Raw genomic sequence first — 57,671 nt, forward strand, 5'->3', positions numbered from 1 at the left:
ACCGCCCTGCGGACGGGACCTGAACGATGGCAGCAACGGAGCGGCCAGTTCCCACAACCCGTCAGGAACCAGCCGCCGCGAAAGATCAACACTCACAAGCGACCATGATGCCGCACGTCACCACAGCGCCACGTGAGACATCCTCTTAGGTGTAGAGGTGCGCTAGATCGGGTGACTGGACTGGCCGACCTTGACGCCGAGGATGAAGGCTTTCAGCTTGGCGCCTGTCGTCTCCATGATCACTTCCGGGGTGTCGCTCTCGCGGATCATGATCGCGCCGGATATCTCCCCCAGCTCCACGCATTCATCTCTGTCCCCGGAGAAAGAGGACTTCTGCCACTTAATTTCCGACATCTCCATGCCTGGCCTTCATAGTTGTTTCGCGACGCTGCGGATAAAATCCCTCGACTCTTTCTGAGGCAGGGATGTTTTCTTGGCGTGCCGCAAAATGCTGCGGTAATTTTCGAGGTGGGTCTCGGTGTCAAGGAAGAGAGAGCCGTGGGCCGTATCGATCTGCACAGTGTCCAGCTGCGGCACCGAACCCGTCGCATATGTGCAGGAGCTATTGGCGCCGGGGAATGACCCGTGCGAGAAGGGGATCACGCGAAGAGCGACCCCTTCGTGAGTGCTGACTTCAACCAGCCTGTCAAGCTGTCGACGCTGCCCCTCTGTGCCCGGATGGATCATCCGCAACGCCGCTTCATGGATCACGAATGTGCAGGGCGTTGCCGGGGTGCGCTGCATGACGCACTTCCGGTTCATGCGGTGCGATACGCGCCGCTCCACCTCCACCAGATCAAGCGGTGGCACTGTGTTGCGAAAGAGGCTCAATGCGTACTCCTCGGTCTGGAGAAGCCCCGGGATGTACACGAACTGCATGACCGTCAAACTCGTGGCACGGTATTCCAGTTCCACGAGGTCGAGCATGGTGGTAGTGAGCGTTCCCCTGGATTGCTCCCACCAACCCTTGTGCCGTTCTTCCGCCATGCCTACCAGGGCGTCAATGTACTCGCCATCCGGGCACTGATAAATGCTGGCGAAAGTCCGGATACGGTCAGAACTCACGCCAAGCCGGCCGGCCTCGATGTTGCTGATGCGGGTGCGATCTGCGCCGAGCAGGCGCCCCGCATCGCCAGCGCTCAAGCCTGCCTGTTCGCGCATCTTGCGCAGCTCGGCACCCAGCCTCTGCTGCCGCACGGTGGGCGCTGCTCTCGGTGGCATGCTGCTCCCTCCCTGATATGTGGGCACAGTCTCGCGTGTGATCGTCCGACGGTCCAGGCGGTGCACTCTTTTCCCGTATAGGTTGCAACCGTTCACCGCATCGCTCTATCGTCCTTCCAGTGCCGCACAGCACGCCGGGAAGACCCGAAGTGCAGCCACTCGCACGCCTGTTGAGGGCGCCCCGAGGAGTGGCCGAGCCACGGACGGCGCGTACGCGGGACCAGAGACCGCGAGGAGGCGACCCATGAGTACAACCTTGCTCAGTCCCCGCACCACGAGGCGTGACTTCACGTCGGCCTCGACCTACCTCATGACGGCGCCCGCCAATGGCGCAGCGCCGTGTGTGGCCCGGGACTTCGCCCGGGCGATACTGATCCGCGACCTCCCCATCCTGGTGGACGATGCCCGGGTCTGCACCTCGGACGCCGTGACCACCGTCCTCCATCACGCCAGCGGGACGTATCTGCACGTCGAAATCTCCGTGCTACCACGCCGTGTTGTCGTCTCCGTCCGTGACGACGGCCGTTCGCGAACCCTCGGCCGCCACGATCTGCGGGCGGAGGCCGGCGGCCTGACGCTCGTACGCCACCTGTCGACCACCTGCGGCGTGTCCTGGGCTTGGGATGCGCGCCACCGAGCCGTTGCTACGCGGGTGTGGTTCACGCTCGACGCTAGCCGGTGACCGTGTGATCAAACTGACAACGTTACACGTCAGTTCCTCAGAACGTCCTGTCCGCCTGACTGATGGCGGAGGGCGGGGAGTGTCCGTACAGCGGTCCCTTCCTCGTGTGGGGCACCTGCGTCGGGGGATAGTGTCTGCGCTCGTGCGTAAACACCCCATATCCCGAACCCTTGTGACCGCCGCGCTTCTCACCGGCGTGGTGATGCTGCCCGTGGGTACGGCCGCTGCGGCCGTACCCACTGCTGCTTCCGTGAGCCAGGCCGCCCCGGTGAGGATCACCGAAGGGCAGGTGAAGGAGGCGGCCCCTGGCGGCGGGGGCATTCTCTATCCCTCCGTCACGAGTTGTCTGACGGTGACCGTGCGGCTGGCGGGCGGCGGCCTGGTGGGGGCCCATGCCAGTCTGTTCCAAGTGCCGGGGGAGTACCGGTCGGACGAGATCCTGCCCGTCCTGCGCCGGATGGCCGGTGAGCGGCGTGTGCGGGCGGTCGAGGTCAAGGGCGCGGTCGGTGCCTGGTATCCCGGCTATCTCACCAAGGCGATCGAGGCCTACGGGCCCGACGAGCAGGTGCCGTACCCCGCGAAGCCCGACCCGGAGGGGATCGCCGGTGCCGTGGCGCGCGGGCTCGGTCTGTCGCGTACGAGCGTCACCGTCGAGGACGTCCCGGACGGGGATCTGACGGTTCGCTGATTCCCGCTGAATCCAGAGATCCACATTCGCCGGATCGGCTGTTAAGGTAAGGCTTACCTTTTCGAAGTTGTCGACTTCCGGTGGGGGTCTCCGTGACGGTTGCTGTTGCTCCTTGCCAGACGGCCGGGGTGGCCGGGACGGTCGGTGCGCGTGAACTTCCCACCCGCACCGACGTCCTGGAGGAGACCTACGCGCGGCTGAGCGACGCCCTGAGCCCCCTCGTCCGGCTCGGAGTCGGCCCCTGCAACGGCGCCGAGCAGATCACCGCGGAGCGGCTCGTCCGTGACGAGGCGCTCCGCGAATGGCTCGTCGACCTGGCCGGCCGGCGGATGAAGGAAGCCCACGGCGTGACGCCGCGGCGCGATGTGGCGGCTCTGGAGATGCTGCACCAGTACGCCTTCCTCGCCACGGTCACCATGAGCGGTCCGTGGTTCCTGGAACGGCGCGTGCCCTGGATCGGCCCCGACGGCATCGGCTACGACGAGACGTCGGGCTCGCTGAACGTGTCCCCGTCCTACGTCAACTGCCTTCCGGACGACCCCGCCGCCGCCCTCCCCGGTGTGCGGGTCGTGGCGGACGAGGAGCGCCTGGGCCTGGAGCTGAGGAACGCGGTGGCCCATCATCTCGGGCCCGTGCTCGAGGCGTTCCGTCCGCTGCTGCGCCGGGGCCCCCGGGCCGTATGGGGCCTTGCCACCGACGAACTCACCGAGGGCATCTGGTACGTGGGCCGGGTCACCGGCCAGGAGCGCCAGGCGGTACGGGCGGCCGGCGCCCTGCTGCCGGGTGGCACCGCGCCCTACGTGGGCGCGGCGGGCTTCCGGGACTGCGAGGACGAACCCACCCGCACCCGGGTCAACTGCTGCCTCTGGTACACCGTCACCCCCGAGAAGCTGTGCGGGACTTGCCCGCGCCAGACCTGCGGCTGAAACGTCGCCGGCGGGGGCGTTCCAGCCGCAGGGTGAACACCGATCCGCCGCCCTGCCCGGGCCGTACCACGATGCTCCCGCCGTGCGTGTCGGCTATCCACTGCACCAGGGACAGGCCGATGCCGGTGCTTCCGCGCAGTGAGTGGAAACGCGCGAACACGGCGGGCACTTCGGTGTAGGCGATGCCCGGGCCGCGGTCGGCCACCGACACCTCGGCACCCCGCACCGTGACGGTGATGTCGGCGTCGTCCTGCCCCGGTGTCGTCGCGCCGTGGCGGACGGCGTTGTCCAGCAGGTTGCGTACGGCGATGCGGACCAGCCCGGCATCGGCCGTGACGACGGACTCCTCCAGGTCCTGGCGCACCCGGTGGCCGCCGGCCGGAAGCTCCGCGCAGACGGTCTCGACCAGTTGGTCCAGCCGCAGCGGGCCGAGTTGAGGCGTGTGGGCTCCGGCCTGGAGGCGGCCCCGGGTCAGCAGGTTGTCGATGACGTCGGACAGGCGGCCCGAAGCTGTTCTGACGCGCGGCAGGTGCTCCGGCAGCGTGTCGGGGGAGTGGTCCAGCAGGTCCACGGTCCCGCGGATGACCGCGACGGGCGTACGCAGTTCGTGCGCGGCGTCGGCCAGCAGGCGCTCGTGCTGCTCGTGGGCCTCCAAGGCCGCGCGCATGCTCCGGCGGGACAGCATATGGCCGGTGACCGCACCCGCCACGGTGAGCGCGGTGCAGCCGATCAGCAGGGCGGCGACGAGGCGTTCGTGCTCCGCCGTCCCCTTGAGGCCGTCGCCCGCCACGGCGACCACACCGGCCTGCCTCGTGGTGCCGTCCTCGTAGAACGGCGCCGCCAGGTAGCGGGTGGGGTGCCCGGTATCGTCCTCGCCCTCCGCCGTGGCGGTGTCGTCGGTGCGGAGGGCGGAGCGGGCCACGGGCAGCAGGCGCCGCGTGGAGATGTGGAGTCGGGAGTGGCCCCCGGTGAAGCCCTCGCGCAGGGTGCCGTCGGGCTGCTTCTCCAGGACGAACACCGCGGTGCCGGCGTCCGTCACGTCGTCGTCGGCCAGCCCGTCGAACTGGATGCGGCCGCCCTCGTCGTAGTAGGTCAGGGAGCGGGCTACGGTCGCGCGGCGCCGTAGTTCGTCGAACTCCGCGGCTTTCCGGGACCGGGCGTCGGTCTGGATGGCCACGGCGGACAGCGCCCCCAGGCCGATGACGGTGAGCACCGTGTAGGCGAGGGTGAGGCGTATGCGCAGGCGGGTGAGCGCCTTTCGGGCCGGGGAAGTGGTCACTGGCTTATCCGGAATCCCTGCCCCCGGACGGTGTGGACCAGCGGCGGCGTCCCGAGCTTGCGGCGCAGCCCGGCCACCACCGCGTCCACGACGTTGGACACGGGGTCGGCGAGGTCGTCCCAGCACTGTTTGAACAGCTCGCCCTTGCTCACCACTTGGTCCTGGCGGACCAACAGGACGTGCAGTACGGCGAATTCCTTCGGCGACAGGGAGAGCAGCACCCCGCCCCGGCGGACCTCCCGCCGCGGCAGGTCGAGTTCGAGGTCGGCGCACCGCAGGAGCGCCGGAAGCCGCTCCCTGGCGCGCCGGGCGAGGCTGCGGACGCGCATGACGAGTTCCGGCATGGCGAACGGCTTCGCGAGGTAGTCGTCCGCGCCGTGCTCGAAACCCGCGATGCGTTCGGGAAGCGTGTGCAGTGCGGTGAGGAACAGTACGGGCGTCGACCACCCCTGGCGGCGCTTCTTGCCCAGCGCGTGCAGGGCGTCCCCGTCCGGGAGCATGCGGTCGAGGACCACGCAGTCGTATTCGGTGAGGGCGATCAATTCGCCTGCCCGGAGCCAGTCGTCGGCGTAGTCGACGAAGCAGCCGCTGTTGCCGAGGCCCGATCCGATGACTGCTTGCAGATCCGGTTCGTCCTCCACCACCAGCACTCGCACAGGAGTCATCATACCGATCACGCTCACGGTTTCCTCATGGTCCGCCGAGCAGTATGTGATCACCTCACACGCGAACTGTTCGCATGTCCACAGGAGTTCTCATGTCTCGCATATCCACTGTTGCCGGACTGGCCATGGCCCTCGTCGCGGGGTGCGCACCCTATGCCGCTGCCCACGGATCCGCCCCCGCGAAGGTCGTACTGCCGGATGTGCACGCACGCTTCGACTACCAGCTCGGCGGCGCCTATGCGCCGCCGGCCAAAGTGCGCGTAGTCTCCCGTGACCGCGAGGACAAGCCCGCGCCCGGCCTCTACAACATCTGTTACGTCAACGGGTTCCAGGCGCAGCCCGGTCGCGCCAGCCTCGGCTGGTGGAAGAAGAACCACCCCAACCTCTTGCTGCGCGACGGCGGCAAGATTGTGATGGACCCGGATTGGAACGAGGCCCTGCTGGACATCTCCACCGATGCCAAGCGCAAGGAGCTGGCCTCGGTCGTGGGCGGCTGGATCGACGGCTGTGCGAAGTCGGGCTTCCAGGCCGTGGAGCCGGACAACTTCGAGTCGTACAGCCGCTCCCACGGCAAGCTGACGATGGCCGACGACGTCGCCTTCGCCCGCCTGCTTGCGCGGCGTGCCCATGCCGCGGGCCTGGCGATCGCGCAGAAGAACGGGGCCGAGATGCTCGGCCAGAAGCGGAGCATCGGCTTCGACTTCGCGGTGTCGGAGCAGTGCGGCGAGAACAAGGAGTGCGGTGACTTCGCCTCCGCCTACGGAAACCGCGTCTTCGTCATCGAGTACGAGAAGGCCAAGTTCACCAAGACCTGCAAGGCGTGGGGCGGCAAGGTCTCCGTGGTCCTGCGTGACCATGACGTCACTCCGGCAGGCGACCCGAAGCACGTCTACAGCGCCTGCTGAGCCATGGGGCTCCCGAGAACGGGAGCCCCATGACCGTCCGTCAGGCGCGGGCGGCGTCGACGCCGTACGTCTTGGCGACGTCGTCGAGGACGGAGTCGGCACCGTAGAGGCCGACGGCCAGCATCCAGGTGATGTCGCTCACCTCATGGGTCTTGCCCTTGAGCTGCTTCCAGAGCGGGTTGGCCTCGAACTTCTCCTGGCTCTTCTTCGAGGAGCCCTTCGGGTCGGGGAAGGCGGTGAGGAAGATGTCGTCCGCGTCGACCTTCTTGATCTGCTCCTCGGAGATGTCGGCGTTGAAGCCGGTGCCCCGGGCGTCCTTGGGCTTGTCGAAGCCGAGGTCCTTCATGATGACGCCGATGTAGGTGTCCTCCTTGTACAGGCGCGTCGGCCCGTCCACGAAGCGGACGACGGAGACGGAGGGGTTGGAGCCCCTCTTCTTGCGGACGTTGTCGCCCACGGCCTTGGCGCGCTTGTCGAAGGCGGCGATCTTCTCGTCGGCGAGCTTCTCCTTGCCGAGCGCCTTGCCGACCAGCTTGAGGTTGTCCTTCCACGTCGCGCCGGTGTCCTCGGTGAAGACGGTGGGCGCGATGCCGGAGAGCTGCTTGTACAGCTTCTCGTGGCGGACCTTGGCGGAGAGGATCAGATCCGGCTTCAGCGCCATGATCTTCTCCAGGCTGGGCTCGTCGAGCATGCCGACCGGCTTGGCGTCGCCCGCGTACTTCGCCGCGTCCGCGCCGAAGTACGCGGGCAGCTTCTCGTCGGGGGAGGCGAACGTCGTGTAGCCCACGACGTTCGACTGCAGGGCCAGTGTGGCGTCGACGAAGGTCATGTCCAGCGCAACCACGCGCTTGGGAGCCTTCTTTATCTCCGTCTTGCCCATGGCGTGCTCGACGGTGCGGGGGAAGGCGCTGCCGACGGCGGCCGATGACGTGTCGCCCTTGTCGTCCGTATTCTTGTCCGAGCTGCCGCCGCAAGCGGCGGTGGCGAGCAGGCCCGCTGTCACGGCGACGGCTCCGACGGTGCGGCTGAAACGGCTGAGCCAACGGGCTCTCATCGGCGGGGTCCCTTCTGTTCACGGTGTGCGCCACAAGGATAGGCTTACCTAAGTGGCTGATTTGCACCGGGAGGGGATCGTGACCGAAGCGCTACCTGCGCCGTCCACGGGACGGAGGATCCGGCAGGTTGCGTCGGAGAAGGCAAGAAGGCGGTTCCTGTGGACAGTTGCCCTGGCGGGCATGCTGGCCCTCGCCGTGCTGCTCAGCATCGCGCTGGGCGCCGAACCGCTGGACCCCGGGCAGATATGGCACGGCCTGTGGAGCCCGTCCGGCAGGGAAGGGGACGTCATCGTCCGCTCGTTGCGCGTGCCGCGCACCGTCACCGCCCTGGTGGCCGGTCTGGCGCTGGGCGCCGCGGGGGCCCTGATGCAGGGGCACACCCGTAACCCCATCGCCGACCCGGTGGTGCTCGGCATCAGCGCGGGCGCGGGCATGGGCGTCGTGGCCTCCCTGTTCCTCCTCGGCGTCAGCAGCCTTTACGGGTACGTGTGGTTCGGCATCCTCGGCGCCGCCGTCGCGGGCGCCGCGGTGTACGGGGTGGGCACGCTCACGCGGGGCGGCGCCACGCCCGTGACGCTCGCCCTGGCCGGTGCGGCGGCCCACGCGCTGTTCACCGCGCTCACGGCCGGCATGGTGCTCTTCGACCGGCAGGCCCTGGAGACCTACCGCTTCTGGACGGTGGGCTCGGTCAGTGGCCAGCCCCTCCATCTCACGCTCCAGGCGCTCCCGTTCGTCGTGGCCGGGCTCGTGCTCGCCGCCGTGAACACACCGGGGCTGAACGCCCTGTCCCTGGGCGAGGACGTGGCCCGGATGCTGGGCGTACGGATCGGGGCGACCCGCGCCCTCGGCATGGCCGCCATCACCCTGCTGACCGGGGTGGCGGTCTCCCTGTGCGGGCCCATCGGGTTCGTCGGCCTGGTGGGCACGCACATCGCCCGCCACCTCTCCGGACCTGACTACCGCTGGATCGTCGCGCAGGCGGCGCTCGTCGGCGGAGTGCTCATGCTCGTCGCGGACACCCTGGGGCGGCTGGTGGCGCGTCCGGGGGAGCTCGAAGTGGGCATCATGCTGGCGCTCATCGGGGCGCCGGTCTTCATCCAGCTCGTACGCCGCCGCAAGGCGGTGAGGATATGAACAGGGTGAAGGCTCTCGTTCCCGGGCGTACCCCCCTGCGGGCCGGTCCGGTCTCGGCGGTGTGGCGCCCTCGCACGGTGCTGGTACCCCTGCTGACGTTCGCCGTCCTCTTCCTCGCGGTCCTCGTCAACTGCGGCCGCGGCGACATCGACATCCCGGTGGCGGACGTGGCCCGCGCCCTGTTCGGCGGGGGAGACGAGGCCAGCCGGATGGTGGTGACGGAACTGCGCCTGCCCCGGTCGGTGACCGGCGCCCTCGTCGGCGCCTCCCTCGCGCTGGCCGGTGCCATCTTCCAGGGCCTGGCCCGCAACCCCCTCGCCAGCCCCGACATCCTCGGCATCACGGCCGGTTCGAGCGCGGGCGCGGTGAGCGTCATCGTCATCGGCGGGGCGAACGGAGGCGTCGGCGGCGCGCTGGCGAGCTTCGGCGTTCCCGCCGCCGCGATGGCCGGCGGCCTCCTGGCAGCCGTGGTGATCCAGCTGCTCGCCGTACGGCACGGGTTGTCGGGCTACCGGGTGCTGCTCGTCGGCGTCGGCGTCAACGCCGTGCTCACCAGCGTGCTGTCGTGGCTGCTGCTCAAGGCGGACATCGTCGACGCCGGGCGCGCCCTGCTGTGGCTCAACGGGAGCCTGAACGGCGCCTCGTGGGACACCATGCGGCCGGTGATGTGGACGCTGCTGGTGCTCATGCCGGTGGCCCTGCTGCTCTCCTTCCCCTTCGGGGCGCTGGTCTTCGACGAGGACACCGCGCGCGGCCTCGGGGTCCGGATGACCGGGACCCGGGTGGCGCTGCTGTTCACCGCCGTGCTGCTGACCGCCGCCGCGACCGCGGCCTCGGGTCCGGTCGCCTTCGTGGCGCTCGCCTGCCCGCAGCTGGCCGTACGGCTGATGCGGACGGGCACGCCCCCGCTGCTCGCCTCCGCGCTGCTCGGCGCGGCGGTGACGGTATGGGCCGATGTGCTCGGGCGCACGGCCTTCGGGGACGTGGAACTGCCCGTCGGCATCCTCACCGCCGCACTGGGCGCCCCGTATCTGCTGTACCTGCTGATCCGTAGCGGAAGGGCCCGCACGTCATGACCGAGACCATCGACACCCCCTCCCTGCGCGCCGCGGAGCGAAAGGCCGTACGGCTGCGCGCGGAGCAGCTGACGCTCGCCTACGGGGACCGTACGGTCGTGCACGAGCTCGACCTCGACATCCCCGACGGCACGGTCACGGCGATCATCGGGCCGAACGGCTGCGGAAAGTCCACGCTGCTGCGGTCGTTCGGGCGGCTGATGAAGCCCGCGAGCGGGAGCGTCCTGCTCGACGGCAGGCCGGTCCACCGCATCCCGACCCGGGAAGTGGCCGAACTGGTCGGCCTGCTGCCGCAGTCGCCCGCGGCCCCGGAGGGGCTGAGCGTCGCCGACCTGGTGGCGCGCGGGCGGCACCCGCACCAGAGCTGGTACCGGCGGTGGTCCTCGGACGACGAGGCGGCCGTCGAGCGGGCCCTGCGGGCGACAGGCATGTACGAGCTGGCCGACCGGACGCTGGACGAACTCTCCGGCGGCCAGCGGCAGCGCGCGTGGATCGCGATGACGCTCGCCCAGCAGACCGAGATCCTGCTGCTCGACGAGCCGACCAACCACCTCGACCTGGCGCACCAGGTCGAGGTGCTGGACCTCGTACGGGAGTTGCACGGCTCCACGGGGTGCACCGTCGTCGTGGTCCTGCACGACCTGTCGCTCGCCGCGCGGTACGCGGACCGGCTGGTGGCCATGGCGCAGGGGCGGGTGGTCGCCCAGGGCGCGCCGTCCGAGGTGCTCACGGAGGAGCTGGTGCGGGAGGTCTTCGGCCTGCGCGCCCGGATCCGCCACGACGAGGAGACGGGCTCCCCGCTGGTGATCCCGCTGAGCCGGCACATGGCGAAGGCGACTGACGGGGTGTGAGATGCGCCGCGGGGGGTGATGCAGGGCATTTGCTAGGTTAGCCTTACCTAAGTGCCTGTTGGGTGGTTCTCCTGCCCATGGGTCCTGCCTGCCCACCCCCCGTTCGTGACCGAAGGATCCCGCCATGCTGCGTGCTCGTCTCCTCGACCGACAGGCGCAACGTGAGTCCGCTGCCCGTACCTACGCCCGGTCCATCCCGGTGGCGCCCGTCGCCGCGGCCGGTGCGCAGGTGACCGGAGCCGACGGCCGTACGTACCTCGACTGCCTCTCCGGCGCGGGCACCCTCGCCCTCGGCCACAACCACCCCGATGTGACGGCCGCGTTGCAGGAGGTGATCGGTTCGGGCGCCCCGCTGCACGCCCTCGACATGATCACCCCGCAGAAGGACGCCTTCAGCGAGGAGCTGCTCAAGCGACTGCCGGGCACCCTCAACAACGCGGCCAAGCTGCACTTCTGCAGCCCCGCCGGCACCGACGCCGTCGAGGCCGCGCTCAAGCTGGCCCGCAACGCCACCGGCCGCCAGGGCGTCTTCGCCTTCACCGGCGCCTACCACGGCATGACGCTCGGCGCCTCCTCCGTCTCCGGCCCCGGCCGGATGCGCCGCGGCGCGGCCGAGTTCGGCCCGGCCGAGGCCCAGCCCGTGACCCGGCTGCCCTACCCGTACGGCTACCGCTGCCCGTTCGGCGTCGGCGCGGAGCAGGCGGGCGTGCTCTCCGCCCGGCTGATGGAGAGCTACATCACCGACCCCAGCAGCGGCGTCGGCAAGCCCGCCGCCGTCATCCTCGAGGTCGTCCAGGGCGAGGGCGGCGTCGTCCCCGGCCCCGACGCCTGGCTGCGCGAGGTGCGCCGCATCACCGAGGAGCACGGGGTGCTGCTCATCATCGACGAGGTGCAGACCGGCATCGGGCGCACCGGCGACTTCTGGGCCTGCGAACGCGCGGGCGTCACCCCCGACATCCTCGTCACCTCCAAGGCCGTCGGCGGCGGTCTCCCGCTCGCCCTCATCGCCTACCGCCCCGACCTCGACACCTGGCAGCCGGGCGACCACACCGGCACGTTCCGCGGCAACACGCTGGCCATGGTCGCCGGCGAGATCACGCTGCGGACCATCGCCGAGCAGCAACTGGCCGAGCACGCCGCCAAGCTGGGCGGGCGCATCCGCGCGGGCCTGCGCGAACTGGCCGTCGAACACCCGCAGATCGCCGAGGTGCGCGGCCGGGGCCTGATGATCGGTGCCGAACTGGTCGACTCCGCCGCCGAACCCGACGCCCTCGGCTCCCGCCCCGGCGACCCGGTGTTCGCCCGGGCCCTGCAGGTCGCCTGCCTCGAGCGCGGCCTCATCCTCGAACTCGGCGGCCGCGGCGACACGGTGCTGCGCCTGCTGCCCCCGCTGGTCCTCACCGACGAGCAGGCCGACTCCGTCCTCGGCCGTATCGCCGACGCGCTGTCCGCCGTCGCCGTGGAGCGTGCCGCATGAGTGACGGCATACGTCCCGACGCCGTCGCGGACCCCGCGGCCCCGCACGCGCTGCGGGAGTTGACGTCCGTCGCGCTCGACGGGCTGGCCGACGGCGCCGCCGCCCGCGGCGGCCCGCTGCCCTCCGGCGGGCCGGAGCGGGTCGCGGCCCGCACCCGGGAGCTCGTCACCCCGGTCCTGCCCGACGAGGGCATCGGCGCCGAGGCCGCCCTGTACGGGGTGGCGCGCGCCGCCGCCGAGGGCGCCGCCGACCCGTCCGACCCGCACTGCGTCGCGCACCTGCACTGCCCGCCGCTGGCCGTCGCCGCGGCGGCCGACCTGGTCGCCTCCGCGCTCAACCCCTCGATGGACTCGTGGGACCAGGCGCCCGCCGCCGCCGTCATCGAGGAGGAGGTCACCGCCGCCCTGGCCCGCCTGGTGTACGCGGGCCGCACGGAACCCGACGCGGTCATCACCAGCGGCGGCACCGAGTCCAACCTCGTGGCGCTGCTGCTGGCCCGCGAACGCGCCCGTGCCACCGGCGCGCGCGGGGTGCAGGTGTTCGTCGGCGCCAACGCGCACCACAGCGTGCGAAGGGCCGCCTGGATGCTGGGACTTCCCACGCCCGTCGTCATCGACTGCCCCGGCGGCCGGATGAGCCCGGCCGCACTCGACCGCGCGCTGGTCGAGTGCGGCGGGACCCCCGCACTGGTGGTGGCCACCGCCGGCACGACCGACGAGGGACTGATCGACCCGCTGCCCGAACTCGCCGACGTGGCCCGCACACACGGCGCCGAGCTGCACGTCGACGCCGCCTACGGCGGCCCGCTGCTCTTCAGCGAGCGGCTCGCGCCGCGCCTTGCGGGCATCGAGCACGCGGTGTCGGTGACGTACGACCTGCACAAGCTGGGCTGGCAGCCGGTCGCCGCCGGTGTGCTCGCGGTCGCCGACGCCTCCCTGCTGGGGCCGCTCGCGCTCACCGCGGACTACCTCAACGCCGACGACGACACCGAGGCCGGCCTGCCCGACCTGCTCGGCCGCTCCATCCGCACCTCCCGCCGCCCCGACGTCCTGAAGATCGCCGCCACCCTGCGGGCCCTGGGCCGCAAGGGACTTGCCCGCACGGTCGAGCACTGCGTCGACACCGCCGGGGAGTTCGCGCGTGCCGTCGACGCACACCCCGCGCTGCGCCGCCGCCCCGGGGACACCGGCATCAGCACCGTGCTGTTCCGGCCGGCGGCCGCCGACGGGCTGCCCGGCGAGGCGGGCGACGAACTCGTCGCCGCCGTACGGCGGGAGCTGCTCGCCGAGGGCCGCGCGGTCCTGGGCCGGGCCACGGTCGCGGACGGCGACGGTCGGCAGCGCCTGTGGCTGAAGGTGACGCTGCTGCACCCGCGGACCACTGCCGCCGACCTCGACGGTCTGCTCGAGCTCGTCGCCGAACGGGCGGGGGCGCTGGCCCCGGCCGTCGTCAACGCGTAGGCCGTGCCCGGCGGATGGCGACCCATCCGCTTGCGGTGACCGCGTATTCCGCCGGACCCTCGCCGTCATGGCACCACGCCGTTGCGGCGGGCTCCTTCCCGGGGCTCCGTCCCGGGGGCCCTGCCTCGACGGTCCCGGGGTGCGGGGCGGAGCCCCGAGTCGCCTCCGCCGCAGCGGTGATCGGCTACGACGGCGGAGTCCGGCGGTGCCGAACGGGCCGCGCCCATGAGCGAAAACCGCGCAAGCGGCTTGGCATGCCGCCCGGAATGATTTAGCTTAGCCTTGCCTAATTTGCCCAGGGGAAACCATGACCAGCCCAACCACCGTCCCGACATTGCGCCTCGAGCACTTCGACGGCCCCGCCGCCAAGGACCGCCTCGCGCTGTGGGCCTCCGCCTACGAGGACGTCTACGCCCACGCGCTGGACCTCAGCGACCACAACGACCCGCCGATCGCCGACCGCCTCGCCCGCCACTGCGACCGCCCCGGCTTCTCCCTCGTCGCGGCCTTCGACGGCGAGCGCGTCGCCGGGCTGGTCTACGGCTACGGGCTGCCCGAGGACACCCTGTGGTGGGACGGCCTCACCCCCGCGCCCGCACCGGAGTTCACCCGCGAGTACCCGGGGCGCACCGTCGGCGTCTGCGAACTCCTCGTCGGCGTGCCCTGGCAGCGCGACGGCCTGGGCAGCAGGCTGGTCGAGGACTTCCTCGCCCGGCGCCCGGAGGAACGGGCCGCCGCCCTGGTCGCCGACGGCAACGACGTCGTCCTGGACCGTTACGCCGCCTACGGGTACGCCCCGGTCGGCACCCTGGAGCCCTACCCCGGCTGGCGCCCGCACACCATGATCGTGCGCACCCTGCGCCAGGCGTGAACCACTGTCCGTCCCCAGCAGCAAGGCAGCCGTGTCCATAGAACTCCCGCCGTCCGCAGCACCCCGCTCCGCCTACCCGCAGGACGCCCTCCCCGCCCACGTGCAGGACCGCCTCCGTCAACTCGCCGGATCGGGCGCCCCGGTGGCGGCCTACCTCTACGACGGCGACATCGCCGCCGCCCGCGCCCGCGAGCTGCGCGCGGCGTTGCCCGCGTGGGCGACGGTCTACTACGCGGTCAAGGCCAACTCCTTCCCCGGGATCATCGAGGCCCTCGCCCCGCACGTCGACGGCTTCGAGGTCGCCTCGCTGTCCGAACTCGCCCTCGCCACGGCGGCGAAGCCCGCCGCGAAGCCCGGCACCCCGGCGCCGGTCGTCGCCGCCGGACCGGCGAAGTCCGTGCCCGTCCTGACCGGCCTGGTCGAGGCCGGGGTCGAGGCCATCAACGCCGAGAGCCCCCTCGAACTGCACCGCATCAGCCGCATCGCCCAGGAGCGCGGCACCACGGCCCGGGTCGCGCTGCGGGTCAACCCCGCCGAGATCCCCGTCACCGGATCGCTCCACATGGGCGGCGAGCCCTCGCAGTTCGGCGTCCCCGAGGACGCCGTCGCCGACACCGTCCGCATCGCCCAACAGCTGCCCGCCATCGACCTCATCGGCTTCCACATCCACGCCGCCTCCAACAACCTCGACGCCGGGACCCACGCCGCCTACCTGCGCTGGTGCGTCGAGTGGAGCGTCGCCACGGCCGCCGAACTCGGCATCGACCTGCGGCACATCGACGTCGGCGGCGGCATCGGCGTCAACTTCGAAGGTGAGAAGCCCTTCGACGTGGCCCGCTTCGGCGAGCTCGTCGCGGCCGTCGACGTCCCGGAAGGCGTCAAGGTCGCCCTCGAACCCGGACGCTTCCTCGTCGCCGACTGCGGCTGGTACGCCGCCGAGGTCACGGACGTCAAGCACTCCTACGGGCAGTCGTACGCCGCCCTGCGCGGCGGCATCAACCACTTCCAGCTGCCGACCTCCTGGGACATCGTCCACAACGTCGCGGTCCTGCCCGTCGAGGAGTGGCCCGAGGACTGCCCGCGCCCCGAGGCCGCCGGCACCCGCGTCACGTTCGTCGGCGAGCTGTGCACCCCCGAGGACACCCTGCTGCGGGACGTCCGCGTCGACCGCGTACGCGCCGGCGACATCGCCGTCTTCCCCTACGCGGGCTCCTACGGCTGGGAGTTCGCCATGCACTCCTTCCTCGGCCACCCCGTCGCCGACCGCATCCTGCTCTGAGCCGCACCCCGGAGTCCCCCATGACCCTCCCGTCCACGGACCCCCTGGACCACCCCGACCCGCTGCGCGCGGCAGACGCGGCCGCCACCGAGACGCTGCTGCGCGCCTACGTCCGGGAGACCGGCACCGAAGTCCCCGCCGCCGGGCAGGACTTGCTGCTCGAGATGCCCGCGAGCGGGCTGCGGCTGAGCCTGCCGGTCCGCCACCGCTCGGCCACCGGCTGGCACCGCTTCGGCACCCCGGCCGTCCTCGGCACCGGCCGGGACGTCCCGCCGGCCGCCGACGTCACGCTCGTGGCCGCCGCCGCCATCCGCGAGTCCACCACCGGCCGCGGCCACCCCGCCCACCTGGGCACGGACGCGGCCGGACGGGTCCTGGGCTCGGCGGCACGGATCGCCGCCCACCTCACCGCACGCCGCGCCGAACCCGGGGGCACCACCGGCCCGACCCCGTTCCTCGACGCCGAACAGGCCCTCCTGCTCGGCCACCCCTTCCACCCAGCACCCAAGAGCCGCGAGGAGGCGACCGAGGACGAACTGGCCGCGTACTCGCCCGAGTTGCGAGGCTCCTTCCCGCTGCACTGGTTCGCCGCCCGCCCCGAGATCGTGGTGGGGGAGAGCTGGGACGGCACCCCGGTCGCGGACCTGCTGCGCCCGCTCGCCGCCGGCCTCGACCTGCCGTCCGGCACGGTGCCCGTACCGGCCCACCCCTGGCAGGCGCGCGAGGTGCTGAACCGGCCCGAGGTCCGCGCACTCGTCGAGGACGGGCTGCTGGTCCCGCTGGGCCCCGGGGGCGGGGAATGGTTCCCGACGTCCTCGGTCCGTACGGTCCACCGCCCCGGCGCCGACGTGATGCTCAAGCTGTCGCTCGGCATGCGCATCACCAACTCCCGCCGCAACAACCTGCGCGGCGAGATGCGCCTCGGCGTGAGCGCCGCCCGGCTGCTCGCCGCCGGACCGTCCGACTGGCTGCGTGCCGAGCACCCCGACTTCGGCATCCTGCGCGACTTCGCCTGGATCTCCGCCGGAACCTCCGGCGCCGAGACGGGACTCGAGACCGCCATCCGCGACAACCCCTTCCACGGCGGTACGGACGCAGGCGGCACCCGCGAAGGCCTGTGCGTCGCCGGCCTGCTGGCCGAACGCACCGGCCCCGGCGACGGAACCGCCCCGGCCCACCGCAGCCTGCTCGCCGAGGCGGTCACCCGGGCCGCGCGCACGCACGGCACGACCGTCGCCCAGGCCGCCGCCCGCTGGCTCGAGTACTACCTCGACGTCCTCGCCGTCCCGCTCATCCGGCTCCAGGCCCGCTACGGCATCGCCCTCGAACCGCACCACCAGAACACCCTCGTCGCCCTCGCCGACGACGGCCTGCCGTCCGCCGGCTGGTACCGCGACAGCCAGGGCTACTACCTCGCCGAGTCCCGCCGCGCGGAGATCGAACGCCTCCTGCCCGGGGCCGCCGACGACGTCGAGCTGGTCTTCGACGACGCCTTCGTCGACGAACGCGTCGGCTACTACCTCGGCATCAGCAACCTCCTCGGCCTCATCGGCGCGATGGGCGCCCAGGACCTGGCCGACGAGCGCGACCTCCTGCGCGTCCTGCGCATCCGGCTGGAGCGGCTGCGCGCCACCGAACCCGGCGCCAAGGGCCTGCTGGACCTGCTGCTCGACGCGCCCGTCCTGCGCTGCAAGGGCAACTACCTCACCTGCGTGGACGGACTCGACGAACTCGTCGGCGACGTGCACACCCAGTCCGTCTACATCGACCTTCCCAACCCCCTCGCGGAGGCACGGCGTTGAACACGCAGACCACGACCACCTATGACCTCGTCGGCGTCGGCATCGGTCCGTTCAACCTGTCCCTGGCCGCCCTCGCGGACGGCGTACCGGACCTGAACGCCCTCTTCCTCGACGCCAAGCCCGCCTTCTCCTGGCACCCCGGGCTGCTCATGGAAGGCACCACCCTCCAGGTGCCCTTCCTCGCCGACCTGGTGACCATGGCCGACCCCACCAGCCCCTGGTCGTACCTCAACTACCTGCGGTCCCACGACCGGATGTTCCCCTTCTTCTTCTCCGAGCGCTTCCTCATCCCGCGCCGCGAGTACGACCACTACTGCCGCTGGACCGCCGAGCGCCTGCCCTCGTGCCGCTTCGACGCCGAGGTCACCGCCGTCGAATGGGACGCGTCCGCCGACGCGTTCGCGGTGACCCACCGCGCCGCCGACGGCACCACCGGCCGGGTCCTGGCCCGCCAGGTCGTCCTCGGCGTCGGCACCCGCCCCACGGTGCCCGAAGCGCTGCGCCCGCTGCTCACCGACGAGCACCGCGGCCGCGTCCTGCACAGCGCCGACTACCGCACCCACCGCGAGGCCCTGGCCGCGCGCGACGACGTCACCGTCCTCGGCGCCGGCCAGTCCGGCGCCGAGGTGGTCCTCGACCTCCTGCGCCGCCAGGACGGACAGGGGCAGGGCGGCCCGTTCACCCGCTGGCTGGCCCGTACGCCCGCGTTCGCGCCGATGGAATACTCCAAGATCGGCCTCGAGCACTTCACCCCCGACTACATCCGCTACTTCCGCGCCCTGCCCGAGGACCGCCGCGAGCACCTCGTGCGCGAGCAGTGGCAGCTGTACAAGGGCGTCAGCGCCGACACCCTCGGCGCGATCCACGACGAGCTCTACGAGCGCACCATCGGCGGCGGCCGCCCCCGCGCCGACCTGCACCCCGGCGTGGCCGTGCGCGCCGTCGAGACCGACGGCGACGGCTATGTGCTGACCTGCCACCACGCCCAGCAGGACAGCGAGTTCACCTTCCGCACCTCCGCCATCGTCTCGGCCACCGGCTACAGCGCCGTCCGCCCCGCCTTCCTGGACACCATGGCCGACCTCGTGGACTGGGACGACAAGCAGCGCTACCGCGTCGACGGCGACTACCGCGTCGCCCTCGACCCGCGCGTCGGCGGCACGCTCTACGTCCAGAACGCCGAGACGCACACCCACGGCGTCGGCGCCCCGGACCTCACCCTCGGCGCCTGGCGCGCCGCGAAGATCCTCAACGCGGTCTGCGGGCGCGCCGTGCTGCCCGTACCGGAGCAGGCCGCCTGGACGACCTTCGGCGCGCCCGCCAACGGCCCGGCCGCCACGGAGCGTTGGCAGGAGCCGATAGGGACGTCCCTGTGACCCCTGCCCCACGGGCCCTGCCGCTGCGGACCGTCCTCATCGCGGTCATCGCGCTCTACCTCGTCGCCGAGACCGCGCTGGCCCCCTTCCTGCCCCAGCTCTTCGAGCGCCTCTACGGCGTCGACGACCCCGGGGCGACGGGCCTGTACCTGTGGGTCTGCCGCATCGTCGGACTGATCGCGCTCCCGCTGTGGGGACTCGCGGCCCGCCGCAGGCCCCTGCACCAGCTCGTGATGACCGGACTGTGCTCGACGGCCGTGGTGGACATCCTCCTCGGCTTCGCCCCTAGCTACGCCGCCTTCACCGCGCTGTCGGCCGTCTCCGTGGCCGCCAACGCCGCACTGCTGCTGGCCTATCCGGCCTTCATCGCCGAGCACACCCGCAAGGCGGCCGGACAGCAGCACGACGCCGAGCACGCCGAACTGGCCGCGGTGCGCTCCATCGTCGCGGTCTTCCACCTCGCCGCGGTCGCGGCGACCCTGGTGGGGGCCGGCGTGCTCGCCCTGCCCGATCCCCGCCTGGGCGTCTCCTCCTTCGCCGTCGTCGACGTGATCCTCGCCGTCCTCATCCGGCAGGTGCTGCGACGGCTGCCGCCCGTGGAGAACGCGGAGAAGAAGCACACGCCGGCACCGGTACGGCTCGATCCCCGGCGCCGCTGGCTGCTGTTGGGGCAGGTGGCCCTGCTGGGCGTCGCCTTCGACTTCGCGCTCGCCGTGGCACGCCCGTTCTTCACCGAGTTCGCCGAGGGACTGGGCAGCGGATCCATCGGCGGTGCCGTGCTGTTCTTCCTGCCGAGCGTGGGCGCGCTCGCGACGCTGCCGCTCGCACGCGCCTGCCACGACCGGTTCGGCCACCGGCTGCTGCCCGTCGCGGCCACGGTCTGCGCCGCGGGCTTCGTCTGGCAGTCCGCGGCGGACGGACTCCCGTCGCTGGTCGGCGGCCGGCTGCTGGCCGGCCTGGGCCTGGGGCTCGCCCAAGTGGCCGTGGAAATGCGCATGTTCCGCTCCACCGGGACCGCGGGCCCCGCGTTCACCGCCGTCGAGACCGTGCGCTCCGCCGGACTGCTCGCCGCCCCGCTGATCTCGGCCGCCGTCGTGTCCCACGACCTGACCCTGCCGCTGACGGTCGCCGCCGCGGCACTGGGCTGCGTCGCCCTGGCCTCGCTGCCGCACGTGCCGGCCGCAGCCCCCCGTCCCTCCGCGACCGTCCCCGCCCCCGTCCCCGTCCCCGCCAAGGAGTACCAACGATGAGTTCCACCCGAGACACCTGGGCAGAGGCAGGACGCCGGCTGCTGGTCAAGGCCGTCGAGGAGTTCGCCTACGAGGAGTTGCTCACCCCGAAGCCCGACGAGGCGGGCGGCGACGATGGGTACCGCCTCGACTTCGCGGACGGCGTCCACTGGACGTTCCGCGCCGCCCGCGGCACCTTCGGCACCTGGCGCCTCGCCGGTACGCCCGTACGCCACCCGGCCCCGGCCGACGGCGAGGCGGGGCCGGAGCGGTTCCTGCTCGACGCCCGTGGCGTGCTCGGCTGGGACGGCCCCACGACCGCCGAGGTACTGCGCGAACTGACCGCCACCCGGCGCACCGACGCGGCCGCCCTCGCCTGCGCCCTGCCCGCCGCCCGCCTCGCCGACCTGGACCACCTCGACCTCGAGGCCTACCAGGACGGGCACCCTTGCATGCTGCTCAACAAGGGCCGCCTCGGGTTCTCCGCCTCGGACGCCGCGGCCTACGCGCCCGAGACCGCGGACGCCGTCCGCCTGGTCTGGGCCGCCGTCCACACCAGCCTCGCCTCCTACGCGGGCGTTCCCGGCCTTGACGCCGACACGCTCCTCAAGGAGGAGCTGGACGCCGACGTCCGCGAACGCTTCACCGGCGCGCTGGAGACCGCCTGCGCGGAAGGCCCGTACACGGCAGGCGACTTCGTGTGGCTGCCGGTGCACCCCTTCCACTGGGACGAGGCCGTGGAGACCTACTTCGCCCCGTACCTCGCCGAGGGCCGGATCGTCCGGCTCGGCGAGAGCCCGGACCGCTACCGCCCGCTCCAGTCGATCCGCACCCTTGCCAACCTCGACCACCCGCACCGCCGCAATGTGAAGGTGCCCCTGCTCATCCGCAACACCCTGGTGTGGCGCGGCCTGAAGACCGAACCCACGCACGCCGCCCCCGACGTGAGCGCCTGGCTCCACGGCATCCGCGCCGACGACCCGTACCTGCGCGACGAGCTGCGCTTCCACCCGCTCGGCGAGGTCGCCGCGGTGTCCGTGGCCCACCCCCTGTACGACGCGGTCGAGGACGCCCCGTACCGCTACCACGAACTCTTCGGCGCCGTCTGGCGCGAGCCCGTGGGCGCCCTGCTCGGCGAAGGGGAGCAGGCCCGTACGATGGCCGCCCTCCTCAAGACCGGCTCCGACGGACGAGCGCTGGTCGCCGAACTCGTCGCACGCTCCGGCCTGTCGGCGCGCGAGTGGCTGGACGGCTTCCTCGCCGCCCTGCTGCCGGGCCTGCTCCACTACCTCTACCGCTACGGCACCGCCTTCTGCCCGCATGGCGAGAACACCGTCGTCCTCTACGACGCGAAGGACATCCCGATCGGCATCGCCGTGAAGGACTTCGCCGAGGACGTCAACCTCCTGCCCGGCGACCGCCCCGAGTACGCCGCCCTGACCGAGCGCGCCGACCGCGTCCTGCTGCGCTGGCCCGCCCACGAGCTCGCCCACTCCCTGCTCAGCGCCGTCTTCGCCGGGCACTTCCGCTTCTTCGCCCCGCTCGTCGCCGAGCACCTGGACGTCCCCGAGGACGACTTCTGGGCCATGGTCCGCGCGGAGATCGAGCGCTACCACGCCCGCTTCCCCGAACTCGCCGACCGCTTCGCCGACTTCGGCCTGCTCGCCCCCGACTTCGACCGCGTCGCCCTCAACCGCGAGCAGCTGCTGGGCGGCGGCTTCCACGACCGCGCGGAGAAGGACGAGGGCTTCGACATCGTCCACGGCCGCGTCGCCAACCCGCTCGCCACGGCAGGGGAGTCCAAGTGACCCACGACACCACCGACTTCGACCACTTGCGCGCCGAGGCCGAGGCCGGCCGCCTGGAGGAGGTCGTCGTCGCCGTGCCCGACCTCCAGGGACGGCTCCAGGGCAGCCGCCTGTCGGCGCCCTACTTCCTCGACGAGGCCGCCGCCAACGGCTTCAACGCCTGCGTCTACCTGCTGGCCACCGACGCCGAGATGAACACCGGCCCCGGCTACGCCATCGACGCCTGGCAGAGCGGCTTCGGCGACTTCGTCCTGCACCCCGACCCCACCACCGTGCGCATGCCCGGCTGGGACCCCGGCACCGCCATGGTGCTCGCCGACGCCGCCTGGCCGGGCGGCGAGCCCGTACGCGTCGCACCCCGCCACATCCTGCGCGAGCAGCTCGACCGCCTCGCCGGCCACGGCCTGACCGCCTTCGCCGGCACCGAACTCGAGTTCCTCGTCTTCAACGACACCTACGCCCAGGCCTGGGACCGCCGCTACCACGACCTGGAGCCCGCCACCCGCTACAACGTCGACTACTCCCTCCAGGGCCTCGGCGGCGTCGAGCCGCTGGTCCGCCGCATCCGCAGGGAGATGACCCGCGCCGGGCTGCGCATGGAGACCGCGCGCGGCGAGGTCCACCCGGGCCAGTACGAGATCGTCTTCCGCTACGACGAGGCGATGACGACCTGCGACAACCACGTCTTCTTCAAGAACGGCGTCAAGCAGCTCGCGGCGGAGGAGGGCCGCGCCGTCACCTTCATGCCCAAGTTCGACGACGGCGAGGGCAACTCCTGCCACATCCACCTCTCGCTGCGCGGCACGGACGGCTCGGCCGCCCTCGCCGACCCCGAGGCCGAGGACGGCATGTCCGACCTCATGCGGCACTTCATCGCCGGACAGCTCGCCTGCCTCGCCGACTTCACGCTGCTGATGGCCCCCAACATCAACTCGTACAAGCGGCTGCGCCCCGGCGCGTTCGCCCCCACCGGCCTCGGCTGGGGCCGCGACAACCGCACCTGCCCCGTACGGGTCGTCGGCTCCGGCCACTCCCTGCGCATCGAGCACCGCGTCCCGGGCGGCGACGCCAACCCGTACCTGGCCGTGGCCGCCGCCGTGGCCGCCGGCCTGTACGGCATCGAGAACGAACTCCCGCTCCCCGCGCCCCACGAGTCCAACGCCCTGGCCGACCCCTCCGTCCCGCGCCTGCCCGCCACCCTCACCGCGGCGCTCCACCGGTGGGAGAACAGCCCCATCGCGGCGAAGGTCTTCGGCGACGACGTCGTCGGTCACCTCGCCCAGGCGGCCCGGACGGAACTGGAGTCCTTCGAGAGCGCTGTCACGGACTGGGAACGAGTGCGGGGCTTCGAGCGCCTGTGACCCCGTTGACCCCGTGAAAAGCGGATGCGTCGCTCGCGGCGCATCCGTTACGGTGGCCGTATGTCTACGCCCCGAATTTCCTAGCCGAGGACCCGCTTCCACGTCAGAAGTGTGTCCTTTTGCTTTTTCGGAGCGTTCCTTCATGATTACCGTCCGCGATGTCGAGCTGCGCGCGGGTGCGCGCCTGCTGCTGTCCGACATCTCCTTCACCGTCTCTCCCGGCGACCGCATCGGCCTGGTCGGCCGCAACGGCGCGGGCAAGACCACCCTCATGGCCGGCCTCGCCGGGCGGACCACACCCGCTGCGGGCACCGTCACCCGCACCGGCGAGGTCGGCCTCCTGGCCCAGGACTCCCGCGCGGCTGACCCGGCCGTCACCGTCACCGACCGGATCCTGTCCGCCCGCGGCCTCGACCGGGCCCTGCACGCACTGCGCGGGGCCGAGGCCGCCATGGCCGAAGCCACCGGACCCGCCGCGCTGGAGCGGGCGATGCACGCCTACGCCGGCGCCGAGGCCGCCTTCCAGGCCGGCGGCGGCTACGCGGCCGAGGCCGAGGCCGCCCGGGTCGCGGCCGGGCTCGGCCTGCCCGACCGTGTCATGGGCGAGCCCGTGGGCGCCCTGTCCGGCGGGCAGCGCCGCCGTGTCGAGCTCGCCCGCATCCTGTTCGCCGGACACGACGGCACGCTGCTGCTCGACGAGCCCACCAACCACCTGGACGCCGACTCGATCGCCTGGCTGCGCACCTTCCTGCGGAGCCACCAGGGCGGCCTGGTCGTCATCAGCCACGACACGGGCCTGCTCGCGGACGTCGTCAACCGGGTCTTCCACCTCGACGCCACCCGCGCGACCATCGACATCCACAACACGGGCTGGCGTGCCTACCTCGCCCAGCGCGAGGCCGACGAGCGCCGCCGCGCTCGCGAGCGCGCCAACGCCGAGCGCAAGGCCGCCTCCCTGCATGCCCAGGCGGACAAGATGAAGGCCCGCTCCGCCACAGCCGTGATGGCCCGCAGCATGGCCCGCCGCGCCGACCGCATGCTCGCCGGCATCGAACCGGCCCGGCGCACGGAGAAGGTCGCGAAGATCCGGCTGCCGGAGCCCGCACCCTGCGGCCGTATGCCGCTGGGAGCGATCAGCCTGGCCAAGTCCTACGGCGACCACCGGGTCCTCGGCGGCGTCGACCTGGCCGTGGACCGCGGCAGCCGCCTGGTGATCCTCGGCCTCAACGGGGCGGGAAAGACAACCCTGTTGCGCCTCCTGGCCGGCCAGGAGACCCCCGACAGCGGCAGGGTGGTGCACGGACACGGCCTGCGGCTCGGCTACTTCGCGCAGGAACACGACACCCTGCGCACCGACCGGACCGTGCGCGAGAACATGGCGGCCGCAGCCCCGCACCTGACCGACGGCGAAGTACGGCACGTCCTCGGCGCGTTCCTGTTCACCGGCGACGACACCGACAAACCGGCTGGTGTCCTGTCCGGAGGGGAGAAGACCCGCCTCGCCCTGGCCGGGCTGGTCCACTCCGGCGCGAACGTCCTGCTGCTCGACGAGCCGACCAACAACCTTGACCCCGCCTCACGCGGCGAGGTCCTCGCGGCCGTCGCCTCCTACCCGGGCGCCATCGTGATGGTCACCCACGACGAGGGCGCCATCGACGCGCTGCGACCGGACCGCGTCCTGCTCCTGCCGGACGCGGACGAGGACCTGTGGAGCGACGACTACCGGGACCTGGTCTCGCTAGCGTGACCGGCGGCGCGGCGTGCCGCGCTTGCCGCCCTTGGCGGGCGGCGCGGGCTTCCGCCGCGCACCACCGCCCGCGCCGGAGCGCTTGCGCTCCGGCTGGGCGGCCTTGGCGGTCTTGGCCGGAGCGGGGGAGGGCTGGCGGCCGCGGGTGCTGTTGACCGTCCGCCCGCGGACGATCCCGATGAAGTCCTCCACCATGTCGGTGGTCGCGTCCTCGGGCCACGACAGCGCGACGCTCGACTGCGGTGCGTCCGTGACCGGCCGGTAGGTGAGGTCCTTGCGGTGGTGCAGCCGGGCCAGCGACTGCGGGACGAGGAGCAGCCCCACCCCGGCCGCCACCAGCTCGATGGCGTCCTCCGTCGTCGCGGGCCGCTCGAACGCGGGCTGCCCCGGCGGCTGCTCCCAGCCGAGGGTGTCGTCGAGGGGGTGGAAGACGATCTCGTCGGCCAGATCCCCGACGGTCACCTCTTCGACCGCCGTCATGAGGTGGTCCTTGGGGATCACCACGACCGTCGTCTCGGTGTACAGGGGGATGGCGCTGAAGAACGTCCGGTCGACCGGCAGCCGTACGAGACCCGCGTCGGCGTCGCCGCGCCGCAGTACGTCGGGCACCTCGGCGGCGGACACCTGGAGGAGCTCGAGGGGGACGTCGGGCAGCCGCTCACGCCAGATCCGCACCCACTTGGCGGGTGTCGCGCCCGGTACGTAGGCGAGCCGGAAGGAGGGGGAAGGTGCTGCCGAGCCTGTCACCAGGCCAGGGTACCGACGCTGACCTGGTGATGTCCGTGCGGGTGGGCCCGTGAGCGGCCGGGGGTCCGGCCCGCGGCGTAGCCGCAATGGGGCGCAGCGTCCCCCGGGTAGCGCAGCACCGGGCGTGGTCGTCGGCCGCGCACATGGTCGATATCCTGGGTCTATGAAGTCGCACCAGAGCACCCAGACCATGAAGCCCGCGACCGCGGCGAAGAAACTGGGTGTGTACCTCGAGGCCACCCCTGCGGAGTTCCAGGAGGGCGTCGTCTCGCGCGACGAGCTGAACGCGCTGCAGGCCGACCCGCCCGCGTGGCTGCGCGAGCTCCGCGCGGACGGTCCGCACCCCCGGCCGGTGGTCGCGGCGAAGCTGGGCATCTCCATCTCCGGCCTCGCGCGCGGCGGGATCACCGAGGCGCTCACCACCGAGCAGATCGAGGCGCTGAAGACGGAGTCTCCCGAGTGGCTGCAGAAGGAGCGCGCCACCCAGGCCGAGGTCCGCAAGGAAGCGGTGCGGATCAAGGAGAAGCAGCAGGAGAAGCAGAAGTAAGGACGCCCGATCCCGGTACCGGCCGGACCCCCGTCCCAGCCGGTACCGGGCGGATTTCGTTCAGGCGCAGGACGTGAAGTTCGGGCTGGTGTTGGTGATGTAGACGGTCGCGCCGCCACTCGGGTCGTCCTTGAGCGGGATGGTGATGGTGTCATCGGCCGTCCACGGGAAGCCGCCCGTGTCGAAGGTCCAGGTACCGGTCACCGTCTTCGCCAGCTCCGAGAGCGTCACCCAGCCGTACTGCTTGGCCGGGACCTTCACCCGCACCTCGTTGTTGACGCTCTTCGAGCCTTCCCAGGTGCTGCTGAGGTGCGAGGTCGTGGTGATCTGCGCCTGCAGTGCCTCGAGGGATCCGACGGAGAACATCGTCCCCAGGTCGAATCCGATGGTGTTGTGCCAGCCAGTCGTCACGTTCACCGCGAAGCCTTGGTCGACCGTGTCGCCGGTGTTGTTGTACCAGACCGACGAGGCGCAGACCTTCGGCAGCGGAGCCGCCGGCGACTCGGACCTCACCGCCCAGGAGCAGGTGGCGGTGTCCTTCTGGCATGCCTTGGCGGCGTGGTCGACGGCCAGGTTCCGGGCCGCGGGTGCGGCGGCGGCACCGGGGGACCACTGCTGGGCCCGTGTGCCGTTGCAGGTGTGCCGGTCGGTCCACGCGTCGTCGTAGTTGGCGGCGAGCAGGACGTCGAGGCATGTGTTGTCGCCCTGGTGACGGATCATGAACGCGTCGTTCGACCCGGCGACCGGCTGGAGGTACCACTTCTGGCTGTTCTGGCCCTTGCAGGTCTGCTGCCGCAGGGCCGGTACGAGCCACGCCTGGTCGATGCACTTGCCGGTGTAGTTGTTCACGATGGTGAACGACGAGTCCGCATGGTCCACGTTCAGGTGCCACGACTGGTGGTAGCCCGGCGACGAGTTGGTGACGATGAACACGCCGTCACCCGAATTGCCGTTCTGTGCATCCAGGTTGCGGCCGTTGGTCAGCGAAGTGAAGGTCATGCACTGGAACGGGGAGTCGCAGGTGTCGCCCGTCCGCGGCGCGGCCGCCGCGGTCTGGGCCGTGAGCCCCAGGGCTATGCAGCAGGTCGCCAGGACGGCGACGACCGCTTTGAGGCGGCCGGCCGATCGTCTGAGTAACAGGGCCAGTGTCATGGATCGGTTCATTCCTTCTTGTGTGCGAAGTGATCAGGCGGCGGCGAAGGCCGCTTCCAGGCGCGGCACGTAGTCGACGAGGTCCTGCGTCCAGCAGCCGCCGTTGTGGCCGCCGTTGCAGGAGGGGCCCCAGCCGGATCCGTTGCCGTAGTTCACGTAGTGATAGCCGTAACCGAGGCCGTCCAGACGGTCCTTGAGGCGCTTCGAGGCCGACTCGGCCCAGAACTCCAGGTCCGCCACGTTGCCGTTGCCATTGCCGATATAGATCGCGATGCCCATGTCGGCCAGCTTGTCCGCGTGCGCCGTCGGATCCGCCTCGTTCCAGAGCCGGTCGGCGCCGAACACCGGGTACGGCGAACCGAAGATCGCGTCACTGGACACCGCGGGCCCGAAGTCGAGGCCGCACGAGGAACCGGGACCGGAGCCGCAGAACGCGGCACCGATGTTGGTCAGCGTGGCGACGACGGCGCCGCGGAGGACGGCCTCGTTCAGCGACAGGTCGTTGGCGCCGGAGAACGTGGCGACCTGGCCGAACAGGCCGGGGTGCCGCTCGGCGTAGTGCAGCGCGCCGAAGCCGCCCATCGAGATACCGCCCACGGCGCGGCCCTTCTTCGCCGCGATGGTGCGGAAGTTGGCGTCGATGAACGGGATCACCTGGTTGATGTGGAAGTTCTCCCAGTTCTGCGCGCCCGCGGCGGTCTTCTGGTCGCGCCAGTTGGTGTACCAGCCCCGGCGGCCGCCGTCCGGGATGACCGTGATCATCGACTTGGACGCGGTGAGCGCGGGGTAGGCCAGATGCGGGTTGGCGGGATCGTCGGACGCGCCGTGCAGGAAGTAGAACACCGGGTAGCGCTTGGCGGGTTCGGCCGCGTAGCCGTCCGGGAGCAGAATCCGGATGCGGTGCTCACCGGCGACCTCGGCCGTCCTCACGGTGACCACGAAGTTGGTGGCGGTGCCGGTGGCGGTGCCGACCTGCGTCAGGCCGAAGCCGTCGGCCGGCGCCGGCGGGGCCGGTCCGTCGGCGGCGTGCGCGGAGGGCGCGCCCAGCATCAGGGCGACGGCGGAGGCCAGGGCGACGGCCGACGCCGCGGCACGTAACAGCCAGGCGGGCAGGGCTGATCTCATGCGGTCAGTGTGGACCACCCGAAGCCAAAAGTGGAGGGGCTTTCTAGAAAACTTCTCTAGTACGGCAGGGATTGACGCGATCGCAACGGCCCGTCGGACGTTGCAATTCCGTCCATCTGCTGCGGCCGTCGCCGTGTTCGCAGCATGATGCAGGGCATGAATGCGCGCGCAGACGACAACGTGCCCGCCTACCGCACCGTGCGGGTCGTCGGAGCCCAGACGCCCGTGGAGGCGCTGGCGGATGTGGATGCCTGGCAGGCGAGAGAGAAGTACCCGGAGATCTACTCCGCCGGTGGCCCCGTGTTCGCCGTGGCGCGCGAGTGCGAGCAAGGCGGTTGGGAGGTCGTGTCGTCGTTCGCCAACCTCGCTCCCCAGGACGCCCGCGACACCATGGGATGCCTCTTCCGCAAGGCGGCGGCGGAGGCGAAGGAGGCCGGTGACGAGGCCGGGCGCGCGGAGTGCATGCAAGCCGCCGAACGTCTGGACTGGGAAACCGCCGACGAGTTGACGGTCCGTGGCGTACGCCACCGGGTGGTCCGCGCGGAGCGGTTCATCCGCGGCGGCCCCGACGGCCCCGAGCCGCCCCGCCCCACGGACCGGGACGTCCCGGCGGGAGCGACCCGCGACGAACCGGAGCCCACCGAGGGGCTGGTCATCGACCCGTACACCCCGACCGGCGTCTCCGCCGGCATCCTGACGATGGAACTGCTCTCGGCCCTGCCGAAGGCGGGCGTCGCCCCGCGGGACGTCCACGAGGACAGCACACGCGCCGCGCAGACGCACCCGGGCGGCGTGCTGCTGCCCGTCGCCTTCGGAACCGCCGAGCGGGAGAGCGGGCGTTGGCGCCCCATCTCGAACGCCATCTCCGCCTCGCCCCAGGAGGAGCGGGAGAGCCTCGCGATGCAGTTCCGGGTGCTGATCCCCTGGCAGCTGGACCTCGCGCCGAAGGAGCGCGTGCCGTACACGGAGGCCGCGGACTACCTGGACGCCGAGCGGTGCGACGAACTCGGCGTCCGCGGCCGCCTGTTCCGCATCATCCGCGTCGAACGCCTGGTGCGCGTGGGCCCCGACGGCCCGGAGGGACCGCGCCCGTCCGACCACGACCCCACGCCGCCGGTGATGGTGCAGAACCGGCAGCTCCGGGAGGAGGGCGTCATCACCGACGACGAGGACGAGGACGCCCCGATCGAGCTCGACCCCGACACACAGCGCCTGGCCGACCTGTTCGAGGAGGAGCGGCTGCGGCGCGAGGAGAAGAAAAACGATTGACGCCCCTCGGCGTCCGGCGGTCGGATGGCGCCCCATGAGCGCAGGGCGGATGCATCCGGACCAGTACCCCGTCGACGACGACCTCGTACGGCGGCTGATCGCCGGGCAGTTCCCGCGGTGGGCGGGGCGGCCGGTCGAGCGGCTCTCGTCCGGCGGCACGGTCAACGCCATGTACCGGCTGGGCGACGACATGGTCGTACGGCTGCCGCTGCTGACGGGCGGGGCCGAGGACGTGACGACGGGGCGGACCTGGCTGCCCCGCCTCGCGCCCCGGCTGCCCGCGTCCGTCCCCGAGGTGCTCGGTGCCGGTGAAGCGGCCGAGGGGTACCCGTGGCCGTGGACGGTCCACCGGTGGTTGGCGGGGGAGAACCCCGAGCCGGGGGCGCTGGGCGAACCCGTGCTGCTGGCCGAGGACCTGGCGGCGTTCGTGACGGCGATGCGGAGCATCACCCTGCCGGGCGCGCCACGGGCCCACCGCGGCGGACCGCTCGCCTCGCTCGACGCGGAGACCCGGGCCGCGATCGAGGCGCTGCGCGGTATCCCGGAGGAGGGCGTCGACTGCGGCGCCGCGACCGCCGTATGGGAGGACGCGCTGCGGGCCCCGGAACGGTACGGGCCGCCGGTGTGGCTGCACGCCGATCTGATGCCGGGCAACCTGCTGGTGGACGGCGGCGGCAGGCTGACCGCCGTGATCGACTTCGGGTGCGCGGGGGCCGGTGACCCGGCCTGCGACCTCTTCCCGGCCTGGAACCTGCTGCCGGCCGACGCACGGCAGGTCTTCCGCGAGGCCCTCGGCGTGGACGACGCGACCTGGACCCGCGGCCGGGGACGGACACTCTCGCAGGCGCTGATCGCGCTGCCGTACTACCGCATGACGAACCCGGCGATGGCCACCAACGCCCGGCACGTGATCCGGACGGTGCTGGGGGAGAGCTGACATCCACCAGGGCCTGTCCGGCGGATCTCCGCGGGGGCCTTCCCGCTTCCCGAGGCCGTGCCCATGAACTCGGGGCTTCCCCCGGACCCGGGCTCTGGGGCCTTCCATGTCGCGAGGGCGTGCCCCGTCCCCCTCCGGGTCCGGGGCGAAGCCCCGGGAAAAGACCCGCCGCAACGGCGCGATGCCACAACGGCGAGGGACCGGCGGAATATGCGATCACCGCAACCACACCCTTAGGCCCACAGAGGCACCGCCTCGCGTCGTTGCCCGCCGTCGGGGCCTCGTGCTGCGACGCTCCCCTCAAACGAGGGCACCACACGATGCGGGGCGACATGACAACGACGACGGACACGACGGACTCGACCGACTCGACGGACAGATCGCGGCGGCAGTTCTGCAAGGCGGCGGCCCTGGGCGCGGGAGCACTGCTGCTGCCCGCCCACGCGGCCGCGGCGGCGACGGACAAGCCGGTGAGCTGGCCCAGGGGCCAGGCACTGCCCACGATGGCGGCGCCCAGCCGCCTCGACGTGTTCGACGCGGCACGCCTCTCCGCGGACGACCGGCTGCTGCTGAGCACCCTGCAAGGGGTGACCGGCCGGCGAAGACCGCAGATCTACCTCTCCGGAGCCTTCGAGGAGGGCCGGGACACCTGGCTGCGCGAGCTGGGTGTACCGCACACCACCGTGACCGGGCTGGACACCCTCGTCCGCAAGTACCGCGGCAGCATCGCGGGCGCCATCGTGCCCGACCCCGCACTGCCCGCCACCCGCAACGTGGCCACCACCCTGGCCGGGCTCAGGAACGCCGTCGTCGCGTCCGCCGCGACGGCCGCCCGCCTCGGCCTGCCGGTGCTGGACGACCTGCGCCACCGGTTCGCGGACGCGAAAGCGGCGTACGCGTGGGCGGAACGGAACCTGTGGCCGGACTGCACCCACCGCATGCTCGTCGCCGTGGACCCGGTCAAGAACGTGGAGAACCTCCGCGACTACGCGGTGGCCAACCGCGCCTTCGTCCTGTGGGCCGACCCCACCCGGTCCCAGGAGGCGGAACTGCTGCGGTCGCTGATGGACGACATGCCGCTCAACTCCCCCTACCTGGGCTGGTGGCCGAACGACCGGGAGACCGCGGGCACCGAACTGGCCTCCCGCTACGGCCTCTACGTCGTGGCCGCCGACTACATCAACAACCTCACCGTCCTCGCCGGAACGCGCCCCCGCACCCACTACACCCCGCGCACCCCGGCCGTACCTTCCCTGCGCACCCGCATCTACGTGACCTTCACCTTCACCGAAGGTGACAACCTCCAGTACAACCAGCACCACATGCGCAAGCTCTGGTCCGACCCCCAGCGCGGGCGCACGCCCATGAACTGGTCGATCAGCCCGTTGACCGTCGACGCGGCACCGTCCCTCCTGTCGTACTACCAGCGCACCGCCACCGCCAACGACGTGCTGGTCGCCGGCCCTTCGGGCCTCGGCTACGCCTACCCCGACGCCTGGCCGCGCACCCACCTCGCCGACTTCACCCGGCAGACGGGCTACTACCTCGAGCGCGCCGGGCTGTCGGCGGTCTGTGTGCTCAACCGGGTCGACGACAAGGACCGTGCCCTGTCCGCGCAGACCGTCGCCTCGTACGCCCGCTACGCCGAGCCCCTGGGCATCTGGCAGAACTGGGCCGACCATTTCGGCACCTCCGTGCTCTCGGGCGTCCCGCTCAGCACCGGCCGCCTGGCGACCAGCAAGAGCGATGCCCGGCAGGCCCTCGCCAAGGCCGCCCAGAGCTGGAACCGCCGCACACCGCTGTTCCTCACCATCGGGGTACTGGCCTGGAAGCTCGGCCCCGGCGACATCACCGAGATCGCCCGCGGTCTCGACAGCCGTTTCGTCGTCACCCGCGGCGACCACTTCTTCCGCCTCATGCGGCAGTCCGCCGACGGGGCGACGCGGAATTAGGCTGGGCGCGATCCGACCGCGACGGCTCCTGGCAGTCCCACAGCACGAGGTTCACGGTCGCCGAACTGCTGGAGGACACGGACGCCGCCCCGGCACCTGCCGATGCGGTACGGTCGCCGTCGCCTTTGCCTCAGCCACCGTCACCCAGGGACGAGGACGGGGTACCGGTGCGGCCCGCCTGGCTGGGTCGCACCGATCTGCCGTAGCGGCCGGCCTCATGGCCGGACCTGGATCACCGCGTGGGTGCCGCTGGTACGCCACGGCGCCCCACCGCCCTCGAGGGCGGCCACGGCCGGGGCCGTGAGCCCCGCGATCACGTCCGACTTCAGCGTGCGCAGGGCCGCGACGGGGCTCGGGAAGTAGGCGGTGAGGCCGGCGAAGGACGTCGTCGGATCCCACAGGCGGTCTCCCACGAGACGGCGGTAGTTCAGGTCGCCCTTCAGGAGAGTCACGGTGGCACCCGCCAGATCCTCCGCCAGGTCGTCCGGCATCGCATGGAACGGCAGCGGTGCGCAGAAGAAGTCATGGGCGCGGACGGCCAGTTGGCCCGCTGCCATGCCCGACCAGAGGCGCTTGCCGACGCCTGCCGCGTACCCGGAGGCGTCGTGGAGCCGGCGCAAGGCGTCGACGACGTCCGCCATGGTGGCGTCGGAGACGAAGTACGGGTACGGCTTGACGTGCAGGACCACCTGCCGGGCCCGCCCGGTGCGCAGCAGGTGGTCGGCGAGGACGAGGTCGGGGACGAGTTCCCGGCCGGCGTTGTCGGCCACCATGTGCACCGTCGCCGACGCACCCGCGGGCAGGAGCGACCACAGCAGGGCACTGTCGTCGGCGACGAGGCGCGAGTCGACGACGTCGGCCTGCGGGACTCCGGACGTGATGGCGAAGCCGAGGTCGGCGCGGTTGCCCCAGAGCGAGGCGTGCAGCAGCGCGCGCAACTGGGCGTCCGCGGGCTGCGAGGCGAGGCCGTCGAGGACGGCGAGCTCCTCGTCCACCGCGTCGCTGCGCAACTCGGCCCGCTTGAAGGGGGCGAACGGATCGATTCCCCGCCAGGGGCCGGGGCCGAAGTGATCGAGGGCGGCCAGGAGTTTGCGGTAGAAGTAGCTCTCGGCCCAGAGGAACGGCACGTCGTACCATGACCGGCCGAAGCGGTCATGGCCCCAAGCCTGCCACCGCACATGGTCGTGAGTGTCGGTGCCGAGCGGCTCGATCACCCCGTCGGTGATCTCCCGGAGCAGGGCGTCGAGGGCCCGGTGCCGGTCCGGGGTCCAGGGGAAGGCGTCACGGACCCGCTGGATGAGCGCGGGGTGGCGTTCGGCCAGCACACTGCGGGCGAACGAGCCGGGCTCGTTGCCCAGGATCACGGGTGCGGTGTCTCGTGCGGGCACTGTGTTCCCCTGTTCCTCGGTGGTGGGCATTGCGGAACCCACTGCTCCTCCATAACAGCCACATCATTACCGGAAGTTGCATGGTTCCGCTGCCCGGAAGGCCGGATTCCCCCGGTTGTCACGAAGCCCGCCTGTGTCAACACAGGTGAAATTACTTCGCCTTGGCAAGAGCCATACGCGTGAAGCTACCTTCTTCGCGTCCCATCGGACGCCGTGGACTCATGGGCACTGCCGCGGCTCTCGCCGCCGGTGCCGCTGCCACCGGAACTTTATTCGAGCCCGCATTCGAGGCTCGGGCGGATGGCCGGGACAATGATGTCAGCCTCGACCTCGCCCACAAGCTTCTTCTTGTGGGCGACAAGGGCGAGGACCTGAAACTCCAGTATCTCCGCATTCTCATCGACCGGGGGCTGCCCAAGGCCACCAAACCGAAGAACGTCCTCATCGTGGGCGCCGGAGTCACCGGCATGGTCGCCGCGATGCTGCTCAAAGAGGCCGGGCATCGGGTCACCATCCTGGAGGCCAATGCCAACCGGGCCGGCGGGCGTATCAAGACCTTCCGGAAGGTGTTCCACGACAAGTCGCTGCACGCCGAGGCCGGAGCCATGCGGCTGCCGGACTTCCACCCCATGGTGCTGGCACTCGCCGACAAACTGAAGGTGAAAAGAAGGCTGTTCTACAACGCCGATGTGGCGCCGGGCGCCCGCGGCATCGGAAATGTTCCGCCGGTGCGCTACACCTCGTTCACCGGCGAGACCTGGACCAACGGCTCGCCCACCGACTTCCGCGCTCCCGCGGCCATGAAACGCACCCTCATCCATGTCAACGGACAGCGGGTGACGCGAGGCGACTACGCCGGGTCTCCCGGTGCCGTGAACCGTACGTTCGGTGCGGCGGTGTCCTCCACCATGTCCGAGGCCGTGGACAAGGCACTGGCCCCGGTGACGGTCCCGGCGAGCGGCCCGATCGACAAGCAGATCTCCGCATGGGCGAAAGTCATCCACGATTTCGACGACTACTCGACCCACCGGTATCTCGTCGAACACGCAGGATGGGAGCTGCCCCACATCCAGGCGGCGGGAACGCTCGAGAACCTCACCTCACGCCTCCACTACTCCCTGGTCCCCACCCTCATGGACCGGGCCATCATCAATCCCGACTCCCGCTATTGGGAGTTGGAAGGCGGGACGGCGTCGCTGACCGACACCCTGGCCGATCGTCTTCGCGGTGTCATCCACTTCAACCGGCGCATGACCAAGCTGACTCAGACAGCCGGCGGCGTACGGATCGAGACCACGGCGGAATCCGGTTCCGAGGAATCGTGCGACGGCGCTCCGCAGGGTCCCCGGCAGATTTTCGAGGGCGACGTCGCCATCGTCACCGTGCCGTTCTCGGCAGTACGCTTCTGCGAGTTCGAGCCGGCACTGTCGTACCCGAAGAGGCGGGCCGTCGCAGAGCTGCACTACGACTCGGCGACCAAAGTGCTGCTGGAATTCAAGAACCGGTTCTGGGAGCAGGGTGCGCGGGGATTCACCGGAGGCGGCTGTGTGTCGGACAGCCCCAACCGCTTCACCTATTTCCCCTCCGTGGTGGAAGGATCCCACGGAGGCGTCGTCCTCGCTTCCTACACCTGGTCGGACGAGGCGATGCGCTGGGACTCCCTGACCGAAGGCGAACGGTACGCATTCGCGCTCGACAACCTTGCGCGGATGTTCGGCCCCCAGGTGCGCCGGGAGTTCACGGGCGTGGGCGCCACCCAGTCGTGGGGGAGGGCCCGTTACGCACTGGGCGAAGCCGCCATCTTCACCCCGGGACAGCTGCACGAGCACCATGCGGCCACCCGCACCGTGGAAGGGCGGGTCCATTTCGCCGGCGAGCACACCAGCTTGAAAGCGGCGTGGATCGAAGGGTCGTTGGAGAGCGCCGTACGCGCCAGTCTCGAGGTCCACGAACGATGAGACGCTGCTGAGGAGCAGACACTGTGCTGTGGAGTATTGCCTTCGCCCTTGTCGTGGCCGTCGTCACGATGGTCGTTCTGCTGCTGCGATGGCGTCTGACAGCTTCACGGCACACTTCCGGTGACGGGCCCGCCACCGTCACCTTCGCCTGCGGACTGGTCAGCACGTTCTACGCGGTACTGACGGGGCTTGCCATCGTCGCCGTCTGGGGTGCGCTGACCAGTGCGCAGAGCAACGTCCGGATCGAGGCCGGCGCGGCCCGTCAGACCTACACGCTCGCCATGGCGCTGCCCGCGCAACCCCGGCAGCAGATCGGCGACGACGTACGCCGCTACCTCGAGTGCGCCGCCGGCCCCGAGTGGCAGCACATCCCGCGCACCGGCCACATGGACGAGGACTGCACCGACCTCATGCGCACACTCCAACTGGACACGGCCTCCTGGACACCCCAGGGCAAGCGCGAGGAGCTGGTCTGGGGCGAGACCGTACGCAGCACCGAACAGCTCTTCGCGGCGCGGCGGCAGCGCGAGAGCGACGTCGGCGGTGCCCCTCCGGGCGTGCTCCAGGAAGGGCTCGTCCTCGGCGCCGTCATCGTGCTGGGCATCGCCGTCTTCCTGGCCAAGTCCCGCAACTGGGTGGACCTGTGGCTGGTGGGCCTGTGCGGCCTGCTGCTCGCCTTCCAGCTGAACCTTATCTTCCAGATCGAGGACCCCTACGGCCACGGGGTCAGGGTCGAAGCGCAGCCCCTCCTGCAGTCATTGAGTACGATCCGGGTGCTGGACGCCCATAACGGCCGTGACTCATGGACCCCGGCCCGCCCGTGACGCCCTTCACTTCGTAGAGAATTGGAAACATTTTCTGGAATATCGCTCCAGATTGGCCGGATGCCTGGTACACACTCCCCGTGAACGAGACACCGAACGTCAACCCCCCGCAGGGCCCCGGCCAGTTCGGCCCCCCGCCGACCTGGGGGCCCGGGGTGCAGCCCCAGGGCCAGGTGCCGCCTCCGATGCCGCCCCAGCCGCCGGGCGCCCCCTCGGCCTGGTCGCAGCAGTTCACGCCGCCGACCGGCGGGCCGCCGCGCAACGGCAAGCGGATGTGGCTGATCGGCGGGAGCGTGGTGCTCGCCGTGGCCGCGATAGCCGGTGTGGTCGTCGTCGCCACGTCGGGCGGTGACGACAAGAGCGACGACAAGAGCACGGTATCGGGGGCTCCGAAAGACGTCGCCAAGCCGCCGGAGCCGAAGCAGGAGAAGACGTTCACCCAAGTACCCGAGGGGTGCTCGCTGATCAAGGCGCCCACCCTGGCCAGGATCGCACCGGGCGCCGAGTGCACACCGTCGCAGCTGGACAAGGCCACCATGGCCACGATGATCACCAGGATGCCTCACTGGAGAACGCCCTTCCGTTCCGGCGGCGAGCTGATCCAGATGGACGTGAACCTCACGGTCGCCCCGGCGGCGAAGAGCATGTACGACATGCACAAGTCGAGCATGATCAAAGTCATGGGAGACCTGGCCAAGATCACTGATTCCCGTTCGCTCAATGGGCTCGGCGAGGAGGCGTACGTCGTCCACGCCACCGAGAAGAGTCCCTTGACCGGAGGAGAAGCGCATGTGGTCGTCCGCGAGGGCAATGCGACGATCACCGTGGGCTACACCTACAGCGACGCATCGGGCCCCGAGAAGAACCAGCAGCGCGCGGAGGACGCGGCCGTAGCCGCCGCCCGCGACATACTCGGCTCCCTCAGCTGACCCACGACCGGAACGAGATGCAGCAACACAATCCCGGCCGAATAGGGCCCTACGAAATCTTCCAACTCCTCGGCGAAGGAGGCATGGGCAGGGTCTACCTGGCCAGGTCACCGGGAGCGCGGCTGGTCGCGCTGAAGGTCTTCCGCCCCGAATACGCCGAAACACCGGACTTCCGCGGACGCTTCCGGCGCGAGGCCGACGCCGCCCGCAGGGTGAGCGGCTTCTTCACCCCGCCGGTGCTCGACGCGGACGCCGACGCCGAACGGCCGTGGCTGGCCACGGCCTACGTACCCGCACCGTCCCTGCACGACGTCATACGCCGCTTCGGCGCCCTGCCCGAACCAGCACTCCGAGCCCTCGGCACCGGCCTCGCGGAGGCACTGCTCGCGATCCACGCAGCCGGCATCGTCCACCGCGACCTCAAGCCCGGCAACGTACTGGTGGCCAACGACGGGCCCCGCGTCATCGACTTCGGCATCAGCCGCTCGACGGACGCGACGCGGCTGACCCACACGAGCACCGTGATGGGAACGCCCGGCTTCATGGCCCCCGAACAGATCACGTCGAGCCGCGACGCCGGACCGGAAGCCGACGTCTTCTCCTTCGGCTGCGTCCTCGTCTTCGCCGCCACCGGCCAGAGCCCGTACGGCACCGGCAACACGAACGAGATCCTCTACCGGGCCGTCCACGCCCCACCGCAACTGCACGGCGTACCCGACGCGTTGCACCCCCTGATCGGGGCCTGCCTGGAGAAGGACCCCTCCCGCCGCCCGCCCGTCACCGCACTGCTGCCCGCGCTGGGCCTCACCGACCCCTCCGCACTGCTCGTGCCGGGCCTGCGGGAGGACCTCGCCGCACGCGAAGCGCGCATCGCGATGCTGGTCACCGCACCGCCGGTACCCCACGCGGCGCCGGACACACTGAGCCCGGACCGTCGGCCAAGTCGCCGCCGTTTCCTGTGGATTGCCGCCGCAGGCGTCACTGCCACGGCGGCCTCGGGCGCCACGGCGGCGGCCCTGTGGAAGTCGGAGAACGGCGGCGGCAGCACCACGGCCCAGAACGGTAAGGGCACCACGATCCAGCCGAGCGCGACAGCGCCCGCAAGCCAGAAGCCGCAGTGGACGCACCCGCTGAACAGCCGCGTGAAGAACAACGGACGTCTGCAACTCCTCGACTCCACCCTCGTGCACTGGGACAGGAGCGAGGCGGTCGCCTACGACGCCGCAACCGGATCCGAACGCTGGACGGCCTCGCCCCGCCTGCCGTCCGACGTCTCCGGCAGGCCCGAATGGATCGGCGTCGTCGGATCGTTGCTGTACGGCACGGTCTGGGGCGGCGGGCACGGCTACCTGTTCGCCCTGGACGGCAGCGGCGCCACGAAGTTCTGCCACGCGGTCACGGAACGGAGTGAAGACGGCTCTTCCGCGGCCTTCATCCACGAGGTCTACTCCGTCGCCGACAACATCGCCCTCATCGGCACGGACGGCCCGTACGGCATACTCGCCGTGGACCTGGCCAGGGGAACCGTGCTGTGGTCCCGCAAAATGGCCAGCAGCGACCACCAGGCCACCTCCGACGGACACACCTGCTTCGTCCAGGACAACGGCACCTTGTACGGCATGGACCTGCGGTCCGGGAAGGTGCGGTGGACGGTCAAGGACGTCGTCAAACCCGGCAACTACCCGACCCTGACCACCGTCGGCAACAAGCTGCTCGTCACCGCCGTCAAGGTGCAGGCATACGACGCCGACGACGGCCGCGCTCTGTGGACCGCCGTCAACGAGTCGACGATGCTCAGCGGCATCACCGTCTCCGGCGACCGGGTCTACGTCGAGGACGGCTCGGGCAACCTCTTCGCCGTCGATCCGCGTGACGGCAAGCAACTGTGGAACAAGACGAGCCGGCTGTCCCTCAGCGGTGGTCCCGCCACACGTGACCAGGCGCTCTTCGTCTCGACATCCGTGATGGCGGCCCCGCTCGGCCGACCCACGGGCATAGCCGCCTTCCGGCCCACCGACGGCAAAGTCCTGTGGGTCCACCAGACTTCCGGTGAAAAGCCGTCGTGGTCGGTGCAGGTAGCCGGAAGCACCGTCTACGCCGCATCTGAAACCACCCTCTACGCGTTCCGGAGCGACACCCGATGACCACGCCGACCGTCACATCGACCACGCACATCGGCCCGTACCGGGTGATACGGGAGCTCGGTGCGGGCGGCATGGGCCGCGTCTACCTGGCCGCGTCGCGCAGCGGCCGCGTCGTCGCCGTCAAGGTCGTACGCCCCGAGCTGACCGGCGACCCCGACTTCCGGCGGCGCTTCAAGGCCGAGGTGGACAACGCCCGTGCCGTCGGCGGCGCGTACACCGCGCCCGTCGTCGACGCCGATCCCGAGGGCCCCCAACCATGGCTGGCCACCGCCTACATCGCCGGCCCCTCGCTCGCCGACGCCATCGACACCCACGGGCCCATGCCCGAGCCCACCTTGCGCGTACTCGGCGCCGGCCTGGCCGAGGCACTCGCCGGCATCCATGGCACGGGCCTGATCCACCGCGACCTCAAACCGTCCAACATCCTCCTCGCCCTCGACGGCCCCCGGGTCATCGACTTCGGCATCAGCCGGGCCGTCGACGGAACCGTCCTCACCGCCGACGGCCAGGTCGTGGGATCGCCCGGCTTCATGTCCCCCGAGCACTCGGCCGGAGCCGAACTCACCCCCGCCAGCGACGTGTTCTCCCTCGGCGCTGTACTCGCCTACGCCGCCACCGGCGCCCCGACCTTCGGCACCGGCGCGGCACACGCGGTGCTCTACCGCGCCGCCTTCGAGGCCCCGATGCTGGACGGAGTCCCGTACGCCCTGCTGGGCATCATCGCCGCCTGCCTCGACAAGGACCCGACCCGGCGACCGCCCGTCGAGCACTTGCAGGCATGGCTGCGGCCGACGACCACCGTGGGCTGGCTCGGCGCGGTCGAGCAACAGGTGGTGGCGTCGGAGCGCAGACTCCAGGACGAGACGAAGCCCCCCGTACTCACCCGACGCCGCCTCCTGGCAGGCGGCGCGGTACTCGCAGCAGCTGCCGCCGCCGGAGGCACCGCCCTCCTGCTCCGCTCCGGCGGCAACGGCAGCGGCACGACCGCCACCCCCGAACTCGCCTGGACCACGGACCTTCCCTCGCCCGACATGTTCCTGCGCACCATGACGGCATCCACGCTGCTCTGCACCGAGAGGACCTCGGGAGCCTGCTTCGACCGCGCCACCGGCAAACTCCTCTGGAAGGACACCAGCGGCCAGAACACCGACGTCCGCGCCGACGACAAGTGTGTCTACACCGTACGGACCGACGGCAAGCTCCACGCGTACGACGGCCGGACCGGCAAGGAGCAATGGAACTCCACCCCGACCGGAAGCAGCGCACCGCACCTGGCCTTCGCGAACGGCTCGCTGGTCGTGACATACGGCAATGACCGCTACCAAGGTCTCGACGCGTCGAGTGGCAGGACGCGGTGGCAGACGTCGGACCTCGGCGCACTCGCGGTCGTCGGCACCACCCGGGCCGGCCAGCCGATCCTCTGGGACACCAAGAACAAGACCGGAGGTCTCACCGGATACGTCGTCGTCGCCCCGGACACGGGTGAACGCGTGTGGTCGAAGGACCTCAACGCCCTCTACCCGCCCACGGAGGGCGACGTGCTCTACGGCATCGACGGCAGCATGAACCTGCTCGCCCTCAAGCCGTCCGACGGCACAACGCTCTGGAGCCGGCCCACCAAACTGCCCTCGACGCGCAGCCAAATCCTGATGTACGAGGATTCGCTGGCCTTGGACCACGGAACCCTGTTCTGCTATCCCGGCACCGACGCGAACGGCGCGAAGAGCGGTCTGCTCGCAGCCTTCGACCCGGCAACGGGCAAGAACCGGTGGTCCGTACAGACCGCCGCCCACGACAGATACCGGAGCTACGCCCACGCGGGCGCGACCACGTGCTACCTCGACTCCTCCGTCCTGCATGCCGTCGACACCCGCACCGGAACAGCCCGCTGGACGGCGGGATCCGGCATCGGTGAGCTGCAATTGCTGGGCGCCGTACGGCACTTGTACATCGCCGCAGGGTCGAATGGTCTGTACGGTTTCCATGCCGACAGCGGCAAACAGGTCTGGCACTACCCGGTCAACGGCGGCTCGGGGGAGTGGTCGGCGTCCGTCACCGAGGACCGCTTCTTCGCCGCCTGGTCCGGCAAGCTCTTCTGCTTCTCGGTACCCAAGGAGTAGCACATGGGGACAGACCTGCCTGGGCACATCGGCACCTACGCCGTGGAACGACAGTTGGGCGCGGGCGGCATGGGGACGGTCTACCTGGCCCGGTCGCGCGGTGGCCGTGCCGTGGCCGTCAAGGTGGTACGCCCCGAGCTGGCCGCCGACCGGCACTTCCGCGAACGGTTCCGCGCCGAGGTGGAAGCTGCACGCAAAGTCGGCGGATTCCACACCGCCCCGGTCGTGGACGCCGACGTCGAAGCGGAAGCGCCCTGGCTGGCCACGGCATACATCCCGGGCCCCACACTGTCCGCGCTGCTCGAGGCCCAAGGGCCAATGGACGAGCACCGCCTGAGACTTCTGGGCGCCGCCCTGGCGGAGGCACTGCAGGCCATCCACGCCTGCGGCCTTGTCCACCGCGACCTGAAACCCGGAAACATCATCATGGCCGACGATGGCCCCCGGGTCCTCGACTTCGGCATCGCACGGGCCGTGGAGTCCACCCGCCTGACCTCCACCGGAGCGGCCTTCGGCACTCCCGGCTTCCTGGCCCCCGAACAGGCGCAGGGGTGCGAAGTCGACGGCGCCGCCGATGTGTTCGCGCTCGGTTCGGTACTGATCGCGGCGGCCGGCGGCAGCGCGTTCGGTACGGGCACCCCCATGGGGCTGATGTACCGCTCGGTGCACGAGCCCGCCGACCTCTCGGCGGTGCCACAGGGCCTGCGCCCCCTGGTCTCCGCCTGCCTGTCCAAGGACCCGGCCCAACGTCCCACGCCCGCAAGGCTCCTGGACCTGTTCGCGCCCGGCTCGGCACCGTATACACCGACCCTGGCCGTCCCCGCGGAAGCGGACGGCCCGCGCGTTGCCGTGAAACGTTCACGCAAGCGCATCGTCTCGACTGGGCTTGTCGCCGCAGCTGCGATAGGAGCAGTCATTGGCGGCACGCTCTATTTCACACACGAGGACGACAGCGCCGACACTTCATCTGTCCTCTCGTCGGAGTCCCGGGCGGCATCCTCGCCGGCCTCGGACGCGTCAAAGGGCAAGGTCACAGTTCTGATGAGCTGCAAGGACGAGTCGAGCTACATATCGGTCAAGGGCCACAATGGCCGATTGCTTGGAGAGGGCGTGATCAAACAAGGCGAGACCAAAACCTTCACGGACCCGGAAAGGATCGACCTCCTCCTCGGCAACGCGGGCGTCATCCGACTCGTTGTCAACGGCAAGGTGATCCGGGACGTCGGCGAGCGAGGCCAAGTCATGCGTGCGTCCTACACGAAGGGTGACTGAACGCCAGGTCGGATTCCCGCCAGCGCCGACGATCACCGTCTCGTTTCATTGAACCAGCAACCAATGACGAGGAGGTTCCATGAACGGCAAGGTAGTTCTGGTGACGGGTGGCAGCCGGGGGATCGGCGCGGCGATCGCACTGGCCATGGCTGAGGCGGGGGCCGATGTGGCCATCACCTACACGGCCAACGAGGCGGCGGCCAAGGAAGTGGTCCGCAGGATCGAGGCGTTCGGCCGCCGGGGCATCGCCCTCAGGGCGGACGCGGGCGACGCCGGGGAGGCGGTGGCCGCCGTGGACCGGACGGTGCAGACGCTCGGCCGGCTCGACGTGCTGGTCAACAACGCGGGCGTGGGCGTCCTGGGCCCGATCGCCGGGCTGACGCCGGCCGACGTCGACCGCGTGCTCGCGGTCAACGTACGGGGCGTCTTCCTCGCCTCGCAGGCCGCAGCGGGCCACATGGGCCAGGGAGGCCGGATCATCACCATCGGCACCTGCATGACCCAGCGGGTACCGGGCCCCGGCGGAACGCTCTACACGATGAGCAAGTCGGCGCTGACCGGGCTCACCAAGGCCCTCGCCCGGGAGCTCGGCGAACGGGGCATCACCGCCAACATCGTCCACCCGGGGCCGGTCGACACCGACATGAACCCGGCCGACGGACCCTACGCGGCCCCCCAGGCCGCGATGACGGCCCTCGGCCGGTTCGGCCGGCCCGAGGAGGTCGCAGCGATGGTGACCTACCTCGCCGGAGACGGGGCCGCCTACATCACCGGATCCGAGTTCTCCGTCGACGGCGGCCACGCCGCCTGATCGGGTCCGCTGCCCTGGCCAGTAGGCGACCGGCCATGGTTGCGGATCAAGCCAGTTGCTGCCGGTCATTGCGTCGGTACAGGGGCCCCATCGGCACCCGGATCGGCGGGCGTTCACGGCTCCGCGTACGCCCGTCGATCCGCCGGCCGCGCCTGCGAACCGCATCGCGCGCATGACTTGATCTTGCTCACCGGGCCCGTTGATTTTGGTCAACACCGTTTTGCGGCCATTACTTTCCGAACACTCATGGGTAACTTCAGGTGGTCGTCACGCCGGAGGCACCAGGTTCCTCGGCACTCGTGACAAGCGCCTGACAGAGGGAGTGCGGTCGTGATCGAGAAGGGCGAGAAGGTTGCCGTCTTCTGCGGGGCGCGCCCCGGTGTGCACGCGGAACACCTGCGGTTCGCCGAGGAGTTCGGCACCGCGCTCGCGACGCGGGGGCTGGACCTCGTGTACGGCGGGGGCGGGGTCGGTGTGATGGGCGCGCTCGCCAACGCTGTCGTGGCGGCGGGCGGCAATGTCACCGGCGTGATCCCGGACAGCCTTCACGAACGGGAGCGGGGCGACAATGCGCCGGGCGACCGCGTCGTCGTCGGTTCCATGCACGAGCGGAAGGCCCTGATGTACCGGCTTTCCTCGGCATTCGTCGTGCTGCCGGGCGGCCTCGGGACACTCGACGAGCTGATGGAGGTGGCGACCTGGAATCAGCTCTCCCTCATCCGGAAACCCATCGTGGTGGCGAACCACCGCGGCTTCTTCGGCCCCATGCTCGGCATGCTCGACCACCTGGTGACCGAAGGCTTTCTGACGGGCGATGAACGCAGCCTCATACAGGTCGCCCACGACGTGGAAGAGGTCTTCGACCGACTCGGCGTGACCAGCGGCACGGCACCCGTGACGGCGTAGCTCAGTTCCGTACGTTCGTGCGGCCGTCTTGGTGAACTCGCTCCACCACCGCACGCCCGGGGCCGGCCAGGGTGCGCTCCCGGGCCACGGTGTACCCATGGACGGCGACCAGGGTACGGGGCTGAAGGCGCGGCTGCTGCGGGAGCGGGAACGGCCGCGCTGGGTGCGCGAGTCCCGTTACGCGTGGCAGCTGGCGGTACTCACGGTCTGCGTGGGCGCGTTCATGGCCCAGCTCGACTCCAGCATCGTCACCCTGATCTATCCGAGCCTGGAGCGGGAGTTCGGGGAGCGGCTGGCGACGGTGGAGTGGGTGTCGCTGGCGTATCTGCTGGTCCTGACGGCCGTGATGGTGACGGTCGGGCATCTGTCGGACCTGCTGGGCCGAAAGCTCATCTACCTCTACGGCTTCGGACTGTTCACCGTCGCCTCCGCCCTGTGCTCGCTCTCGCCGAACCTGACGGTGCTGGTGTGCTGCCGTGTCCTGCAGGCCCTGGGCGCGGCGATGCTGGCGGGCAACAGCGTCGCTCTGGTCAGCCTCGCCGCTCCGCGCGAGAAGCTGCGCAGCGCGCTGGGGTTCCAGGCGGCGGGGCAGGCGCTGGGCCTGGCGGTCGGGCCGACGCTGGGCGGTGTGCTGGTGACGACGGTGGGCTGGCGGTGGGTGTTCTGGATCAACGTGCCGGTCGGCATCGTCGCCATGGTGACAGGCCGGTACCTGCTGCCGCGCACCGTGGAACGGGCCGTGGAAACACGGTTCGACCTGCGGGGCACCGCCTGGCTGACCGGGGCGGTCACGACCCTGCTGGGCGGTGTCTCGCTGCTCTCGGGCATGCCGGTACCGGCCTGGACGGGCGGCGTGCTGCTCGCCGTCTCCGCCCTGGCGTTCGGCGGGTTCCGGCGGCGTGAACGGCAGGCGCCCGCGCCGCTGGTGCCGCCGTCGCTGCTGGCCACGCGGCCCATCGCGTGGGGGCTGGCCGGCGCACTGGCGGGGTACCTGGTGCTCTTCGGGCCCCTGGTGCTCGTCCCGCTGGCGCTGACCCGGCGGGGAGAGACCGAATTCCGGGCCGGCCTGCTGCTCGCCGCCCTGGCGGCAGGCTTCGCCTTTGCCTCGAACCTGCAGAACCAACTGCTGCCACGCCGCTGGACCAGCACCCGCAGGTGCCTGGCCGGGACCGTGCTGTCCCTGGTGGGGCTGGCGGGTCTCGCCTTCGTCAGTCCCGTGGACGGGTGGCTGGCATGGTGGCTGGCAGTCCTGGCGATCGGGCTCGGCCTGTTCACTCCGGCCAACAACGAAACTGTCATGGCAGCGATGCCCCGGGAGCTGTCCGGCACCGGAGGCGGCCTGCTCAACACCGCCCGTACCCTGGGCACTTCCCTGGGCATCGCCCTGGTCACCCTCACCTTCCACCTCGGCGGCGACCACACGCGGAACTCCCTGCTCCCGACCCTGCCGGTCCTCACCCTCGCCGTCGTCGCCGTGCTCATGGGGGTGTCCGCCGTGCTCGGCAGTCGCTGAGGAGAAGTGGAACCTGGATTCCTACGTGGATCCTCAACCAGCGTTCGCCGCTGGTGCTTTGAGTGGGTGTTCTGCGAGGTTTAGGTTGAGTTGGCGTCTGGGGTGGCCGGTGTCGGCTGGGTGAGGGTGAACAGGCCGGAGTGACGCCCGAGCGGTCGTCCCGGGGCCGCTCAGCCGTCGTTTGCAGCCAGTCCCCCGTTGTTGCGGCCGTCGAGGAAGGCGCGGATGGCCTGGCGGGCCCGCTGTTCCGGTGAGGTGTCCTGTTCGGCGGGGAGGGCGTTGCTCAGCCAGAGAGTGACGAAGCCGTGTACGAGCGACCAGGCGGCGATGCCCGCGTCACGGGTTCCGGTGCCGGGCAGAGTGGGGGCGCCGTAGAGGAGTTCTCCGGCGCGCTGCTGAGCGGCGCGTAGTGCCGGGTCGTCGCCCTGGTGGAGGTGGGGTTGGAACATGACCTCGAAATGTGCGGGGTGGCTGAGTGCGAACTGTACGTAGGCCACGCCCATCTCCGTGAAGTCGGCGGTCTGTTCGTGTGCGTTGTGCATCAGGTCGGCCAGTGCGTGGAAGCCCTGGGCGGCCAGCGCCGTCAGCAAGCCCTCACGGCTGCCGAAGTGGTGCGTCGGTGCGGCGTGCGAGACGCCTGCACGCCGGGCGAGTTCGCGGAGGCTGACCTTTGCCACGCCGGATTCGGAGATGGCGGCGGCCGCGTGGTCGAGCAGTGCGCGCCGTAGATCTCCGTGGTGGTACTGCTGCGTCCGTCCGTTGAGGGGGGCGTTCATCGCGGCAGTCTAGCCGAATCTTGACATTGGCAAGATCTCGTACATAGATTTCGATCTTGTCATTGGAAAGATTGAAGACGGAATGATTGAGGGTGCGTATGGCGCCGTTGGTGACCCTGCTCGTCGGATCCGCCCTGGCGTGGCTGCTGGGGCTGGCAGGTGTGGATGCGCTGGAAGGGTGGCAGGCGGCACTGCGAGTCGGTCTGGCCGCGATGTTCGCGCTGACCGGCACGGCACACTTCACCCGACGGCGCGCGGCTTTGACCCGCATCATTCCCGCGCGCTTGCCCAGGCCCGAACTGCTCGTCACGATCACTGGTGTGCTGGAGCTCGTCGGGGCGGTCGGGCTGCTCGTCCCTCTCACCAGCCGTCTGGCGGCGGGATGTCTGGGGGTGTTGATGGTGGTGATGTTCCCGGCCAACGTTCACGCGGCCCGAAGCGGTGTCCTGCTCAGCCCCCTCAGCCGGCTCGCTCCGCGCACCGTACTGCAGATCGTCTTCCTGGCGGCCTGCCTCGCGGTCGCACTCTCCTGAGCGACCTCTGAGAGTTCCGTTCGCCGAGTCGCTCACCGGCCCCAACGGCCAGGAATCGCATGTGCGGCGATGGCTCGTGCGCACTCCATCGACTCGGTGTGCGTGGTGTCCACTTCCAGGTCGTAAGTTACGCGGTGGTGGACGACCTCCGCCTGGGACGCGGCCATCCCGATGGTTCGGTCGCCTCGCGCGACCTCACGGCCGGCGGCAGCTGCGGCGTCACACTTGACGCCGACCCACAGCACCTGCAGTTCGCCCAGGGCTTTCTGCCATCGCTGCTGTGAGTCCGCTCCGCCGAGGAAGACTTCATCGACGATGACCCGGGCGCCCGCACGGGCCATCGCGGCGACGCCCTCGATCCATGCCGCTTCCAGCGTGCGGAACTCCGGCCCGACGGCCACCTCTCCATCCGGGGCGAACTCGATCCCGCCTTCCGACTCCTGCATGGACGCCGGCATCGCATCGACCAGCGTGTCCGTCCCGAGGGCAAGCCACGGCTCCGGCAAGAGCGCCTGCAGACACCGGACGATCCCGGACTTCCCCGAGCTGGAACCACCGTTGAGAACGATCACCTGAGTCATCACCGCGTAAACAGTAGAGACATCAGGGCAACGCCCGAAACGTATTTCCGTGGCTGATCGACGCCAATAGGTGGGGCGTACTGGCAGATGCAACCAATTCAGGCGGCCGGCCGGTTCCGCTGAGCGGACCGAACGTTTTCGGGCCGGTTCCGCACTGGCATGCTGAGCCCGACACACACCACGATGGACGATTTGTCCACTTCCCGCTCAGAGGGGAGAGCTTCATGGAACCGTTGTTCCGCATGTCACTGATCCGCCCCGCGGTCAGCCAGGACAAACAGGCGAGTCTCGATCTGGCTCAGCAGTCCGCCTTCCAGGACGCGTTGGTCACCGCCTCGGGATCGGCCACCCCGCGGACCGAACTGCGGCGCGTGTCGGCCGAGTTCGTCGCCTCGGCCAGATTCGTCGGGGGGCCGGAGAAGACCCCGCTGGCGGTCCAGACCGCCGCGTTCGCCGCCGCGCTCGCCCGGCTGGTCGCCAATCCGCAGACGATCCATGAGACCGACGCCTTCCGGTCGGCCGTCGTCCAGGCGGTGCGCGACGCCTACGGTGCCGACCCGGCCACCGTCATCACCGGCCAGCCCTACCTGGATTCGGTGTCCCGGCTGCGGGACAGCCTGCTGGCGATCAAGTACCTGCCGACCGAGCAGGGCCGCCCGATCGAGGCCCTGACCGAACAGCTGCGGCACCTGGAGCTGATTGCCCGGCTGGTGTCCGACACCGCGTTCCCCGCCCAGCCGGACGACCTCCAGCGGGCCCTGCGAAGGCCTCTGAAGCTGCCACGGGCGACCGGACTGGAGCCCGAGCTGTCGACCGCCGCCGCGGAACAACACCAGCGCGAACAGGAGGCACAGGCCACCGCCCGGCGCCAGGAGCACGCCCGGCAACTGCTCACCACACATCAGAAGTTGCGGGACGCGGTCGGCGAACTCACCGGCCTCGGCGGCGAGCACTTCCAGGCGACCGCCCAGACGGCCGTGCCCGGCACCGTACCGCCCCAGGACTACCAGCCGCAGGCCGCGCTGACCCGGCAGGTGAGCTTCCACACCCGCCTTGGCGAGGCGAACCTGCGGGCCCTCGGGCTGCCCCCGTCACCGGTGGCACCGGCCGGCCCCGACGCCGACGAGCACCCCGCCGCCGCGGGTGACCCTCCCTCGAACCCGCCGCCCCAGGTGGAGGGTGCCGCGCTGCTCGCCGGGCAGGTCTTCGGCGGTCGTCCCGACCTGCTGGCCGGAAACCCTGCCTTCAAGCCTTCGCAACTCGGCGACATCGGCTTCCGGCTGCGGACCAGCGCCGCCGACGCGCTCAGCACGGCCACCAAGACGGTCCTGTCCGAGCGCGGCATCGGCCTGAACGCCCAGCCGCTGGACCGGATCGTCGGCCTGCTGCGGGACGAACAGAGCACGATCGGCGACGAGTTGGACACCCTCTTGGGCCGCCCCACCCAGCACAGCGTCAAGCGCATCGGTGATGCGCTGGTCACCGTCTCCACCACACTGCCGTCACCGTGGACGGCACTGGTGGCCGGCACCGTACCGCCCCCGGAGGCCATCCCCTTGGAGGGCAACCGGATCCCGCACACCCGCGGCACCGTTGCCCCGTCCGGCGTCGCGGACCTGATCCTGGTCCGCCAGCAACTGATCGGCTACGAGGGCGCGGACATCGCCCACATCGAGAACGTGCTGCGCGGCGAGACCAAACAGCGTGAGCACACCCGGCGGGAGGAGAGCGAGCGGATCACCCTCACCGAGACCGAGGTCACCACGGCCGAGGAGCGGGAGCTGGAGTCCACCGACCGGTATGAGATGACCCGGGAGACCAGCGCGGTCATCAAGGAGGACGCCCAGCTGAAGGCGGGCCTGAACGTCTCCGGCAAATACGGGCCGACGGTCGAGTTCACCGCCTCCGCCGAGGGCTCGATGTCCCGCTCCAAGGAAGAAGCCACCAAGTCGGCCGCGACCTTCGCCCAGGACGTCACCCAGCGCAGCTCCAACCGGATCGCCAAACGGGTCCTGGAACGTACCTCGCTGCGCGTCACCACCGAGACGACCGAGAAGAACACCCACGGGCTGGACAACAAGAACGGCGTCAGCAACATCTCCGGGGTCTACCAGTGGGTCAACAAGGTCTATGAAGCCCAGATGTACAACTACGGGCTGCGCACCATGTTCGACTTCATGATCCCGGAACCGGCCGCGTACTTCATCGAGACGCTGCGCTCGGCGCATGCCAGCGCGGTGAAGCTGGAGATGCCCGTCCCGTTCACCAAGCGGCCCGACGAGATCAACGAGCTGAACTACACGCAGTGGGTGAAGCTCTACCACGCGACCGATGTCGCCCCGCCGCCGGAGCCGTACCGCACCAAGTCCTTCGACTACAAGGCGGGCGGCGGCGACAGCAAGACCGACTACACCCACTCCGGCCAGATCAGCATCGACGACGGCTATATGGCCGTGCAGGCATCCTGCGGCCGGGTGCAGAACAATTGGGAAAAGGCTTCCGTGGTCGATGTCGTCATCGGCTCCATGACGCACCGGTTCACCGATGACTCATCCTGGGTGTGGACCGCCCCGATGAACGGAGAGCGGGACTCCGTCCCGGTCGCCATCGTGACCTGGCGGGTGTCCCACACCGCCATCGGCATCGAGGTGAAGTGCCAGCGCACCGAACGGGCCATGAAGAAATGGCGCCTGGACACCCATGCCAAGCTCACCACCGCCTACCTGGCCCGCCGCTCCGAGTACGAACAGAAGCTCGCCGAACTCAAGCTGCAGGCCGGGGTGGAGATCCACGGCCGCAACCCGCAGACCAACCAGCAACTGGTCGCCGACGAACTGCGCAAGAACTGCATCAGCATCCTCACCGATCAGCACTTCGACATGTTCGGCGCCGTCGACATCGCCAAAGTCGACGACCAGACGATTCCCCAGGTCGACATCCGCCAGGCCGCCGCCGAAGGCGCGTACGTCCGGTTCTTCGAGCAGGCCATCGAATGGGAGCACCTGACCTGGGCGGCCTACCCCTACTTCTGGGGGCGCAAGAACCGGTGGAGCGAGAGCCTGAGCTATGAGGACCCGGACCCGCAGTTCAACCAGTTCCTGAAGGCGGGCTACTGCAGGGTCACCGTCCCGATCCGCCCCGGCTTCGAAGGCGCCATCGACCACTACATGAACTTCGGCGAACTGTGGAACGGCGGCCCGCTGCCCCCCATCACCAGCCCGCTCTACCTGCCCATCGCCGACGAGATCGCCGAACGCCTGCAACGCCCGGGCGCCGAGGTCCCCCAGGGAGCGCCCTGGCGGGTCCGCATCCCGACCAGCCTGGTCAAGCTCCGCCGCGACGACGAACTGCCCACCTGGCGCAAGAACGCGTCGGGTGAATGGGTGGAGAACTGAGGGAGAGGCCGCTGATGGCGTTGGACCTGCGCCCGTACCAAGCGGCGCTGCGCGAGCGGGAGTCGAGTCTGACCGCGATCCTGCTCAGGGCCTCGGCACCGGCCGATGACATCGCCGTGCTGCGCCGGACGGTGGAGATCATGAAGGAGGAGCTCGAGAGAACTCCCTCGGCCGTGGTGCGCCAGTTCCCGGGCGACCGGCCCAACGCCACCGGACTCAACGGCCCTGAACGGTGGCGCAGCAACGCGATCACCCGGGCGGAGCGGGAGACCTGGGCCACGCTTCCCGACGGGTATGCCCAAAAGGCGTATGAGTACGCCCAGTTCGCCGAGCAGCTGACCAAGGACCCGGCAACGCGCCAGAGGTACACCAGGGCCCCGCAGGCGGGCCGGGAGTACCTGATCGATGACAATCACGAGGTCGGCCGCATCATGGCGGTGGTCAAGACCGAGCTGGTGGCATGGTTCCACGCGCACCCGCCGGACGAGCTGCTGCTGAAGCTGAGCGCGGGCCAGGGCTTCGCCCTCTTCCTGGAGGAGCGCCTCGACATCGTCCTCCTGCTGCGTGTGGTGCAGCGGCTGCAACCGGATGTCGAGGTCGGGGTGATCCCCATCGAGAAGCCCTTTGAACAGGAGGTCGTGAACGAGGCGCTCGAAATGCTGCCCGTCGTCGGCAGCATTGTGGAGATGGCCGAGGCGATCACGGGCGAGGACCTTTTCGGCTACCCACTCGACCCCCTGGAACGTACGCTGCTGGCCGCCGACGCCCTGCTGCCGCTGGCCGGGAAGCTGGCCAAGGCGGGCCGGATCGCCTACACCGAGGCCAAGTTGGTGCGCCTGTACGGCCATGACGCGGCCGCCTGGAACCGTGCGGTCCGGGCCTCGGAGCGGATGGCGGCCAACGGTCCCGCGATGCGGGTCCTCAGGAGCGAGGAGGAGAAACTCGCCGAGGCGATTCGCACCAAACAGAAGGCCCGGCTGAGCGGCCAGACGCCCGGAGCGCTGTCCCAGTCCGTCGGCCGCGGGGGAGCCCGCCTGGGCGGCGGAGGAACCGGAGCGGTGAACTTCGACGAACTCATCGCCCAGTTGCTGGGCCAGCAGGCCCAGCAGTATCGCGCGCTCACCTCCCTGGACGTACCGGCGATCCGGCGGGTTCTCGAGAAGGGAACCGAGACCGGCACCCTCAAGGGTCAACTCCTCGAAGAGCTCATGGAGTTCCGGGTCGTTCCCTGGCTGGCGGAGCGCCGCGGGGCGTTCGCCCTGGGCGTGAAGGCGCCCGGGAAGAAGCTGGAGTTCATCGCGGGGCACATGCTCTCCGACCAGGCCGGTCGGCAGCTCACCGACGGGATTCTCGGCTACCGCGAGAAAGGCGTGTTCCGCATCCTGGCGATCTTCGAGGCCAAGGCAGGGTTCGGACGGACCGCCCGGGGTCTCAGCAAGGGCACGGGCTCCCTGTCCCACCTGACCGCGGACGAACGGATCACGCTGAGGGCACTGGCGAAGGAACAACTCCGTAACGAGCGCGCCCTCGCGCAGGCGGCGGGATCACCGTACCGGAAGACGGTGGACCAGGTGATACGGGAGAACAAACTGGCCGAGCTGGGCGGCCAGTTCAGAAGGGACATCGAACGGCTCGCGCCCGGTGAGGACGAGGCCCTGGTGCAGATCCATGTCGGGGAGGAATTGCTGCCGGTCCGGCTGTCGCCGACCAGGACGAAGCTGTTCGGCGTGGTTCCCCGGGACCTGCCGCCGACCGTGGCCCGGCTGATCGGCGAGGAGCTGAAAGCAGAGGGCTTCCAGCGGGTCGAGATCATCGGGGTGGACGTCACCCGCGACCAGCTCAACAAGATCGCGGCAGCGATGAAGCCGTTGGCGCAGCGGTTGGCGGAGGAGGAACCGCCGTAGGGCTGTCCGCAGCCGGCCGTCGCGTTCCCGGCGCTTTCTCGCCTGTGGAACGCGGCGGCCTGCGCGCAGCACGGGCCGGTCCCGGCGTCAGCCCAACGGTCCAGCGAGGTCGCCGAGAGCATTTCCGGAGACGATGGGGATTTCGTTGGCCACGTGGGACAGCGGGTTGTCGCCGTTGTTGAGGGTGCTGCCGTCCGTGCACTGCTGCTGTTGCTCGGAGCTGAGGACCGGGATGTCCTGCACACCGACGTTGGCCAGGATGCCGATGAGCGAGTTGACGTTGACCTTCCCGATGCCGATGCAGACCTTGTTCAGGGTTCCCTCGATAATGCTCATCTGAGGGCTCTCTCTGCCCCCGGTGTAGGTGTCGCCGTAACCGGTCTTGGCGCCATTGGCATTGGCGGTGTCGTGGTCATTGCCGATAGCGAAAGCGGCCGGGGCAGAGGCGAGCATGGCCAGAGCAGCTGACGAGCACACCGCAATCCTGCGGATCATGATTCTCCTTCGACTGGGGGACGCATCCAGTCAACTGTTCAGCGCACCGAAGAGACACGTTCCGGAGAAAAACCTCAAAAGCTGCAAAATGGCTCGTCTTCCTTATGAATGTGCCACGCGCAGGTGGATGCCCATGGCGAGGGTCAGTTCCTCGGCCGTCGTCCGGTCGCCCGCCGCGAGGGCCACGCCGCGCTTGTACTTGATCTGCTGGCATTCCTCGCATCGAGGAGGCCGGGGTGCCGACGCGATCGCCGGGCGCCAGCGGTTGGCCGTGGGGTGTACGTCGCACGACAGGGCCTCCCACGGTTCGCCTCCGGCCAGGGGGCGGAGGCGAACTTTGGCGCCGGCTGTTCCGATGACCTCGCCGACGCGGTCGCGGCGGGCGTCGACGACCAACTCCCCGATGGCAGGAGGCTTGTTCACGCTGAGTTCCCTTCCGAGCGGTTCTGGTTCCAAGGGTCTCTGCGTGGCGGTAGCGTGACCAGTGGTAACTGCTATAGAAGCGGCTTGCTTCAGACGAGAAGGCGAACAACTGTGCCCGCGTCCGAGCGGATTGAACCGACGAACATCAATGAGTGGTACGGCCAGAAGATCCGCGAACTGCGGGAAGCGCGTGGCTGGACTCAGGTCCAGCTGGGGAAGATGGTGTCCCTCAGCGGCGGCCGGATCGCACAGTTCGAACGGGCGGAGGGGGTGCCGCCGAAGGACATCACGGTGCTGCTGGACCGGGTGTTGGGGGCGGACGATGTTCTCATTGAGATGCGCCCGTTCTTGCAGCGCAACTCGCACCAGAAGTGGCGTGAGGATATCGCCGATGTCGAGACGCAGGCGATGCGAATCCAGACGTACAGCTTCACTATTCCCGGCCTTCTGCAGACCCGGGCCTATGCGACAGCGCTCCTGGCTGCCGGTATGCCGTTCGTCGGCGGAGACCTCGACGAGAAGGTCGAGGTCCGAATGGCGCGCTCACGCGTGCTGGACGCTCCGAACCGGCCGTGGCTGCGGTGCATCATGGACGAGTCGGCGCTCTACCGAGCCGTCTGCGCACCCGACGTTATGCGCGATCAGCTCCTGTATCTGCTGAAGGCGTGCGAGCGCCCTCGTGTCAGTGTTCAGGTCATGCCCTTCTCGCACAACCGCGCTTTTTCGGTGGGGGTGGGGTTGGTTACGCTCTGGACACTCGTCACCGGGCGCACAGTTGCGTACCAAGAAGTGTTCAATGACGGGCACTTCGTTACGCACGCCCGGGTTGAGCAGCTCGTCAACCTCTACGATCAGCTTCAGGCGGATGCATTGTCCACTGATGCCTCAATCGACATGATTCGCACGGTGCTTGAGGAAAGATACTCGTGATCACGTGGCGCAAGAGCTCGTACAGCACCGAATTGCAGGACTGTCTGGAAGTCGCCGACAACATACCCGGCCGCATACCCATACGCGACAGCAAGCGCTCCACAGTGATCGCCGTCCAGCCCGCCGTCTGGGGCGCGTTCATCACCGCAGTGCGCGCCGGCACCCTGTGTTGATCACCTCCGGTGATGAGTGTCAGCGCGGATCGGTCATTGGTCCGGAGCGGTGTGCGCGATGGACTGGGTCCGTCATCACTCGCGATCACCTGCGAAGGGCGGAACGTCATGGCGTACGCGGAGGTCAACGGCACTCGGCTGTACTACGAGGACGAGGGTGAAGGGAAGCCTCTGCTGTTCCTGCACGGCTTCGGGACGAGCGGGCAGGTGTGGGGCGCTCAGTTGCCGGAGTTCGTTCGCGACCACCGGGTCGTCACGCTCGACTGGCGTGGGTGCGGTCGGTCCGAACGGCCCGCGAAGGGCAACGACTTGGCGGGTGTGACAGACGAGCTCACGGGCCTGATCAAGCTTCTCGGGCTGGACCGGCCCGTGGTCGTCGGATCGTCGATGGGAGCCGTCTTCGCCCTCGAACTGGCGCTGCGCCACCCCGAACTGATCGGCGGGGCCGTGTCGGTGGACGGATCGGCGCACTGGGTCGTCGACGGCGGATTCTGCGTGGACGAGTTGCTCGAGGGCCTGACGGGGGACCGGGCGGATACGGTCGCCGAGTGGGTGCCGGGGTGGTTCGGGCCGGACGCGTCGGGGGAGCTGGTCCGTTGGACGGTCCGTCAAATCCTGGACTCCGGGGTGTACGTCGACGCACTCCTCCGGGAGGTCGCGATATACGACCCGCGGCCGGAGTTGCCGGGGCTGCGGGTGCCGGTGCACTACGTGCACGGGGAGCTCAGCCACATCCCGGTGGAGATCTCGCGGGCGTGCGCGGAGCTGTCGCCCGGGGCGGAGCTGAGGGTGATCGGCGGGGCGGCGCACATGCCGCATCAGGAGCGGCCGAGGGAGTTCAACGCGGTGCTGCGCGAACTGCTCGCGGCGTGATGGGGCCGGGTAATCGGACAGGCGGCCAGCGAGTCACCCGTCCGGGTGGCCGGTCCGCGCCGATTGCCGTCCGCGCCTGATAATCGGACGCGTGCTGATCCCCGCCCTGGTCATCATGCTCTCCACCGCGTTCGCCGTGTGCCTGACCGCTTTCCTGTTGCGTCGACACAAGGGGCACAAAGTCCCCGATCTCCCCAAGGGAGTTGAGATGTCGATCGGGGCGGTGAGCGGCCTCTTCGTTTTCTCCTTCGCGTTTCTGTCCGTCAATGCCCAGGGGCAACTCGATACGGCACGCAAGGCCACTCTCGCCGAGGCCGGTGCGCTCAAGGACGTCTATTTCGTCGCGCAAGGCCTGCCGGCGCGCGAACGCGACGACATCCGGCAGCGCGTCACCGCCTATACGCACTCGGTCATCGACGCCGAATGGCCCGCCATGAGCAAAGGGCATGTGGACGAATCCACTGTGCGGGGGCTCGACGAGCTGCGTGCGGCCGTGTACCGCATGCCTGTCACCGATGAGAACTCCCGTGCAGTGCGCAGCGAAACGGCACAGCGTCTGCAGGACGTATACGTCGCCAGGAGGGAGCGGCTGGCGCAGAAGGACGCCGAAGTCCCGCCGCCGATCCTGTTCCTCATGGTCGGCTCCGGCGTCGCCACGCTGGTGTTCTTCGCCCTCTTCGGCAAACCCACCAGTCGGACGCACTACGTGCTTCTCGGTGTCGGGGCGGCGGGTTTCGCCTACATGATCTATCTGGTTCTCGCGCTCAATCACCCCTATGCTGGGGGGATCAGCGTCGGCACGGCCGCCTATAAGGAGGCCCTCACGCGCTACGGCCAACTGACGCTCTGAGCACAGTGGTCGGGCTGCCTCAGGTGGTCTTCCGTGCCGCGACGTCGAAGCCGACGCTCGCCGTTCCCGAGTCGGCCTTGAGGAGCGTGGCGAGGATCCTCACGGTCGTGGTCTTGCCCGACCCGTTGGAGCCGAGCAGGGCGAAGACGCTGCCCCGCGCCACGTCGAACTGCCGCACCCACGGCGTCACCTACTTCCACGGCTGCTACTCCGTGAGCGACGACCGCCTGTGGGGCGTCAACCGCCGCCGCA

At 70.2% G+C, this 57,671-nt stretch carries 50 protein-coding genes and 2 pseudogenes (1 of these 52 running past the window's edge); 38 read left to right on the forward strand and 14 right to left on the reverse strand.

Annotated features, from left to right (window positions below):
* Nucleotides 1–162: 162 nt before the first annotated feature.
* Nucleotides 163–360 carry a DUF397 domain-containing protein gene (locus tag ACV530_RS33290; RefSeq protein ID WP_494336432.1) on the reverse strand — a complete coding sequence of 66 codons (198 nt, stop codon included), beginning with the start codon at nt 358–360 and terminating at the stop codon, nt 163–165.
* A 9-nt stretch (nt 361–369) separates the two neighbouring features.
* Entirely contained in the window at nt 370–1,221 is an 852-nt protein-coding gene (locus ACV530_RS33295) for a helix-turn-helix domain-containing protein (protein WP_494336433.1), read from the reverse strand.
* A gap of 244 nt (nt 1,222–1,465) precedes the next feature.
* On the opposite strand from ACV530_RS33295, the gene ACV530_RS33300 reads away from it, so the two are divergent.
* The 3 genes from ACV530_RS33300 (at nt 1,466) to ACV530_RS33310 (ending at nt 3,517) form a co-directional block, all read left to right on the forward strand.
* Entirely contained in the window at nt 1,466–1,903 is a 438-nt protein-coding gene (locus ACV530_RS33300) for an ATP-binding protein (protein WP_494336434.1), read from the forward strand.
* Nucleotides 1,904–2,075: 172 nt separating this feature from the next.
* Complete coding sequence (locus tag ACV530_RS33305) at nt 2,076–2,591, forward strand: hypothetical protein (RefSeq protein WP_494336435.1); 516 nt, start codon at nt 2,076–2,078, stop codon at nt 2,589–2,591.
* A gap of 92 nt (nt 2,592–2,683) precedes the next feature.
* Complete coding sequence (locus ACV530_RS33310) at nt 2,684–3,517, forward strand: (2Fe-2S)-binding protein (RefSeq protein ID WP_494336436.1); 834 nt, start codon at nt 2,684–2,686, stop codon at nt 3,515–3,517.
* Here ACV530_RS33310 and ACV530_RS33315 read toward each other — a convergent pair.
* Both ACV530_RS33315 and ACV530_RS33320 read right to left on the reverse strand, forming a co-directional pair.
* Entirely contained in the window at nt 3,468–4,796 is a 1,329-nt protein-coding gene (locus tag ACV530_RS33315; protein WP_494336437.1) for a sensor histidine kinase, read from the reverse strand. The genes ACV530_RS33310 and ACV530_RS33315 overlap by 50 nt on opposite strands.
* Nucleotides 4,793–5,464 (reverse strand): response regulator transcription factor, encoded by a 672-nt coding sequence (locus ACV530_RS33320; RefSeq protein ID WP_494336480.1) that lies wholly within the window; start codon nt 5,462–5,464, stop codon nt 4,793–4,795. Before ACV530_RS33320 ends, ACV530_RS33315 begins: the two co-directional genes overlap by 4 nt.
* A gap of 89 nt (nt 5,465–5,553) precedes the next feature.
* Here ACV530_RS33320 and ACV530_RS33325 point away from each other — a divergent pair, with 89 nt between their 5' ends.
* The gene (locus tag ACV530_RS33325; protein ID WP_494336438.1) at nt 5,554–6,366 is read left to right on the forward strand and encodes an endo alpha-1,4 polygalactosaminidase; all 813 of its coding nucleotides are present in this window, start codon (nt 5,554–5,556) and stop codon (nt 6,364–6,366) included.
* A gap of 40 nt (nt 6,367–6,406) precedes the next feature.
* On the opposite strand, the gene ACV530_RS33330 is transcribed toward ACV530_RS33325, so the two are convergent.
* Nucleotides 6,407–7,420: an ABC transporter substrate-binding protein gene (locus ACV530_RS33330; protein WP_494336439.1), complete on the reverse strand. Its 1,014-nt coding sequence runs from the start codon at nt 7,418–7,420 to the stop codon at nt 6,407–6,409.
* 181 nt (nt 7,421–7,601) lie between these two features.
* On the opposite strand from ACV530_RS33330, the gene ACV530_RS33335 reads away from it, so the two are divergent.
* The 13 genes from ACV530_RS33335 to ACV530_RS33395 all read left to right on the forward strand — a co-directional run bounded on the left by ACV530_RS33335 (nt 7,602) and on the right by ACV530_RS33395 (nt 24,892).
* Nucleotides 7,602–8,555, forward strand: a complete 954-nt coding sequence (locus tag ACV530_RS33335) for a FecCD family ABC transporter permease (protein WP_494336440.1) — start codon at nt 7,602–7,604, stop codon at nt 8,553–8,555.
* Complete coding sequence (locus ACV530_RS33340) at nt 8,552–9,631, forward strand: FecCD family ABC transporter permease (RefSeq protein ID WP_494336441.1); 1,080 nt, start codon at nt 8,552–8,554, stop codon at nt 9,629–9,631. Before ACV530_RS33335 ends, ACV530_RS33340 begins: the two co-directional genes overlap by 4 nt.
* Nucleotides 9,628–10,482: an ABC transporter ATP-binding protein gene (locus tag ACV530_RS33345; protein WP_494336442.1), complete on the forward strand. Its 855-nt coding sequence runs from the start codon at nt 9,628–9,630 to the stop codon at nt 10,480–10,482. The genes ACV530_RS33340 and ACV530_RS33345 overlap by 4 nt, the downstream gene beginning before the upstream one ends.
* A 124-nt stretch (nt 10,483–10,606) precedes the next feature.
* A complete protein-coding gene (locus ACV530_RS33350) occupies nt 10,607–11,959 on the forward strand; it encodes a diaminobutyrate--2-oxoglutarate transaminase family protein (RefSeq protein ID WP_494336443.1) in 1,353 nt (450 codons plus the stop codon).
* A complete protein-coding gene (locus ACV530_RS33355; protein ID WP_494336444.1) occupies nt 11,956–13,419 on the forward strand; it encodes a pyridoxal phosphate-dependent decarboxylase family protein in 1,464 nt (487 codons plus the stop codon). Before ACV530_RS33350 ends, ACV530_RS33355 begins: the two co-directional genes overlap by 4 nt.
* A 307-nt stretch (nt 13,420–13,726) precedes the next feature.
* On the forward strand, nt 13,727–14,290 hold the full coding sequence (locus ACV530_RS33360; protein ID WP_494336445.1) for a GNAT family N-acetyltransferase: 564 nt from the start codon (nt 13,727–13,729) through the stop codon (nt 14,288–14,290).
* Between the two features lie 31 nt (nt 14,291–14,321).
* Entirely contained in the window at nt 14,322–15,569 is a 1,248-nt protein-coding gene (locus tag ACV530_RS33365) for an alanine racemase (protein ID WP_494336446.1), read from the forward strand.
* A 20-nt stretch (nt 15,570–15,589) separates the two neighbouring features.
* Nucleotides 15,590–17,371, forward strand: coding sequence for an IucA/IucC family protein (locus ACV530_RS33370; protein ID WP_494336447.1), 1,782 nt, complete (start codon nt 15,590–15,592; stop codon nt 17,369–17,371).
* Nucleotides 17,368–18,747: a lysine N(6)-hydroxylase/L-ornithine N(5)-oxygenase family protein gene (locus tag ACV530_RS33375; protein WP_494336448.1), complete on the forward strand. Its 1,380-nt coding sequence runs from the start codon at nt 17,368–17,370 to the stop codon at nt 18,745–18,747. Before ACV530_RS33370 ends, ACV530_RS33375 begins: the two co-directional genes overlap by 4 nt.
* Entirely contained in the window at nt 18,744–19,997 is a 1,254-nt protein-coding gene (locus ACV530_RS33380; RefSeq protein WP_494336449.1) for an MFS transporter, read from the forward strand. Before ACV530_RS33375 ends, ACV530_RS33380 begins: the two co-directional genes overlap by 4 nt.
* The gene (locus ACV530_RS33385; protein ID WP_494336450.1) at nt 19,994–21,784 is read left to right on the forward strand and encodes an IucA/IucC family protein; all 1,791 of its coding nucleotides are present in this window, start codon (nt 19,994–19,996) and stop codon (nt 21,782–21,784) included. The genes ACV530_RS33380 and ACV530_RS33385 overlap by 4 nt, the downstream gene beginning before the upstream one ends.
* On the forward strand, nt 21,781–23,145 hold the full coding sequence (locus tag ACV530_RS33390; RefSeq protein ID WP_494336451.1) for a glutamine synthetase family protein: 1,365 nt from the start codon (nt 21,781–21,783) through the stop codon (nt 23,143–23,145). Before ACV530_RS33385 ends, ACV530_RS33390 begins: the two co-directional genes overlap by 4 nt.
* A gap of 142 nt (nt 23,146–23,287) precedes the next feature.
* Nucleotides 23,288–24,892 carry an ABC-F family ATP-binding cassette domain-containing protein gene (locus ACV530_RS33395; protein WP_494336452.1) on the forward strand — a complete coding sequence of 535 codons (1,605 nt, stop codon included), beginning with the start codon at nt 23,288–23,290 and terminating at the stop codon, nt 24,890–24,892.
* Here the strand turns inward: ACV530_RS33395 and ACV530_RS33400 are convergent.
* Complete coding sequence (locus tag ACV530_RS33400; RefSeq protein ID WP_494336453.1) at nt 24,884–25,639, reverse strand: LysR family substrate-binding domain-containing protein; 756 nt, start codon at nt 25,637–25,639, stop codon at nt 24,884–24,886. The two genes, ACV530_RS33395 and ACV530_RS33400, sit on opposite strands and share 9 nt — an antisense overlap.
* 163 nt (nt 25,640–25,802) lie before the next feature.
* On the opposite strand from ACV530_RS33400, the gene ACV530_RS33405 reads away from it, so the two are divergent.
* Nucleotides 25,803–26,186, forward strand: coding sequence for a DUF5997 family protein (locus tag ACV530_RS33405; RefSeq protein ID WP_494336454.1), 384 nt, complete (start codon nt 25,803–25,805; stop codon nt 26,184–26,186).
* A 60-nt stretch (nt 26,187–26,246) separates the two neighbouring features.
* Here the strand turns inward: ACV530_RS33405 and ACV530_RS33410 are convergent, their stop codons facing one another.
* Together ACV530_RS33410 and ACV530_RS33415 are read right to left on the reverse strand one after the other, a co-directional pair.
* On the reverse strand, nt 26,247–27,338 hold the full coding sequence (locus ACV530_RS33410) for an RICIN domain-containing protein (RefSeq protein ID WP_494336455.1): 1,092 nt from the start codon (nt 27,336–27,338) through the stop codon (nt 26,247–26,249).
* Nucleotides 27,339–27,371: 33 nt separating this feature from the next.
* On the reverse strand, nt 27,372–28,463 hold the full coding sequence (locus tag ACV530_RS33415) for an alpha/beta hydrolase (protein ID WP_494336456.1): 1,092 nt from the start codon (nt 28,461–28,463) through the stop codon (nt 27,372–27,374).
* A gap of 156 nt (nt 28,464–28,619) precedes the next feature.
* On the opposite strand from ACV530_RS33415, the gene ACV530_RS33420 reads away from it, so the two are divergent.
* The 3 genes from ACV530_RS33420 (at nt 28,620) to ACV530_RS33430 (ending at nt 32,621) form a co-directional block, all read left to right on the forward strand.
* Nucleotides 28,620–29,732: a DUF5954 family protein gene (locus tag ACV530_RS33420; protein ID WP_494336457.1), complete on the forward strand. Its 1,113-nt coding sequence runs from the start codon at nt 28,620–28,622 to the stop codon at nt 29,730–29,732.
* Nucleotides 29,733–29,781: 49 nt separating this feature from the next.
* The gene (locus tag ACV530_RS33425; RefSeq protein WP_494336458.1) at nt 29,782–30,669 is read left to right on the forward strand and encodes an aminoglycoside phosphotransferase family protein; all 888 of its coding nucleotides are present in this window, start codon (nt 29,782–29,784) and stop codon (nt 30,667–30,669) included.
* Nucleotides 30,670–31,001: 332 nt separating this feature from the next.
* Nucleotides 31,002–32,621 (forward strand): GxGYxYP domain-containing protein, encoded by a 1,620-nt coding sequence (locus tag ACV530_RS33430; RefSeq protein ID WP_494336459.1) that lies wholly within the window; start codon nt 31,002–31,004, stop codon nt 32,619–32,621.
* Between the two features lie 215 nt (nt 32,622–32,836).
* Here the strand turns inward: ACV530_RS33430 and ACV530_RS33435 are convergent, their stop codons facing one another.
* The gene (locus tag ACV530_RS33435) at nt 32,837–34,039 is read right to left on the reverse strand and encodes a damage-control phosphatase ARMT1 family protein (protein ID WP_494336460.1); all 1,203 of its coding nucleotides are present in this window, start codon (nt 34,037–34,039) and stop codon (nt 32,837–32,839) included.
* A 191-nt stretch (nt 34,040–34,230) separates the two neighbouring features.
* Between ACV530_RS33435 and ACV530_RS33440 the strand changes: the two genes are divergently transcribed.
* The 9 genes from ACV530_RS33440 to ACV530_RS33480 all read left to right on the forward strand — a co-directional run bounded on the left by ACV530_RS33440 (nt 34,231) and on the right by ACV530_RS33480 (nt 46,486).
* On the forward strand, nt 34,231–35,967 hold the full coding sequence (locus tag ACV530_RS33440) for a flavin monoamine oxidase family protein (protein ID WP_494336461.1): 1,737 nt from the start codon (nt 34,231–34,233) through the stop codon (nt 35,965–35,967).
* A 23-nt stretch (nt 35,968–35,990) separates the two neighbouring features.
* Nucleotides 35,991–36,791 (forward strand): bestrophin-like domain, encoded by an 801-nt coding sequence (locus tag ACV530_RS33445; protein ID WP_494336462.1) that lies wholly within the window; start codon nt 35,991–35,993, stop codon nt 36,789–36,791.
* Nucleotides 36,792–36,871: 80 nt separating this feature from the next.
* Nucleotides 36,872–37,720: a hypothetical protein gene (locus ACV530_RS33450; RefSeq protein ID WP_494336463.1), complete on the forward strand. Its 849-nt coding sequence runs from the start codon at nt 36,872–36,874 to the stop codon at nt 37,718–37,720.
* Between the two features lie 17 nt (nt 37,721–37,737).
* The gene (locus ACV530_RS33455) at nt 37,738–39,864 is read left to right on the forward strand and encodes a protein kinase domain-containing protein (RefSeq protein WP_494336464.1); all 2,127 of its coding nucleotides are present in this window, start codon (nt 37,738–37,740) and stop codon (nt 39,862–39,864) included.
* Nucleotides 39,861–41,984 carry a protein kinase domain-containing protein gene (locus tag ACV530_RS33460; protein ID WP_494336465.1) on the forward strand — a complete coding sequence of 708 codons (2,124 nt, stop codon included), beginning with the start codon at nt 39,861–39,863 and terminating at the stop codon, nt 41,982–41,984. The genes ACV530_RS33455 and ACV530_RS33460 overlap by 4 nt, the downstream gene beginning before the upstream one ends.
* Nucleotides 41,985–41,987: 3 nt before the next feature.
* Nucleotides 41,988–43,256: a RodZ domain-containing protein gene (locus tag ACV530_RS33465; RefSeq protein WP_494336466.1), complete on the forward strand. Its 1,269-nt coding sequence runs from the start codon at nt 41,988–41,990 to the stop codon at nt 43,254–43,256.
* A gap of 79 nt (nt 43,257–43,335) precedes the next feature.
* Nucleotides 43,336–44,067 (forward strand): SDR family oxidoreductase, encoded by a 732-nt coding sequence (locus tag ACV530_RS33470; protein ID WP_494336467.1) that lies wholly within the window; start codon nt 43,336–43,338, stop codon nt 44,065–44,067.
* 330 nt (nt 44,068–44,397) lie between these two features.
* Nucleotides 44,398–44,973: an LOG family protein gene (locus tag ACV530_RS33475; RefSeq protein WP_494336468.1), complete on the forward strand. Its 576-nt coding sequence runs from the start codon at nt 44,398–44,400 to the stop codon at nt 44,971–44,973.
* Between the two features lie 97 nt (nt 44,974–45,070).
* Entirely contained in the window at nt 45,071–46,486 is a 1,416-nt protein-coding gene (locus tag ACV530_RS33480; RefSeq protein WP_494336469.1) for an MFS transporter, read from the forward strand.
* A gap of 170 nt (nt 46,487–46,656) precedes the next feature.
* Here ACV530_RS33480 and ACV530_RS33485 read toward each other — a convergent pair whose 3' ends face one another.
* Complete coding sequence (locus tag ACV530_RS33485) at nt 46,657–47,262, reverse strand: TetR/AcrR family transcriptional regulator (RefSeq protein WP_494336470.1); 606 nt, start codon at nt 47,260–47,262, stop codon at nt 46,657–46,659.
* Nucleotides 47,263–47,372: 110 nt separating this feature from the next.
* Here ACV530_RS33485 and ACV530_RS33490 point away from each other — a divergent pair, with 110 nt between their 5' ends.
* On the forward strand, nt 47,373–47,795 hold the full coding sequence (locus ACV530_RS33490) for a DoxX family protein (protein WP_494336471.1): 423 nt from the start codon (nt 47,373–47,375) through the stop codon (nt 47,793–47,795).
* A 32-nt stretch (nt 47,796–47,827) separates the two neighbouring features.
* On the opposite strand, the gene cpt is transcribed toward ACV530_RS33490, so the two are convergent.
* Nucleotides 47,828–48,376 (reverse strand): chloramphenicol phosphotransferase CPT, encoded by a 549-nt coding sequence (gene cpt / locus ACV530_RS33495; RefSeq protein WP_494336481.1) that lies wholly within the window; start codon nt 48,374–48,376, stop codon nt 47,828–47,830.
* A 224-nt stretch (nt 48,377–48,600) separates the two neighbouring features.
* Here cpt and ACV530_RS33500 point away from each other — a divergent pair, with 224 nt between their 5' ends.
* Nucleotides 48,601–51,771, forward strand: coding sequence for a hypothetical protein (locus ACV530_RS33500; RefSeq protein WP_494336472.1), 3,171 nt, complete (start codon nt 48,601–48,603; stop codon nt 51,769–51,771).
* A gap of 14 nt (nt 51,772–51,785) precedes the next feature.
* The gene (locus tag ACV530_RS33505) at nt 51,786–53,675 is read left to right on the forward strand and encodes a hypothetical protein (RefSeq protein WP_494336473.1); all 1,890 of its coding nucleotides are present in this window, start codon (nt 51,786–51,788) and stop codon (nt 53,673–53,675) included.
* A gap of 87 nt (nt 53,676–53,762) precedes the next feature.
* Here ACV530_RS33505 and ACV530_RS33510 read toward each other — a convergent pair whose 3' ends face one another.
* Both ACV530_RS33510 and ACV530_RS33515 read right to left on the reverse strand, forming a co-directional pair.
* Nucleotides 53,763–54,170, reverse strand: coding sequence for a rodlin (locus ACV530_RS33510; protein WP_494336474.1), 408 nt, complete (start codon nt 54,168–54,170; stop codon nt 53,763–53,765).
* Between the two features lie 102 nt (nt 54,171–54,272).
* Nucleotides 54,273–54,593, reverse strand: coding sequence for a hypothetical protein (locus tag ACV530_RS33515; RefSeq protein WP_494336475.1), 321 nt, complete (start codon nt 54,591–54,593; stop codon nt 54,273–54,275).
* A gap of 111 nt (nt 54,594–54,704) precedes the next feature.
* Between ACV530_RS33515 and ACV530_RS33520 the strand changes: the two genes are divergently transcribed.
* The 4 genes from ACV530_RS33520 to ACV530_RS33535 all read left to right on the forward strand — a co-directional run bounded on the left by ACV530_RS33520 (nt 54,705) and on the right by ACV530_RS33535 (nt 57,419).
* Entirely contained in the window at nt 54,705–55,523 is an 819-nt protein-coding gene (locus ACV530_RS33520) for a helix-turn-helix domain-containing protein (RefSeq protein WP_494336476.1), read from the forward strand.
* Nucleotides 55,520–55,696 carry a DUF397 domain-containing protein gene (locus ACV530_RS33525; protein ID WP_494336477.1) on the forward strand — a complete coding sequence of 59 codons (177 nt, stop codon included), beginning with the start codon at nt 55,520–55,522 and terminating at the stop codon, nt 55,694–55,696. Before ACV530_RS33520 ends, ACV530_RS33525 begins: the two co-directional genes overlap by 4 nt.
* A gap of 108 nt (nt 55,697–55,804) precedes the next feature.
* Nucleotides 55,805–56,569, forward strand: a complete 765-nt coding sequence (locus ACV530_RS33530) for an alpha/beta fold hydrolase (protein WP_494336478.1) — start codon at nt 55,805–55,807, stop codon at nt 56,567–56,569.
* A 91-nt stretch (nt 56,570–56,660) separates the two neighbouring features.
* Nucleotides 56,661–57,419 (forward strand): bestrophin-like domain, encoded by a 759-nt coding sequence (locus ACV530_RS33535; RefSeq protein ID WP_494336479.1) that lies wholly within the window; start codon nt 56,661–56,663, stop codon nt 57,417–57,419.
* Between the two features lie 31 nt (nt 57,420–57,450).
* On the opposite strand, the pseudogene ACV530_RS33540 reads toward ACV530_RS33535, so the two are convergent.
* Nucleotides 57,451–57,588: pseudogene (locus ACV530_RS33540) on the reverse strand (ATP-binding cassette domain-containing protein); the annotation flags it as partial.
* A gap of 4 nt (nt 57,589–57,592) precedes the next feature.
* Here ACV530_RS33540 and ACV530_RS33545 point away from each other — a divergent pair.
* A pseudogene (locus tag ACV530_RS33545) lies at nt 57,593–57,671 on the forward strand (IS630 family transposase) (its annotated part continues 68 nt past the right edge of the window); the annotation flags it as partial.

The organism is Streptomyces sp. SX-6, from assembly GCF_059089585.1.

Bases quoted from the DNA above. Each gene is read 5' to 3' on its own strand.
- ACV530_RS33465 (WP_494336466.1), top strand. From the start codon at position 41,988: ATGGGGACAGACCTGCCTGGGCACATCGGCACCTACGCCGTGGAACGA.
- ACV530_RS33290 (WP_494336432.1), bottom strand. From the start codon at position 360: ATGGAGATGTCGGAAATTAAGTGGCAGAAGTCCTCTTTCTCCGGGGAC.
- ACV530_RS33430 (WP_494336459.1), top strand. From the start codon at position 31,002: ATGACAACGACGACGGACACGACGGACTCGACCGACTCGACGGACAGA.
- ACV530_RS33350 (WP_494336443.1), top strand. From the start codon at position 10,607: ATGCTGCGTGCTCGTCTCCTCGACCGACAGGCGCAACGTGAGTCCGCT.
- ACV530_RS33370 (WP_494336447.1), top strand. From the start codon at position 15,590: ATGACCCTCCCGTCCACGGACCCCCTGGACCACCCCGACCCGCTGCGC.
- ACV530_RS33335 (WP_494336440.1), top strand. From the start codon at position 7,602: ATGCTGGCCCTCGCCGTGCTGCTCAGCATCGCGCTGGGCGCCGAACCG.
- ACV530_RS33510 (WP_494336474.1), bottom strand. From the start codon at position 54,170: ATGATCCGCAGGATTGCGGTGTGCTCGTCAGCTGCTCTGGCCATGCTC.
- ACV530_RS33320 (WP_494336480.1), bottom strand. From the start codon at position 5,464: ATGATGACTCCTGTGCGAGTGCTGGTGGTGGAGGACGAACCGGATCTG.
- ACV530_RS33355 (WP_494336444.1), top strand. From the start codon at position 11,956: ATGAGTGACGGCATACGTCCCGACGCCGTCGCGGACCCCGCGGCCCCG.
- ACV530_RS33410 (WP_494336455.1), bottom strand. From the start codon at position 27,338: ATGACACTGGCCCTGTTACTCAGACGATCGGCCGGCCGCCTCAAAGCG.
- ACV530_RS33325 (WP_494336438.1), top strand. From the start codon at position 5,554: ATGTCTCGCATATCCACTGTTGCCGGACTGGCCATGGCCCTCGTCGCG.
- ACV530_RS33420 (WP_494336457.1), top strand. From the start codon at position 28,620: ATGAATGCGCGCGCAGACGACAACGTGCCCGCCTACCGCACCGTGCGG.
- ACV530_RS33530 (WP_494336478.1), top strand. From the start codon at position 55,805: ATGGCGTACGCGGAGGTCAACGGCACTCGGCTGTACTACGAGGACGAG.
- ACV530_RS33435 (WP_494336460.1), bottom strand. From the start codon at position 34,039: ATGCCCACCACCGAGGAACAGGGGAACACAGTGCCCGCACGAGACACC.
- ACV530_RS33480 (WP_494336469.1), top strand. From the start codon at position 45,071: ATGGACGGCGACCAGGGTACGGGGCTGAAGGCGCGGCTGCTGCGGGAG.
- ACV530_RS33405 (WP_494336454.1), top strand. From the start codon at position 25,803: ATGAAGTCGCACCAGAGCACCCAGACCATGAAGCCCGCGACCGCGGCG.
- ACV530_RS33470 (WP_494336467.1), top strand. From the start codon at position 43,336: ATGAACGGCAAGGTAGTTCTGGTGACGGGTGGCAGCCGGGGGATCGGC.
- ACV530_RS33340 (WP_494336441.1), top strand. From the start codon at position 8,552: ATGAACAGGGTGAAGGCTCTCGTTCCCGGGCGTACCCCCCTGCGGGCC.
- cpt (WP_494336481.1), bottom strand. From the start codon at position 48,376: ATGACTCAGGTGATCGTTCTCAACGGTGGTTCCAGCTCGGGGAAGTCC.
- ACV530_RS33345 (WP_494336442.1), top strand. From the start codon at position 9,628: ATGACCGAGACCATCGACACCCCCTCCCTGCGCGCCGCGGAGCGAAAG.
- ACV530_RS33385 (WP_494336450.1), top strand. From the start codon at position 19,994: ATGAGTTCCACCCGAGACACCTGGGCAGAGGCAGGACGCCGGCTGCTG.
- ACV530_RS33330 (WP_494336439.1), bottom strand. From the start codon at position 7,420: ATGAGAGCCCGTTGGCTCAGCCGTTTCAGCCGCACCGTCGGAGCCGTC.
- ACV530_RS33500 (WP_494336472.1), top strand. From the start codon at position 48,601: ATGGAACCGTTGTTCCGCATGTCACTGATCCGCCCCGCGGTCAGCCAG.
- ACV530_RS33395 (WP_494336452.1), top strand. From the start codon at position 23,288: ATGATTACCGTCCGCGATGTCGAGCTGCGCGCGGGTGCGCGCCTGCTG.
- ACV530_RS33455 (WP_494336464.1), top strand. From the start codon at position 37,738: ATGCAGCAACACAATCCCGGCCGAATAGGGCCCTACGAAATCTTCCAA.
- ACV530_RS33360 (WP_494336445.1), top strand. From the start codon at position 13,727: ATGACCAGCCCAACCACCGTCCCGACATTGCGCCTCGAGCACTTCGAC.
- ACV530_RS33440 (WP_494336461.1), top strand. From the start codon at position 34,231: ATGGGCACTGCCGCGGCTCTCGCCGCCGGTGCCGCTGCCACCGGAACT.
- ACV530_RS33460 (WP_494336465.1), top strand. From the start codon at position 39,861: ATGACCACGCCGACCGTCACATCGACCACGCACATCGGCCCGTACCGG.
- ACV530_RS33300 (WP_494336434.1), top strand. From the start codon at position 1,466: ATGAGTACAACCTTGCTCAGTCCCCGCACCACGAGGCGTGACTTCACG.
- ACV530_RS33505 (WP_494336473.1), top strand. From the start codon at position 51,786: ATGGCGTTGGACCTGCGCCCGTACCAAGCGGCGCTGCGCGAGCGGGAG.
- ACV530_RS33415 (WP_494336456.1), bottom strand. From the start codon at position 28,463: ATGAGATCAGCCCTGCCCGCCTGGCTGTTACGTGCCGCGGCGTCGGCC.
- ACV530_RS33485 (WP_494336470.1), bottom strand. From the start codon at position 47,262: ATGAACGCCCCCCTCAACGGACGGACGCAGCAGTACCACCACGGAGAT.
- ACV530_RS33425 (WP_494336458.1), top strand. From the start codon at position 29,782: ATGCATCCGGACCAGTACCCCGTCGACGACGACCTCGTACGGCGGCTG.
- ACV530_RS33295 (WP_494336433.1), bottom strand. From the start codon at position 1,221: ATGCCACCGAGAGCAGCGCCCACCGTGCGGCAGCAGAGGCTGGGTGCC.